This is a genomic window from Micromonospora sp. WMMD1082 (assembly GCF_029626175.1).
Lineage (GTDB): Bacteria > Actinomycetota > Actinomycetes > Mycobacteriales > Micromonosporaceae > Micromonospora.
The window spans coordinates 3011428-3069098 of record NZ_JARUBM010000002.1 but is presented as its reverse complement, the minus strand read 5'-3'; the positions used below and the strand labels follow the sequence as shown (position 1 = coordinate 3069098).

Here is a 57671-nt window from a genome sequence, read left to right as displayed (position 1 = left end):
CGGTGTCGTACGCGTTCGGTGGCGGTGACGCCGACGGGGTGTGCGGGGTGCTCCGGCTGCACCTGAACAAGCCGCGAGACACGTTGTCCGTCCGGGAACGCGCCGCACTGCAGACCTTCGCCGCGACGCTGACATCGAGCCTGGACCTCGCGTACGCCTACGGTCGGCTCGCCGCGCAGTCTCGCCGGCACGAGACGGCGGCGAGCCACGACGAGGACACCGGGCTGTGGAACCGGGCCGGGCTGCTGCACCGCCTCGGTGAGGGCTTCGGCGATCGGTGTCACGTGGTGGTCGTTAGGGTCGACAACTACGCCCTCGTCACCGACGTGTTGACCAGCGATCGTGCCGTGGCGGTGTTGAATACCCTGGCCGGCAGGTTGCGGCACGCGACGATGGACTTGACCGCCGAGGTGGCCAAGGTCGGCGACGCGACGTTCGCGATGGCGATCGCCGACCTGCCCGCCGAGGTCGCCTATCAAAAGGCCTGCTGGGCGGTCGCGGCGCTTCGCCGCGAGGTCGAGGTCGACGGGCGGCGCCTGACGATGAGAGCCTGCGCGGCAATGGTGTCGGGCCAACCCGGCGAGAACCTGATCAACGCGGCGGAGCTGGTGTTGGGGCGGGCGAGCCGCAACGGCGACGACCGGCTGGTGTCCCGTCAGGACGGCCCGGTGCACCCGTGGTCGTTGGTCCGCGAGCTGACCAGCGCACGGATGTCGATCTCCTTCGAGCCGATCATCGACCTGGTCAGCGGCAGGATCACCCTGATGCAGTCCGTGCCGCGTTGGCTGCGATCGCGCGACGAGGTGCTCACCGCGGACGAGTACGTCTACCAGCTCATCGACGATAACGATGTCGGCAGCTTGGAGGTTGTCGCCACGACCCTGGTGACCCGGTCACTGGCCGCCGCGGCGACATGGCAGGTGGCGCTGCCCGACACGGCCTTGGTGGTGCCGGTGCCCGCCAAGGCGTTCACGCAGGCCTTCGCCGAGTCCGTGCGTGACCTGCTCAGCGAGCACACCGGGCCGGGGCCATCGCTGGTGCTGGCGCTCGCCGGCCCGCCGGCGGCAAAGGCCCGGGACACGGCCGAGTGGATCGGACAGTTCGGCGTGCGGCTGCTGCTGGATAACTACGGCAGCGCCGGTGTGGATCTGGAGACGGTCAGCGCCGTCGCGGGCGGCTTCCTTCGGCTGCACCCGGCATTCTCGCTGGACGCAGGGTACCAGCCGGCGCGGTCGGTCATCCGTGCGGCGGTGGACCTCGCCAAGGACCTGGACCTGGCCGTTGTCGCACCCGGAATCAGAACCTACCGGCAGCGCCAAGAACTCGCCGAGATCGGCTGCGCCCTCGGCAGCGGTCCCCTCGTGGGCGGCGAGTTGTTCCCCAGCCAGGTGCGCCGCATGGCGGACCTGTGGCGGTTCCAACCACTGCACGGGATAGAGGGCGTCTCCCTGCACCACGGCCGCCGTACTGTCGGGTCGCGCCCCGGAGCCTGACCGCTCACCGGCGCGCCGCAGCCTCCCTCCTGCGCGGCGGCGCGGCGGGGATCGTGGTGGTGACCACCGGCGCCCACCGGGCGGTCTCCGCCGCGACCAGCGCACATCCGTGCAGGGCACGGGCGATATCCGCGAGACGGCGGGCCTCGGACAGAACGTCATGAACGTCGTGTGGCGTGCCCAGCACCTCCACGTCGCCGAAACCGGGGCGCAGCGCCACGCCACCACCACGGTGCCGTGCGGCGCCCCGGTGCCGCAACGCGACGGCGACGGTGGCGGCCTCCGCGACGGCCACCACCGCGTCGGGTTCGAGCCGGTGGCGTCGGGCGCGTCGGGTCGCGCTGTCGCGCACCTGCGAGCTGCACCACGGCCGCAGAATGCGCAGGGCGTCGTGGATCTCCACCACCGTGCGGTAACGCTGCCGCCGACCGCGGATCTCGACCGGGGCCGGCGCGGCGGTGCTGGTGCCGACGATCGCGGCGTCAGGCATGCCGTCGCGCAACGTCATCCACAGCTGCAGCAGATGCCAGTCGGTGCGGCGATCGGCCCACCACGCCGACGGTGCGCCGCGACGCGACGGCACGCCCGCGGCAGCCGCACGGTGCGCGGCATGTGTGGTGGCGGCCTGCGTCAGGCACTGGGATAGCAGGTCGGCCGCCAACTCGGCCTCGACCTCGATGGCGGGATCGACGGGGCCGCGCAGGGCGTCACCGGGGTGCTCGAGCACAACGTGCGCCACCTCGTGCAGGACCACCTGTGTCCGTGCCAGCGACGACAGCGCGGGATCGACGAAGATGGTGTCCTCGTTGTCCTTTCGCAGCACTACCGCCGGCGGCATGCCGGCGCCCAGCGGAAGCTCGCGGATCAACAGGCTGGACCCGCGTGCTTCGCCGATCGCCGCGCACCAGGCATCCACGGTGTAGGGGGCGGGCGGTGGCGGCAGGTTGGCTCGCCGCATTCGTCGCGACAGCCGCGCCCGAGCGAACAGCATCCCACCTCCTGGCGTTCACCGTCGGTGCCGGATCGAAGATCAGAGTGTAGCCAGAAAGATACTTTCGAGATAGCCTTTCGGCTCCTCAATGGACACGGCGATCAACGCCGGACGGCAGCCGGTCCGAGGGCACGTACACGCGATGACGGGGAGGACAACGGTGACCGACGAGCAGGCGACGGCGCGCAGCTACGACGAGGGCAGAGCCACCGTCGCCCGGATTTACGACTACTTTCTCGGCGGCACCCAGAACTTCCCGGCCGACCGCGCGGCAGCCGAAATGATCCTGAAGCAGGTTCCCGAGGCGCGGAACATGGCCCGCTCCAACCGGCTGTTCCTGCAACGCGCGGTCAGCAAGCTGGCCCAGCTCGGCATCCGACAGTTCCTCGACCTGGGCTCCGGTATCCCCACCCAGGGCAACGTGCACGAGATCGCGCAGGCCGTCGACCCCGCCGCCCGGGTGCTCTACGTCGACATCGACCCGGTCGCGGTGACCGAATCCAACCGGATCCTCGCCGGCAATCCCACCTGCCGCGCCATCGAGGCCGACTTCACCGACCCCGACCGGATCCTCGACGCACTCGCCGACGGCGACCTCGCCACCGTGATCGACCTCGACGAGCCGACCGCGCTGCTGTACTGCTCCGTCCTGCAGACCGTGCCCCCGGGCCGCATCACCGAGGTCGTCGCGCCGATCCGAGACCGTCTCGTCCCCGGCAGCGCCTTGGTCATCTCCCACGTCAGCCAGACCTTGACCGAACGGTACGACGCGTCGAACGTGGCCGCCGGCAAGGAGGTATTCCGTAAACAGGCCGCGACCGACGTCACCCTGCGCACCGACGACGAGATCACCGCCCTGTTCGGCGGCTTCGTCATGATCCCGCCAGGACTCGTCGCGCTCGACGAGTGGATGCCTGACCTGGGCGACAAGGATCCCTACGCCGGCTCGGACACACCCTCACCGATGCGAGGGGCAGTGGCATTCCGCCCCTGACGGTCCGCGACGCACCAGACCACGGTCGCGGCCGGCACCGGCCGCTGTCCCCGCGGTGACCGTGGCGCGCACGCCCGCAACGTGCACCGGGAGGACGGTGTTTGCCGGCTACGCGCCGACGCCGACGCACGGCTGACCCGTCACGACCGAACGCGCTTCTGGCCCGGATGACCACGGTTGCCGCTGGCGTGCCGCGGCGCGCCTGACCGGCAGAAGCACGCCCACGCAGACGTCATGTTGGCCCACGTTGGCGGGCAGGTTGAACCCCGGGACGACCGACGTCCGGTCGCGACCCGCCTACGCCCCGGGCGCGATCCCGCGGCAGAAGAACATCGGTAGTAGGCCAGCGGGCAGGCCGTCCAGCCGACGCGTCGAGTGGTGGCCGTAGCACCACGGACGTTGCCAGGGCTGGCAAGAACTCTGGACCCCTCACGCGCCGGCATGGTGAGTTGATGTCACTGGCGGTGCCACCGCCGGTCACCGCAGTGGATCAGTCATCGCTGCAGCAGATCGCGCCCGCGGCAGCTGACCTCACCTCCGAAGCAGGTACTGACCATGCACCTCGGATCGCTTCCCCCGCCGTCGCCTCCCAGGTCGATGACGAGCCGGGCCGCCTCGGCAGCCGCCGCCCTATCCAGGCACGGCGCCGCCGGGTTTTCGGCGACGCCGGCCGGGCTGCGGGCGGTCGCCGAACTCGCTGGCCGGGTCACCGCGTCGGGCACGGCTTACTGTCCCCACCGCCGCGCGGCCACCCACAGCGACGGCGCGGCCGGTGCGCGTGTCGCCGGCGCGGCCGCCGCGCCGTCCTGGGCTCCGCGCTGGCGCCCGCGCCGAACGCTCACGCGTCGGCTGGTGACCGCCGACACGCACCTGTACCTGACCGTGACCGCCCGCGTCGTCGCCGGTCGACGCGGACCTAGCCGCCCGCCCCGTGTCACCGCTCGATGAGCCGCGCGGCTGAGGCCGCCCCACCGGCACATTCCACCCACCCGTCACCTGGAGGTTGTCCTCATGCCCGTGTCGTCGCTGCCCGCCGTGCTGCCGGGAGCCGGCCCCACCGACTACGCCCGCTACATGCGCACCGATGCGCTGCTGTCTCTGCAACGGGGACCGACCGAGTGGGTCCACCCGGACGAGTTGCTGTTCCAGATCGTGCACCAAGCCAGCGAGCTGTGGCTCAAACTCTGTGGATCTCTGCTGTCCCGCGCTTTCACGCATCTCGGGGTGGGGCAGCCCGGTGCCGCGGAGCTGCAACTTCGCCGGGCGTCGGAGACACTGCGGCTCACCACCGACCAGTTGCACATTCTCCGGTCGCTGCCCCCGGCGCACTTCGCCGTCATCCGCACGGCGCTGGGCACCGGATCCGGATTCGAGTCCCCCGGCTGGCGGCTACTGCGCGCGGCCACCACGGAACTGGACATCGCCTTCAGCCGACTGCTGTCCGAGCATCGGATCGCCCCCGCCGACGTGTACCGGGGGCAGCCGTCGGATCCGCTGTACCGGCTCGCCGAAGCGCTGGTGGAGGTCGACGAGCGGATCGCGCTGTGGCGCACCGAGCACTACAGCGTCGCCACCCGCGTCATCGGTCAAGGCGTGCTCGGCACCCGGCACACTCCGATCGACAGCCTGCCCGCGCTGATCGCCCACCGCCGCTTCCCCACCCTGTGGGAAGCGCGCAAGGACCTGTTCGCCGCACCCGCAGACGGTGCCTGCCCCCGGAGCGTGCGGCCGTGACGGCGGTGGCGCCGCCCCAGCCGGCATCGCTGCGGCAGCGGCTGAGCGCACCCACGTTGGGGGCGCACCTGGCGGCCTGCAGCATCGCCCCGCGGACCAGCGAAGTGGACCACGCGCTGCGCCGGATGCTCGACGACCTCGGCCGCCCGGGATTCTGGCAGGCCTGCGAGCACCAGGCCACGCTCGCCAGAGAGCTGTTCGCGCGGCTCGTCGGTGCCGACGTCGACCAGGTCGCGATCCTGCCCAACGCCAGCGTCGCCGCCTACCAGGCGGCGGCTTCCCGACGGTGGGGGCGCCGCCGGGAGATCCTGACCACCTACGCCGAGTTCCCCGGGATCGCGCACGTCTGGCTGGCCCGCAAAGGGATGCGCGTGCGCTGGTGCGGCAGCCCACCGGGAACGGTCAGCGCCGACGACTACCTGGCACAGATCACCGACCGCACCGGACTGGTGTCGGTGCCCCTGGTGACCTACCGCGACTCCGTCCGCCTCGACGTGCGGCGGGTCGCCGACGCCGCGCACGCCGCTGGCGCCGCCGTGCTCGTCGACGCCTACCAGGCCGCCGGCGTCATGCCCCTGGATGTGGGCGCGATGGGCTGCGACTACCTGGTGGCCGGCACCGGCAAATACCTACTCGGACTGCCTGGACTCGCCTTCCTCTACGTCCGGCAGCCCGGAGCCGGCCCGGCGCCGACGCTCACCGGCTGGCTCGGCCGCGCCGCCCCCCACACGCTGCGCGCCACCGTCCTGGACTCCCCACCCCACGCGCGCCGGTACGAAACCGGCACACCCGCCGCCGCCGCCGTCTACGCCGCCGTCGCCGGCCTGTCCCTCGTCAACGACCTCGACCTACAGCAGGTCCGGCGCCACACTCAACGGCTGATCGCCACCACCGCGCGACGCCTGCGTGCCCAAGGCGAGATGGTGCGGATGGCCAGCGCCCCCGACGCGCAGGGCGCCCACCTCGCACTCGTCGACGCCCACCCCGAGGCCATGTCCGTGTGGCTCGGGCACCGGGGCATCGTGACCGCCCCCCGCAGCGGCGTGCTGCGCCTGGCGACACACGCCTACACCACCGACGAGGACATCGACGCCGCCTGCGAGGCCGTCGCCGCGTATCGACACCACGCCGGCCATCACCGATCGGGGACTCCGCGATGAACACCGACGCCCTGCGGCACTGGCTTGCCGGCCCACCCACCAGCCACCGGTTCCCCTACGAGCAGACCATCGACGCCTTCCACCACTACGGCAAACACGCCATGCCCGAGGACTGGCTGAACCTGCTCAAGACCGCCCGTGACCGGCTTCCCACGGTGACGGGCCCCCGAGAGCGCCTCGCCGCGTTCCTGTCCACCGCCCTGGACAAGGCAGACAACCGGTTCGACTACCGCAGCTACCTGGCTCTCCCCCTGCTGCCCATCCCGGACCCCGACACCGCGGGCGAGCACACCGACCGGCTGATGGTCCGCCGCGACCGCCACCACGTGCTGCTCCTGGCCGACCTCATCGGCTTCGAGCTGCACGCCCTCGACGGCACCCGGAACCCGCTGCCCCAGCTCCGCCCCAGCGCGCCCGTCGTACGCAAACGCCTGCGCCACGCGGTCCGCGCCACCGTTCCCGCCCTGCGCCGGCTCAGCTTCGCCACACCCCTCGACGACGACCCGCTGTCGGCGGCGCGGCGGCTCACCGCGATGGTCTGCGTCGACCGCTCCAGCGCCGACCGGATGACCCTGCGCACCACCATGCTGCCCGTCTCCACCGTCCACGACGAATATCTGTTCATCCGCACGCTGCAGGCATTCGAGCTGTGCTTCGCTCAGCTCGCCGTCGACCTCACCGCGGTCAGAACCGCAGTCGGCGACAACCGGCTGCCCGCCGCCGGCAACCGCCTCTGCCTCGCCGCGACGCTGCTACGGGAGACCGCCCCGATGTGGTCTCTGCTGGCCACCATGCAACCCGAAGCGTTCCACGCCTTCCGCGAAAACACCGACGGGGCCAGCGCCATCCAATCCCGCGCCTACAAACTCGTCGAATCCCTGTGCCGCACACCCGACCCACAACGACTCCACTCGGTGGCGTACCGCTCCGTACCCGACGTGCAAGCACGCATCCGCGGCGGCCACGCCAGCATCGACGACACCCTCGACGCGATCCGCGCCGACCAGCACGTCATCGCGAGCACACCAACCCTCGCCGACGGAATGCGCCAGTTCACCGCCGCCCTACGGCAGTGGCGGCGCACCCACCACCGCCTCGCGGTGCGGATGCTCGGCACCGAAACAACCGGCACCGGCGCGACCCCCGGCACCCCCTACCTCCGACAGAACCTCGACACCACCGTCTTCCGCCGCCGCACCACCACCGCACACCGGGCTACCGGTTGACCGCCCTCACACGCTGCGATGGGTCGACCGTCGAGCACCACCATCGCCTGCGGGTGCCCGGCCCGACTCGCCGACCCGCCGGTAGCGACCAGCAGCCGCGCCGAGGTCGCGGCGGACGGACCGTGCCGGACCTCCCGCGGCTGGACTTCCGGCGGAGTCACTCCGCCGTTGTCGGCGTACGGGTTCCCGCACAGAGTCGGGTACGCCAAAGTGGGCGTACAGACTGCGCCGGAGAAAGCGACTTTCCGATCGTCGGCTGCCTAGACTATTAGGCGACTGGCCGACAGCCGGAGATAACGCGCCCAAGAAGGAGACGGTCGCCGTCCGTACCCGACAGGCAGCGGCCGTCCCACCGATATACCCCACCGGCTCAGCGAGACACTGTCAGGTGGTGAGCCATCCTGAGATGGCGCTCACAAGAGCGGCCATCGCACTGAGAACGGCTGCCCATGCGTACAGCCGAGCAGTTGTCCGGTCGGGCGCCTGGCCATCTTGATCCGCTCCCACCTCGTCACCTCATCCCCTGGTCTGCCTGGGCCCGGACACGAGGGCCGTGCCGTCCCATGTAGAGCGTCCTGCAGGCGTTCGTCTACGATTCTGCGACTTGGCTAGGCCGCGACGTCGATCCGGCGGAAAAGTGTGAACTCCCCGGTGTTGCAGCGGCAGATGCGGTTGCTTGACGCTTCCAGCATGAACCCCATCAATCGCCTTGACCCAGGCCAGGTACTACTGGCGTGGCGCCAGCACTCGGGACTAACCCAGCAGGAGCTCGTTGACGCGCTGGCTGCCCAAGATCGAAGGGCTGGGGGCAAGCCGAAGGTCAGCGGCAAGGGCACTGTGGCGAACTGGGAGGCTGGCCTCCGCTCTCCAAAGCTTCACGTCGTGCGCAAGATCGCCGTCGCCCTATGCCGCGACGCGGAAGAGCAAGAAGCGCTAGTGGGTCTTTGGCAGGCAGCCGGGTCGGTCTCGGCTCTGCCGCCACGTTTGTACTGGGAGCACAACTATGACGCCAAGGGTGGCCGTCCGGCCTGGTTGTGGCTTAGGTGTGTGGCCGACGACCAGTCCCTGATGGCATCGGTCGGCTGGGGTCCGTTCGGCGCAGACCTCGAAGTGCCCACAACCTCAGCCGGCCTTCTGGTTCACAGTCCCACGAGCGTACCCAACCCTGCTCTTCAAGTCCGATTCAGCGACCATGCTTGGGCTGACTTCGGCAATGGCGCTGTGCCGAAGGGCGTTATCGAGCGGATCGGGATGAAGTCCGCCTCTGGCATCGTCGTCGCAAGTGGGAGATACGCCAATCCACCCAAACTTCGGACTGAGGAAGTTGCGCGCGTAAATGCTGACCTCGATGCGATGAAACTCGCCACGTCCAAATTCAGAATTCTTTGGAGCCGCGTCAAACCTCACCTTGGCTTCATGCGGCCCAATACGACGATACATCCGCTTGAAGATGCCCCCATCGTACAGACAAATTGGGCAGGAACCCTGCGCGTCAACGGCCGCGATGAGCTAGAGACACAAATCCTTCAGCCACTGGAAGGGGTCAAGGAGATTCGACGCGTTAGCCGCAACCTTTCAACGAAGGCCGCCGCCATGGGAGCCAATTCGATAGCCGGGATGAGCAGTGAGCCGCATATCACAGATAATCAAATAGAGACACTTGAGCGCAAGGGTTCCATACCCCAGGAGGTTCGATGGTTCATCGCCCGACTTGATCATGTATACAAGCTCGATGGCTATCTAGGAATCGAGCGTACGTATAATTCATCCGGCGCCCCCCTAGACCGCCAAGGCAGATATAAAGTCGCATTTCCGAGCTTCTGGGTCGGGCCGATTTGGTTGCAGTTTCATGCAGCCCCAGGCCAAGATCGACGAACCAAGGGGACCGCAGCCGACCTCTTTTGGGGAGACTGGCGACGTCTCCAACGGATCAGGCATGGAGTCATCCTCATGACACGAAAGTGGCTTCCGCAATCCGAGCCGAACCTTTTGGTCCGCGTTCCGTCGGGTTGGACTTTCGTGGCGGGAACTGGACTGCCTCCAGGTGCTACCGATATCCAACAGCACTGGTACCCAGCCAACTTCAGCGCGGCAGCAAGGCTCATTCTCGAGGGAATCAGAATGCTGCGCAAAATGGACCAGTTATAGCAAATAGTGCTCTTCCACGCCTATCTCACGTCCGGTCCGCGCGGCGCATCGACGGCGAGCGGCGGCGTGATCATGCCGTGGCCACCCTATGCCCTCATGCCGCACCGTAGACCTCTTGCCACCACGAGCCCCGGCCCACACTCCTCGCCTGAGGCGGTAACGGCGTGACTGTGGCAGGCAGCGATGGGTTGTCACCCGCTCGGACCGCCGGCGCAGCCACAGACCACTCACGGGCAGAGGCACTTGTCACCGGTGGACGACGAGAGGTGGCACCCCAGTGGCCGCCTGCAGGGGTCAGGGGCCTCGGGCAGACGTGAAGCCATCAGCTTCGGAACCCCAGCTCCGCAGCCGCTCCCGCGCGATGAGCCGGCGCCATCATCCCGCGCGCGGTGTCTTGTCGGGCGGGCCGACCAGCCCATCGGGCCCGATGTGCCATGGTGAAGGAGAACCGTCCGGCATCCTTCCCTCGATCGCCTTCCGACGCCGATCCCCGGCTCCGTCCGAATGTTCCCAGGTCCGCACGGGGCCGATATCGGCCCCGTGGGGAAGGCGGATGGTGGCCCGCCGCGGTCGGGCGGCCGACCCCCGGCCCCGCACCTCGATATCAAAATCGCAGTACCGCAGCCGCCCACGACCTTCGCCCAGCCCCGCCCAGCGGCGACCACCGGCGCTGATCTCCAGATCGGCACCGGGCCACCCCTGGCCCACCACCAGCACGCATCCCCGACTGCGAGCCCGCCTGCCCAGCGCCCTCGCCGTAGCCTCACCGACACCAGCCCCCGGCGAGGTGACAGCCACCAGACTCATCCCGTCGACCAGCGCGCCCACCACCGCCGGCAGATCCGGCCCAGGCGAAGGAACCAGCGCCAGCCGCTCCAGCGGCACCCCCAGCTCGGCCGCGGCGAGCATGCCGAGGTGCGGCACACCCACCACCGCGCTCCACAGGTCCGTATCCGCCATGGCACCGGCGAGCAGGAGCAGCAGCAGCGAGGTCGACCCGGTCACCCGCACCGTGGCGCCCCGGCGCAGCCCCGACGGCAGCACCCCGGCCAGCTCATCCGGCACCGCCAACGCGGCGGCGACAGACCGATCGTGCACGGCCGCATCACTCGCGCGTCGCAGCGGCACATCGGGCGCGGCCCGTCGCCCCCGGCCGGCAGACACCTCCGCGAGTACCCGCGCGACCTCATCTCGATTCGGCACCCCACCGAGCCACGCTGCATCCCCCACGACATCCCCACCATCCGCCACCCATCGCGAGCGAACCGGGGGAAGTCGATCGTACTCACGTTCGAACGCCGAGCCTAGCGAGCAGCGACGCCGCGTGCAATGACCGCTGATGTCGTGACCAGCAACGACGCGCCCAAACGCCCGGCTCGTCCCGCCCGAGGCACCTGCCGGTGCGCGCAGCCTCGGCAGCGGATGCGGCTTGGCTCGTAGAGGAACGCGGTCACGACAGCAGCCCGCGGTTGAGGTCGTCGTTGATGATCTGCTCGCGCTCGGCCGGGCTGGCCCAGTGAGCCCGGCTGCCGGTGAAGGTGCGTTCGACCACGAGGACGTGGTCGGTGATCTCAGCGATCGAGCGCATGTGGCTGATGATCGTGACGAGTCGGCCAGCCGTGCTGTGCGCGGCGAGAGCGTTGAGGGCGTCTTGCAGGACGCCGGAGTCGAGCGAGCCGAAACCCTCATCCAGGAACAGGGAGTCGACGCGGCCGGAGGCCCGGCTGGCGAGTTCGACCACGGCCAGGGCTAGTGCGAGGCTCGCCTGGAAGGTCTCTCCGCCGGACAGGGTCTTCACGTCGCGCGCCCGACCGATCCCGGTGTCGATGATGCGGAAGTTCTCGGCGAAGCCGAACTTGCCCCCGGAAACGGCCAGCAGGGTCTTGCTGGCGGCGCCGAGCAGAGCAAGCTGTCGTTGTCGGACGGCGCTGGCGACGAACTTTCCGTCAGTGAGCACGGCGGCCAGGTCACCCAGGGCCGTGACCGTGGGTTCGGCCGCTTGGATCCGGCGGTCCAGCTCGGCGGCCAGTGGCTGGTGTGCCGTGGCCCGCCTGAGGTCTCGGCCGGCGTTGTGCTCGGCGGTGCTCGCCACCCGGATCAGCCGCTCGAGGTGGTGGTCGTCGTCGGCCTGGCAGCCGCGCCGAGTCTGCTCGGCCGCCTGCTCGGCCGCGTCGGCCGCCACTCGTGCGGCCTCCGCCTGCTCGCGGCATGCGGCGGCCAAGACGACAGTGCGCTCGATCAGGGAGGTGGCCCAGGCTGCTTCGTCGGCGAGGGGGATCTCGCTGGGACGCAGAGCGTGCCCAGCGGTGTCGAGGAGAGCACCGGCGTCCATGACGCGGTCGGCCAGGGTGTCGAGCTGGCGGCGCAAGTCAGCGGCGGGACGGGTGACGTGGGTGTTGACCTCGGTGTCGAGCAGGACCGACGCGGTGCGCAACTCAGCCACGCGGCCTCGCACGTTGTTCAGCCGGTCGCAGAGCTGCTTGAGTTCGTTCTGCCGCTGCTGGGCGCGGTCACGCTGATGGGTGATGTCCGCGAGCAGGAGTCCCTGGGCCGGGCGGAAGGCGCGCGGTACGCCGCGTGCCGCACGGTTGAGCCGCACGAGCGTGGCCTCATGCTCGGCGCGCGCCTCCTCGTAGGCGGCTTGCCGCCGTGTCTGCTCCTCTTCCAGCACGGGCACCTGAGAGTCGGCGCGGATGTAGGCGTCGTGCGCCTCGCCGTGAATGGCCTCGGCCACTTCCCGGTCGGCCGCAGCGCTCTGGACAGACGCGGCACGGTGGTGCAGGAGTTGTGCGTCCGGTGCGTCTAGATCGACGTCGCCGAGCACGGCGCGGACGTCGGCGGTGACCTGGTCGAGGTTGGTGGCGGCGGCCGTCACCCCGTTGATCGCGTCCGCCAGCGTCTTGTCCGCGGCGATTGTGGCTCGTTCGATTGCGGCGGCCTCCTCGGTGGCCGCGCGCCTCGCGGCCTGCTGCGCGGCCTTCAGTGCGGTCGCGCCCGCCTTGGCCGCGTCGTCGCTGGGTGCGATGAAGCTCTCCGGCAGTTCCCGCTGGCACACCGGACAGGCGTCCCCGGGTCCGCATCCGTCCGCGGCGGTCGCGGTCGCGTGCAACCGGCGCGCGCGGGCTTCCTCGGCCTCGGCCGCTTCTACCGCTCGCTCGGCCTCGCGGGCCGCCGCAGACGCGTCCGCCGCGTCCGCCTTGAGCTTGGCAACCTCGTCTCGGCAGGCGGTGAGCTGCTCCTGCGCGTGCTGGGCGGCGTCGGTGGCCTGTCGGACGGCGGCGAGCGCGCCCGCCGCGGCCCGGTGTGCTGCCTCGGCGAGGGTGACGCGTTCGGTCGCTTCGTCGGCGGCGCGCTCGGCAAGGAAGACCTTCTCCTTGCGGTTGGCGACGTCCTGCCTGCGGTTGTCCAGCGCGGTCTTGCCGATGCGGACCTCGCGCTCCTCCTTCTCCAGCCGCTCGGCCGCAGTGTCGAGCTGGGGTACCTGTTCGGCGAGGTGGATGAGCGTGCTGACGGCTGAGGCGGTCTTTTCCACGCCGGTGCCTTCGGCATCAGCCTGGTCGAGCTCGGCTTGGAGCCGCTGCGTCTCCCGGTCGAGTGAGTGCCGCTCCCGGTCGACCTGTTCGCGTCGGCTGGCGATGCCGGCAGCAGCGGCCAGGAGTGCCTGGTACTTGGCTGTCACGTCGGCGGGCGTCGCGTCGACAAGTCGGGCCTGGGCCTTGTCGAGGGCGCTGTGGCGGGCGCGGGCCGCGGACGCGGCTTCCGCCGCCTTCGCTACGGCGTGTTGGGCAGCCTGAAGGAGGTCGAGGCGCTCCTGGGCGGCGCGCTGACGCTCGGTGGCCTCCCGGATCGTCGCCGTGGGGTCGCGCAGGAATTCGGCGCGTCGTTCGCGGTACTCGCCTAGGCGCTTCGCAAGGCGGGTATGCAAGGTGAGGGCGTGTTCGCGGACCGCGCTGAGCTGGTCCAGTCCGAGCAGCGACTTCAGGATCGTCGACCGGTTCCGGTCGCGCATGCGCAGCAGTTCCTGAAAGCGGCCCTGCGGCAGGATGACCGACCGTAGGAACGTGTCGTAGTCCAGGCCGATGATGCGCCGCACCTGAGTGGTGACGGCGCTCGCTCCGGTGGCCACGACGGTGCCGGCGTCGACGTCGGTCAGCCTGTGCAGCGGGCCGCCGCGGGCGCTGGTGGAGCGTTCCACCCGCCACACCGTGGTGCCGGCCTGGAATGTGAAGGCCACGCTGAGGGTGCCGTCGCCGCTGTGGGCGATGAGATCAGAGACGCTGCCGCCGTGCCAGCTGCACCGGTTGTACAGGCCGTAGCACATGGCATCGAGGAGGGTGGACTTGCCGGACCCGGTGTCGCCGAGGATCGCGATGAAGGTCTTACCGGTGAAGTCGATTGTCTGGGGCTCCACGTAGGAGCGCAGGCCGGTGAAGGTCAGTTCCAGGGGCTTCATGCGGCAGCCTCGGCTTCCTCGGCGGGCACGGTGAAGGCGCTGAGGTCCTCGGCGAGAAGCTCCTCAGCGGGGAGGGCCGGTGGGTGTTCGTCGCCCGAATGGTGCAGCAGGGTGCCGAACAGCTCGCGCACGTGATCGGCGCTCGCCGTACGGGTGCCCTGCTCGGCGAGGTAGGCGCTGAACATGGCGACGTTGTCCGGTTCGCCCCCGGCGGGGGTGTCTGGGGTGATGAGGTCGAGCTTGCGGTCCGCCGCGTTCTCATCGATCTGCACGATCGTGGCGTCTGGGAAGAGCGCCCGGATCTGCCGCGACAGGTCCGGCTCGTGGGTCGGAGTGTGGACCACGATGCGGCAGATCTCGGTAGTGATCGAGTCGGCGTGTGCCCGGAGTTCGTCGAGCGTGCCGGTGACGACGTCGAGGCGCCGCCCGGCGTGTAGCGGGAGGCGTTCGATGCGGGCCGGGTTGCCGGGATGCAGGTGGGCGAGGACGACGCTCTTGGCCTCCCCGACTTCGCCGAAGTCGAGTTGGATCGGCGAGCCGGCGTAGGCGCCGATGACGCGGCCCGGCAGGTCCTGGGGCTTGTGGATGTGGCCGAAGGCGGCGTAGTCCACCGGCGGAATCTGCTCCGGGTCCGTGGCGTAGAAGTCGCAGGTGTGGTTCGGGTTCTCCGTGCGCGACGGAACGCTGCCGGCGAGGTACTGGTGCGCGGCAAACACACTGACGTCGCGGGCCGGGTCGAAGTCCTCGTGCAGGCGGTGCAGCAGCTCGCGCTGCACGGTAGCGATGTGCGCGGCGTAGGCCTTGCGCCGGGCGCTGGGATCGTCGAGGACGGTGACGATGCGGTTCGCGGTGATGAACGGCAGGGCAGCGAGGTGCAACCGGCCGTCGCCGACCGGGAGCCGGAGCACGGTGCCCACACGCACGGCGTCAGGGTCGGCGACGATGTGGACGCGCTCGCCGTGACGCAGCAGCCCGTGGAGCCAGTGCAGCAGCGGGGCGGAGTCGTGGTTGCCGGAGATGACGACGACGGGGGCGATCGCCGACAGGGCGCGAAGGACGTCGGTGGCGAGCTTCATCGCCTGCACCGGCGGCCGCTGCTGGTCGAAGAGGTCGCCGGTGTTGAGGATGAGGTCGGGCTGCACGGCGGCCGCGATGGCGGTGATCTCGCCAAGGGCCACCTCGTGATCGTGGTTGCGACTGTGGCCCCAGGTGGCTTTTCCCAGGTGCCAGTCGGAGGTGTGCAGAACTTTCATCGGAGCCTCTTTCGCGGTTGGTGGCGGTGGCTCGGCGCCGCCGGTGTGTTGGGCAAGGGGGTACCGCGCGATCGGCCAGTTTCCGGGTGCTGATCGCGTGCGCGGAGGTTGGTGCTGGTCTAGGCGGCTCGGATGCGGTGCCGCTTGAGGTGTTCGAGCATGCAGTGGTGGGCTTCCCAGCCGTCGGGGAACTTCGGCCTCGTGTTGAGCGGGACCGGGTCGACCGACGGGTGCGCGTCGAGAAGCTCGGCGATGCCGGCCCGTCCGACCACGATGCAGGCGTGGCGGTGTCGGGAGGTCAGCACGCACAGCCGTCCGGATTCCAGGTGGAACGCGGTGGCGTCGCGGCGCCCGGACAGTGGGTGCAGCACCACCACGACGTCGAACTCGGCGCCCTGCAGCCGGTTGGCGGTGTCGACGCGGATGGCCCGGTGGCCGACGCGGGTCAGTTCGTCCTTGATAGCGGCGACCTGATCACGGTGTACCGCGCCGATGGCGATCCGGTCCGACCGCACGGGCGCGCCATCGGGCTCGTTCCGCGACTCGACCATGGCGCCGCGTTGCAAGGTGCGTACGGCGACGGCGACGACGTGCTCGACGGCCTCGGCGTCCGTACGCAGCGTGTGCTGGGCAGGCAGCTCGACATAGGCCCAACCGGATTCGGCGGCCCGCTCGACGGCATGGTCGTGAATGCCGCCGAGCCCGTTCGTGGGCAGCCACATCCGCCGCCGCCCCTGCTCGGGCGCCGACTGGAACGGCACGTGCGGGTAGAACGCCGCCGACACCGGCGCCGACGCCGACGGAGGCAGCCGCCAGGAGTACGGTAGCTGCAGCGGCTTGATCTCGGGGTTGTTGGCAATCATGGCCGCGACGGCGCTCTGCATCGGATTCCACGGCAGGCCGGTCCACCGCTCGACGTTGACGACGGAGAACGGGTCCAGCTGGCCGGGATCGCCGACGAACAGGGCACGCTCGAAGATGAACGCGAGGCGGAGCAGGGTGTCCGAGCGCATCTGGTATGCCTCGTCGACTATCGCCCACGGGCGCCGCTGTTCGACGACCGGATCCAGCCACTTCGCGGCCGTGGCGACCACGATCGGCACATCGGCCAGGTCACGCAGCCGTTGGCGAATGGCGACGCCCGGTCGGTGTAGCCAGTCCGGCGGCACGTAATCCTTCGCGGCGTATCGGCCCACCGAGAGGCTGGGCGCGGTCTCGGCGATGCGGTGGACGAGGTCGTCGACCTGGGAGTTGGTCTGCGCGACGACCCGCACGGGTTCCCCTGCGGTGGCCAGATGCACGGCGGTGCGCACGACCGCCCGGGACTTGCCGGCCCCGGGAGGCGAGTCGAGCACGACGCCACGGTGCGGTCCGTTCAGCAGTCGGTCGATCGCGTCATCGACGACGTCGGAGACGGTCGGCGTGGTCACTGCCATTCCTCCTGGGCGTCCTCGTCCGTGGGGATGTACTCCGCCGGGGGCCCACCGTGCGTCCACGGCGTCCCCTCTCGTCGCGGGAACGCTGGCATCCGCCGCACCTTGGTGGTGCGCAGGCTGTAGCACACCTCCTCGTGCAGCTCGGGGACACTGCCCGGCTTCGGTTCGCGCCCGTTGCCCATGCCCTCGGACAGCTCCAGCACCACCTGCACCCGGTCACCCACCTCGGTGATCGTCACCAGTTCCGCCTTCTGTCCGAGGCGAGCGGGGCTGCGGAGGCGGTTCTCGCCTCTGGGCAGGCGTACGGGGTCGGTCGTCTCGACGGTGATCAGCGGTAGGTTGCGCCGCCCAATGCGGCGGTAAGGTTCGGCGGCCGTGACGGTGCCGACGAAGGCCTCGCCCGCCATCCGCGCCTCCGCCATGACGAGGGGGTCGTCGAAGGCCCGCTGGGCCTCGTACCGCGCCTGTGCGCGTTCCAGCTCGTACAGGCTCATCGCGGCGGTGACCGCCGAGTCGCGCTTCGGTTGCGCGGCCGGGCTGGTCTCGATCCAGTCTGCGGTTCGGGTGAACGCGTCCAGGTCGTGGTCCCACCGCTCGGCGACGTGGCGGCCGGGCTCCAGCGCGACGAGTAGGTCGATCGCCTGCCACATCCGGTGCCACGTCCGGATCAGTTGATCCCGCAGCGCGGACTCGATGCGGGACTCCACGCGGGCGCGTTCCACCCTGTTGTCGGCGTTGTCGTGGTAGCGCCGGATCAGCGGTGCCAGCACCGTGTTGTCGAAGGTGGGATCCGTCGCCAGCCCGGCCGGAGGGTTGTCCACCGGGTCCTCGGCGATCTGGGCGGCCTCGGCGCCGGTCAGGTGTCCGCCGGGGTCCAGCCATGCCAGGACCGTGCCGAGATGCTCGTCCTCCTCACTGCTCTGCCCCGTGGCCCAGTGCGCTGACAGTGCCGCCGTGGCCGGCACGAGCAGGCTCGAGCCCGGGTACTGCACCCGATCGGCGTAGAACGTGAGCCACTTACCCATCCGTGGGACGTTCGCCGGGACCGCCCACGGGCCCGTGGTCCTACGGAAACGGGTGGACCGGCCGAGCATGCGCACGAACTCCACCCCCGCGCGGTTGGGCACCCAGATCTGCGGCGCGTCTGCGCAGCGACGCGGGCCGTCCGCCGGCTGTCCGGGCACGGGAGGCCGGCGCAAGGTCATCGGGAGAAGTTCCGCGAACAGCAGCCGGGCCAGATCGTGGGCGAAGGCGAACCGTTGCTCGCGGTTGCGCGGCTGGGCCACGACGAGCAGCCGAGGGTTCTCCCGGTCCATTCCGATCATGGCGGCCATGGGTGCGCTGGCCTCACCGGCCATCTTCAACGGCACGAACACCAGCGGCGTCGAACTGACATGCAGGTGCCGGACCGTGGTGATCCGTTGCGCCTGGCCACGGTCCACGGCAAGCGCCCGCCCGAGGGAGGTCAGTAGCGTCATGCAGCACCACCGAGGAACGCGGTGCGGTAGCTGTGCGCGAGTCGCAGTAGCCGCGCCTGCTCGGCCTGGTCGCCCGCCGGAATCCGTGCTCCGGTGGCCAGCCCGATCACCTCGCTCACCGACTCCAGCCCGCCCAGTTCCTCGCGTACCTGCCGCCCGAGCGCCGCGGTCGACCCACGCTCCTCGCTGCGGCAGAACTTCGCCATCTCGCAGGTGCTCAGGCACTGTGGGACGTAACGCGCCTCGACGGTGCGCAGCGTGCGCTTGAGCTCCTGTGCCGGTCGCGGATCGAGCCGATCCGGGTCGCGCCACCGGTCAAGGGTCGCGCCGGCGGGCATCATGGCGACGATCGCGTCCAGGCCCTGCATCCGTGACAGCTGCCGCCGAACCGCGTTCAGATGGTTGGTGATGTTGACCTTCACGGCGGTCGGTCGGTTGCTGAAGTCCTTCGGGCAGACCAGCACGACCTCTGGCGCGACGAGCTGCTCATCCAGGCCGTGGGCGCGCAGCAGTTCGCGCATGGCGTGCACGTAGACGGCAGCCTGCAGCTCGGCTGACGCCACCGAGGCGGCCGGCGCCTGCCCGTCGACGACCGCGAACGACTTGATCTCCACGATGTAGAACTGGCCTTCGAACCGGAACGCGATCAGGTCCGGCTCCAGATAGACCGGATAGCCCGCGACCACCAGTTCCAGCAGCGGGTGGTCGAACAGGGTGCCAGCGTCCTCGGCCAGCGCGCCGGCCTGGGTCAGCAGCCGGGCGGTGTGGCGGTGCCGCGCCGCAGGGCTCGCGTTGCCGCCGACGGTCTCCAGATCGTCGTAGGAGACCTCGGTCAGCGGCAGGCCGAGCACCTCGCGCAGGAGCGTGAGCAGCTGCGCGCACCCGTTGGCTTTGACCTGCGCCTCGAACGTGGTGCCACGCGTGAGGGCGAACTGGGACTGGTCCGTCGACATCGCGAAGCCGAGCGCCGAGCCGAGCATCTGCTTGTCGATGCCTGCGGCGTCCAGAACGCTCCTGCGCTGGCAGCCGGGGTTGGCGGTGAGTGCGGCGAGTCCGCGGGCGTTGAGCTTGCGGCGTTCTTCTGACCCCCGCAGCGCGTCGAGACGCGCTTTGAGACCGTTCACGTGCCCTTCCTTCGCGTGGGAAGTGCGATCGAACAGCGGAGCGGTGGCGCCTACCGCTCGCCCATGGTTACCGGGGCGAGTCTGAGTGTGGTGCCGAACATCTGCTGTAGATCGTCGAGCTTGAGGGCCCGCCGAGCTGCCGCTTCGCGGTGCGAGCGGTCGACGTCCTCATGAAGTTCAAGTTCTGTGCGTGCTGCGTGCTGGACGCCGTCCGGCGTCATGGACTCGAACGTCCGCGCTCCGCCAGGGATGTTGGCGGCGAACTCCCACAACAGTCGACGCGAGGGTAGCGTCGCCCACTCCGGTCGCCGAAGGTGTTCAGCTACCCGGATGGCTGCCTTGAGAAAGTGCACTCGGGGGCTCAGCGGTCCGACGACACGCGCCTCCATCGGCCACGTCGATACCGCCAACAGCCCGCGCGCTGGCGACAACCGATCGGCGGTCAACGCCGCACAGACGTAGTACGGCCGGCCGTGCCGGTTTGTCTTGAACGAACGTTCTTCATCCCGCCGAAGGCTGGTCAACTGCCCGCTGGCAAGCGTCCCGCCGAAGAGCGCGTTGTGGAGAGCGACGATCAACTTCGGCGCCGCCGGCACCGTGAGGAATGTCAGCGCCTGGTGCACCTGCTCCCGGACAGGCAGCAGCGGTGCGGTCGGCACCATCCCCGCATCCTCAAGCGGTTCGGGCCCGGCAAGGGCGGCCAGGGCTGTGTCCCACTCCGCTTCCACTTTGCGCAGTTCGGCGCGGAGCCGATTGGCCCCGGCGCGGTCGCCCGCCACCACGGATCGCCGTACCTCCGCCCGGAGATCATCGATCCGCTGCTCGAGAGCTTCCATCGAGTCGGCCACGAGGAGAACTTAGCCGTCCCCAGGAGTTCCAGCAAGTTCCAAAGGTTTCCAAGTTTCCGTAGGCTCGGGTGCGAGCCCAGACAGCGTCGAAGCACGAGGATACTGAGATGCCGCCCCTGGAGGCCCGTCACTCAGGCTGAGGGCCGGCTGGCGGGCGGTTTCGGCAGGCGCCACGCGGAGCTGCCCGGGCGGGGTCAGCGGCGGCCCGGTCCGGTCTGGGCTGTTAGGCACCACGGGCAGATGACCAGGGCCGCAGCGGCCGGGACGGTCAACGACTCGCCGCATGGCTTGCGCCGGCGTTTGTAGCCGAAGCGTCGATGCCGGCGGCCGGTGCAGACGATTGTGGCGTCGGCGGGTACCTCGTCGTCAACGACCCGGGGTTGGGCGTGGCCGCACCCCTCGCACACCGTCTCCGGCGGTGAACCGGTGAACACCCCTTCGCGGATGCTCATGATCTTCTGTACCCGGTTGTGTGGGGTGATCTGGCCACATCCGTCGCAGTCGATGTAGAGCACTGGTAGCGGTTGCGGACCCGCGCGCATCTCACGCACGAAAGCCAGGGCGAGCTCTCGCGCGAGCCGCCAGCCTGTCGGCTCGCTATCACCCGGTGCGGTGGTCACGGCGCCGCCGGCGTGCTACGCATCGACGCCGATCCGGGCTGCGAGTTCACGAACCCCCGTCAGGGCGCCGCGAGTGTCGGTGGATATGAGTTCGCGGGTCAGGTTCTGTGCCCACGGTCGGTAGCGGACTTCCTGCGGGGTGTCGCGCTCGGCGGCGAGCAGGGCTTGGAAGGCGCCGGTCGAGTATCCCCGGCCGTGCAGGGCCAGGGCGGTGTCTTCCCAGTAGCGGGCGCGGCGCTCGGGCGCGGTGATGTGCGTCGGGTCGACCTGCCGGGCGTAGTTCACGGCGGTGCCGTAGTCGCCGAGCACCCGCGCGACGCTGATCTTGTAGACGGCGAGGTCGAGCGGGTTGAACCGGTTGGTGTCGCGGCCGACGCGGCGGGCGGCGTCTTCGGCTTCGCCGAGCAGGGTCCAGGCGGTGTCGCGGTCGTCGCGTATCGCGGCGGTGTAGGCGGCGACCGCCAGTAGTTGCCCGTACATCGCGGTCTGCGGTAGGTCGGTCAGGCCGGTGTCGGCGTCGAGTTGCCGCGCGGCGTGCAGCACGAGGCGCTGGGCGCCGTCGCGGTGGCGGGTGCGGCGCAGAACGGTCGCGGCGAGTCGGGTTGCTTCGGCGATGACCAGCGGGTCGCCGGATGCCCGCGCTGCTTGAATGGCGCGGTCGGACGTGGACCAGGCCATGCCGTCGTCGTGCAGCTTGATCAGCAGCTGGGTCGCGACACCGTACGCCTGGGACAGCCGAGCTGATGCCTGTTCCACCTGGTCAGCGGGGGCCTCGTCTCGTCCGGCGGTGGCCTGGGCGAGCAGGCGGGGCAGTCGGCGGGCGAGCTGGCTGTAGCGGCAGGCCCGAAAGTCGGCCTTGGCGGCGGCCAACTGCGCGCCGAGCTGGTGGTCGGGTAACGGAACAGCGGCGACCCGGCCGAAGATCACATCTTCCACCGTGGCGGCCATGCCCCCGGCGGCGTCTGCGGGCAGCAGGGCGGCACCGGTGGTCAGGCCAAGAGTGCCGGCAATAAGGTCGCGTCGACGCATCCAATCACCACCACCATTGTTGGGGCCTTCGATCACCCTAGCCGCACTGGTCTGCGCGGGTGGGGATGACGAGGCCAGCCCGAACAGACGCGGCGGGATCCCGTACACCTGCGCCAGCCGACGCAGCTCGGTAACGGTCCAGTCCCGCCGCCGGCCGTTCTCCCACCGGGACATGGTCGCGGCGGAGTAGCCGGTGCGCTGGCCAGCCTCCTCAAGAGTCAGCCCGGATGTGGTCCGGGCGACGCGGAGCAGCGTCCCGATGTCGCCGGCTGCGGCGGCAGCGGCGACGGCGGGCATTTCTGTCCAGGTCGGTTCGGTCGGCATGCCCACCTCCTCACGACGTCGGGTTCTTTGAGGGTGACCGATGGATTACGGGTTGTGCAAACCGCTTGCAACGGATGCGTCCACGTCTGTGGACCTGCTTCTCATCGCAGGTGCACTGAAACCAGTCCACCCCACTCGTCGGGCTGGGCTGAGCCAGCGACATGAGGGAGCTGCGATGATGCACCCAACTACCACCGTCGACGGTCCGGTCACCGCGACGGACCTGCGCCGAGCAGGGCTGCTGGAGATCGGCGACGGTTGTCGCCTTCATCCGAGCGCCGTTTTCGTGCCGGCCGATATGCTCGGCACGCTGCGGCCCATCATCTTGGGCGCACGGGTCAGCATCGGCGCGTTCGCCGTGGTCCACGGCGGTTGCCGCGTCGGCGACGACACCCACCTGGGCCATCGGGTGATCCTCGGGGAGCCCGAGTACGGGTACGCGATGCGGCAGGTTTACCAGGGCGTCGGTAGCACCACCACGATTGGCTCCGGCGTGGTCATGCGGGCCGGGGCGACCATCTACGCCGGCGCCCACGTCGGAGACGACACCACGATCGGCCACAACACCCTGCTGCGTACCAACGTGGTTGTCGGATCGGGCAGCCAGCTGGCGGCCAACCTGACCGTGGAGCGCGGTACCCGCATCGGTCAGGGGGTGCGCTGCTCCCCGGGATCACACCTGACCGCGGACACCGTGGTCGGCGACCGGGTGTTCCTTGGCGCGGGGATCCGCACCGTCAACGACAAGCAGTTGATCTGGCGCGACCCCGACAACGAGCAGCCGCTGCACCCGCCGGTGTTCGAGTACGCCTGCAAGATCGGCTCCGGCGCGGTCCTTCTCGCCGGCATCACCGTGGGCGCCCAGGCGCTGGTCGGGGCCGGCGCGGTGGTCACCCGGGACGTGCCCGCCAACACGATCGTCTACGGCGTCCCCGCCCGCGCACACGAGCAGGTGACTCCATGACCCCGGCGCTTGCCTGGCTGGAGCCGCTGCGCTCCAGCGTGCCCGAACTGGATGCGGACACGTGGAGCGACCTGTGCGGGCTGTCACGCGAGCTGGCACGGCGGGTTGCCGCCGCCCCGCCCCTCGACGGCCCGGGCCGCTCCCGGTGGCTGCTGGACCTGCGCCGGCACCTGGCCGACTACGGCCACCACGCGCCGGCCGGCCCGTCCGGGCCCGTGTGGCAGACGCTCGCTCAGTTCTGCGCGGGCGTGCACGACCTGGACCTGCGGGACGCGACCGGGACCGGCCACGGGGCGATGATCCTCACCGACGCCGCCGAGGTCACCGCCGAGACCTGGCGCGCCCGGCTAGACCGGGGCGAGCTGGTGGGTATCGCCGCGACCGAGCGGCACGGCGGCTCCCGCCTCCAGGAGATCACCACCCGGGCCAGGTTGCACCGCGACGGCCGCTGGCGCGTCAACGGGGAGAAGTGCTGGGTCTCCCGGCTGGTCGAGTCGGCCGGGTTCGTGGTGTTCTTCCGCGACCCGGACAGCCGGATCACCGCAGTGGTCATCGACGCTGCCAACGAGGGGCTGGAGCGGGAACCGATCGCGCCGTTCGGGCTGGGTGGTTGGTCCTGGGGTGTACTGCGGCTGCACGATGTGCCCGTCGACCCGGCCACCGATCTACTCGGCCGGGCAGGCGACGGACTCGCGGTGTTCCGTCGCCACTTCGCCCGGTTCCGGCCCCTGGTCACCGCCACCGCCCTGGGCACCGCCGCCGGCATGCACACCCTCGTCGCCGACGCGCTCGCCGCCCGGCACAAGGCCGGAGTGCTGCCCCGGGTGCGTGACAACGCCCTGATCACCCTTGGGCGTACCCACGCCGAGATCACCGCCGCGCTGCTCGCCACGATCACCACCAGCCGGCTCGCCATGGCCGGACACCCGCACGCGGACCTGGCAGCCCGAGTCGGTAAGGCCGCCGGCATCGACACTGCTCACCGGGCGATCACCGACCTCGCCCCGCTGCTGGGGGCCTGGGGATTCCAGCAGGCCAGCCCGATCGCGAAGGCTCGCGCGGACATTACCGGCCTGCTCTACGCCGACGGCGTGCACGACAGCCTCTACCGCTCCGGCGGCCTCAGCCTTCTGGACGCGTCGATGGCCGCTTCAACGCCACCATCGACTGGCCACCTCGCTGCGGTGTCCGCCACAGCGGCCTGAGTCCGAGCCGACAGGCAACCGGCGGCCACCCAAAGGTCAGACGACGCGGGTTCCGTTCTCCAGGTAGGCGGTAATGCCATCAGTCACTGCCTCCATCGCGGCGGCGGCCCGCCGAGCCAGCAGCGGCGAAAGCCGCTGCTGCGCCTCGGCCGGCGTCGACCACGCCCAACCGCGCAGTTCGTCGGCGGGCAGGTCGATCTCGGCGGTGCGCGTCGAGTCCAGGATCCCGCCGTCATAGACGAACATGACCCCCTCCGTGCGGCCGGTACGCGGCGGCACCCAGTCCACCACCAGCAGTCGCCCAGGCGCCACCGACAGGCCGAGTTCCTCCTTCAACTCGCGTACCGCGGCGTCGTACGGCGACTCGTCCGCGTCCACCGCGCCACCAGGCAACTCCCAGTAGTCCTTGTACACCGGCTCCACCAGCAGAACCCGGCCGTCGCCGTCACGGAACAGCACGCCAGAGCCCATCCGCTTGCGCGGCAACGTCGCGGTGTAGTCCACAGACGATGAAGTCACCAAGGGAGGCTACCCGCCAGCGCCACCCCACACCGGCATTCCGGCCGGTCCCGACGCCTCGCAGCGCGGACGGGGTAGATGAGGGCTGTCGTCGGTCCAAGCATGACCTGGACCGACGACCGGACACACATCAGCCGGCCCCGCCCCGGGCATCGACGTCACGCATCGCATCGGTGGTGGCGGACGCGCGGCCACAACGGCACACGGGCTCGCCGCCAGGCGAGAAGAACGCGACTGTATTCCTTGCTGTCACCCGGATACCTGTCGCCCGCCTAGTAGCCGGCAGAGTTTGGGGTTGCCCAGGAGGATGAAAGCTGGTATCCATGAGCCGGTTACGCAGCCAGGGTCGGACCCTGGCAGGCAGCCTCGAATCCTCTTGGGCAACGGCGTCGCGGACGTACCGCGAGGTGCAGCCCGCCATGCACTTCTCGCGGGCCCTCCGACATGGGCGTCACTGTCTTTAGAAGGACCTCTGGATGAAGACGATCTATCACGGCTTCCTGCCGCAGCACACCGCCAGCACCCATCGGGTGTTCACCGTCGTCGACCACGGCGGTGGGGAAACGGTGGAGGCCTTGGCCACCTTCCCGACTGCCGAACGGGCGGACACCATCGCGGACCTGTTGAATCTGCTGACCGCCGGGCATCCGCCGGCGCAGACCCGCGACCGGCTGCTCGCCGCACTCGACGCCGAGCCGGGCCCGGTCCGCACCTCGGTCACCTCGATTCTCGACGCCCTCGGCAGCAACCGCCACGCCCTGGCAGGGCACCTGCGGCGCCGGACGGCTGCCGGGATCGCCAGCTTCTCGACCAACGGGTGCCCCGCCGACGGATGCGGCACCTGCACGAGATGCGGCGAGGGATGTCTCGAATGCCCTGCCTGCGACAGCGCCGAGTGCTACGACTGCGTGCCCCCCGTGATCACGCCGCGAACCGCTCGGCTGCTCCACGCCGCAGCAGTGATCCTCAGCGACGAGATCCGCATGGCCGTTAAGGACCCGATCGGCTGGGAGGAGTTTCCGCCCTTCGTCCGACGCCTGCCTCCCGAGGCGATGGACCAGTTCCGGATGGCGTTCCTCAACCTGGCCGCCGACCTCGCCCACGGTGCGGAGCCCCACCCCCGCACGAACGCCGAGGAGGTCGCACTCCACCTCATGACCGACCGCGCCAACGTCCTACTCGAACTCGAAGTCTTCGACGACGACCTAGAACGGCTGCCCGAGTCGACCGCCGACTACGACTGGGAAGGCATCCTGGACGACCTCTTCCAGGACAACGACTATGCTGCCCTGCTGGCCCACAGAGGCAAACCCGCTGCCAAGACAGTCGTCAGCATGTTTGAGCGATTCGACAACATGCCCGATCGTCCCTACGCGGCTTCCTCCTCCACGATGGCGCTTTAGCGGCAACCCGTTCGGCCGCTCTCTGACGCACTGTCTCGCTCAAGATCCGTGCGATGAGAGGAGAGTGCCAAACTGCGACTGCTCTGGGCCGTCAACGTACGCACTCGCTGCTACCTGCGCCGCTACACGCCCACCAACGTCGCGCTCGACACGCTCCGAGCCCGCCGCGGCTTGAAGCGTGGCGCAGATGGGTGGTCAGATCCCGGCTGAGCTGACGAGGCGATCGCTTCATCGCTTCAACCCCGTAGACCCGCCATCCCGTTGGTGGTAGGGCGGACATCAACCTCTGCGGCGGCCCCAGCCCCGGCTCAGCGGCCCAGTCTCTGTCGGCTGCGTCAGTCCTTGGCTCGATGACCAGGTCCCGCCCGTGGACGACTTTGTGTCTGCCGCGCTCCGACCGGCTATTGTGCGGATGGATCGCCACCGCAGGAGGGCCCGTGCGTCGGATGATGAATTTCCAGCAGACGGTCGCGCGGCTACGCGAGGAAGGACACCGTCACGGCCTCGACATCTCGGCGGCCACCGCCGAAGACATCCTCGCCGACCTCGTCACCAACAACGCCACCGTGCTCGGTATCCGCAAAGAGACCTTTGTTCGGTCCCATCTCCTGAACGTCGACCTCGCCGACCTCGTAGCCCACCTCAAGCAGGCGGACGACGCGCAGAAGCGCGAGGTCGCCGACGCATCCCCCGCGGTGGTCAGCGTGGAGAACACCGGCCGGCTCATCGCGTCGCTCGCCCAGGCAGTGCGATGCGTCAGCCTCAATCACGACCGACTTACGCATGGACACCGCGACAAGTGGGAGGCGGTCGGTGTCCTCGACGACGCCAGCAACTGCCTTACGCTTCTCGGCGAAGCCGTGAGCAACAGCCACACCACAGCACACGGCACCGCCGTGCTCTGGAGCGACGAAAGCGTCGTGTACGCACGACGCGCTCTCAAACAGACGATCAACAACCTCCGCGAAGGCGGCTGGACCTTCGCCCACGGCCCGCAACTCGACGCCGACGTCGCCACCCGCATGAACGCCGACCTGAAGATTCTGCGGCAGAAGTAAACACGACATGTAGCCGGGATCCCCACGCTGTTCAACAACTCGTTACCAGCGCCGAACCGATACCGGTGCCAGCCCTGCGGACCACCGAGGCGATACCCATAGGCTCTCAGCGTACGGATCGACTGCCCCAACGACATAAGGTCACCGTACTGTCACCACCATCGTCGATGTCGACACACGGCGATGCCGCCGCCGGCCGTCGGTACGCGAGCACATCGAATGCTGCGACAACATATGCGGCGACAGCGCAGCCACCGGGCGCTGATTGCGGGGCATGTTCCTATCCGGCGACGCAACCGCGTACCGCCCGTTCCGCTAGCGGGCGTGCCCAGGACCTCACCAAGGCGAAGGCCCCATGAAGGCTGACTGACGCTCGACCGAGCCATCGCTTGCGTCGTCGGCGGTCGGGCTGGTAGCCCACCGCAGCGAGTACCGCAGCGGCTGTCCGGGAGCCGGGCACACCTCCGGCAGATTTCACGCGTCTACGGAGTCCCGCCGGCAGTGCGCCGCGGTCTTTGACGGCGTGACGCCCATGATGGCCGCCTACGAGCCCAGCCGGCATCTCGAGGTCGCACTACGCGACGCAAGAATATGAGGCCACACAGTGTGTCAGTATTTTAGGTATCGGTGGTAACGTCGGCTGCACTGCACGGTTGGAGCCGGGGGCGGAAAGCAACAGCCTTCCACCCCCGGACCCCGTCAGATCAGCGACGGGTACGGTTCGCCACCCAGTCCGCCGCTGTCTGTCCGAGCACCACCGAGGCCTTGAAGATGTAGGCGAGGTCTTGGTGGTGCTGGACATCCGCCCCGAGAGCGGCCAGATCCAACACCAACCTCAGTACAAGCCAAGGCCGAAGCAGGTCTCGATCCGGCACTGCCGGGTCGTCGTTCTGCTTCCTCACCGAAACTCCTTCCGTAGCCGGCCCCGGACGGATATCCGGAGCTGGGTCGAGAGGAGAGCTATGCCGGCGAGAAGGTGTTCCATTGCAGTGGCGCGATCCATCACCCTACGCGACTGCACCGAACAATGTGGAGAGCGGCGCGCCGGAGCTTGACGGCCACTCGCGTCCGACTAAGGCTCATTGGCCACGACCACGCAGCTGGCCCGGGCACGTAGCTGGCGTCTCGCAGTGGTATCACCACTTCTCGAGGAACCAGGTATGTCGGAGGATCCCGCTACGCTTCCTCGCCGTAGGTCGATGGCGTCGGCGCCAGCGACGTATCATCTAGGTCCATCAAATTGGTTCACGTGAGCGCCTGTACAAGCTTTGCCGAGCGGGTGGATTAGGGCTTCCCAGCTGAGCGGATGCCAGACCTTTTCGCGGATTTGTAGTCAACGCGCACAACTTTAACATTTCCGATTTTGAGTAGGTTGGATTGATGGCTGAGGTATCAGCGACTGCATCCTGGATGCGTAGCCACGCGAGGGCCATCGGAGGCGCTCTGGTTGGTCTTGCTACGATCACGGCAACAGTCATGATGGTTGTCACCGAAATCAAGAAGCCTTCGACGGCGGGTTCGGGTCAACCTGCGATCATCGTAACCTCGCCAAACGACGGAATGGTTGCGAGATGCGCGAGGTTCGTCGGCTCCGCTCCCGTCCTGGACGGTTATGATTTATGGCTATCTTACGAGTCGCCATACAAGAACTTCGCTTTCGCGAAGGCTGATCACCGACCAGACGGTGTGTGGACGCGAGAATCAACGGTCGGCGGCAAGGACGACGCCGGGGCGGGTTATATTGTCAGAATCTTCTACCTCACGAAGGAGGACAGTGACTTTCTGGGCGGAGTCCGAGGTCTTGGCAACGGATGGAAGCGAAGGCTATTGGTTTGCCAATCAACTTCCGGTGAAAGTGCTTCACACCTTGACCGTGACCGTGACGCGAGATTCTCTAATTAACGTTCCCCCTTGTGGTGAATCTTAGGGACGCGCACTCATCTCGGCCACATCCGCACGCTGAGGTGTCGGCTGGGCTCGGCAACAGCATCACCCAACGTCACCGACTCGATCGCCGCCAGACTAGGCGGCGGGTCGCCGGACGTAGACCGAACTCGGTGCCGGTGTGTACTTGCAGCCGTACCTATCTCTGCACTCGGAGCTGTACGCCGCACTCCGGGTCACCACCACCCGCGCAGGTCGGGGCAGCACACAATGCCGTTTCCGGGAGTGACACCGACACAACAATCGCCGCCGCTCAGGGTTGCGCGGCAACGGTAAGTGACGCCGGTGGCAGCCTGGCAGAAATCGTTCGATGGACCTCCCAACTTGTAGCACCGAACCCCGAATGACCGGGGATGCTGGAGGCCATGCCGCAGGCTTCGGCTATGGCCGCTCGATTAGGGAGTGGAACAACGCGAGCGCACCGCCGGCCGCTGTCCCGCCGACGAGTGTGGCAGCGGGGAGCGAATGGCCGGCCAGAATTGCGAGTACGCCGGCGATGATCCCGGTGAAGGCGGCCAGCAGCAGCACCATCGTGGCGCGCATGCTCAGCAGTGCCCCGGGGTCGTGGTCCGCGGGCCGGGCCGCGGTGTGTTGGTCACTGCGCGGTGGTACGGGGCCGAGGTCCGGCACCCACGCCTGCCCCGTCGTCTTAAGGCAGGGCGTGTCGTCGTGGTGCGAGGCGGTCATGACGGTGGCACTCCTCATCGGGCGCGGCGGCGAGTACATCTACCTCTCAGCGCCGGATCCGGCCGTACAGGCACAAACCTTGGTCAGTATCAACCTTCCGGTGCGCCCGTCCGGGCTCGACCGGAAGTCACGCCGCACGCGGAACGGCGTGCTGCTGCGTGAGCCGGACGGTGAGGTTCTTGCCGAGCCGCAGCAGCTTGCGGCGGACCCGCTCGCCGAATGCCTCGGGACGGCCGCAGGCGCGGGCTGCGGCGGCCCAGGTGGCGGTCTCATCGTGCGCATAGGCCATCGCCACGTCGCGTTCGTCGTCGCGCAGCTGGGTCAGCACACGGGGGATGCGCTGGTCCTGCCCGCCGTTCAGGTCGACATCGTGCCGGTCGTCGACCCTCACGGTATCGGCGACGGTGAGCACCTGGTCGTCGGCACAACGGCGCAGGGGACGATCGAGGGAGTCCACGCGGCGGCCGCGTAGCCACGTCTCGCCGATCGGGCGCCAGGCGCGGCGCTGCAGAAGGGTGGCGCTGCGCAGCCGCTTGACGATCGCGCTGTCAGGGCTGGGGTCGTACGGATCCAGCGGCGCCTGCAGCAACGCGTTACCGGCGGCTTCGACCATCGCCACGGTGGGCTTGAGTCCTAGCCACTGCGACACGTAGCTGGACACGACGGCCCTGCCGCTTTCCTGGTCTTCCTGGACGACCGCCTCGCGAGCATGCAGAGCTGCATGAACGGCCCGGGATGCGATCCAGCCGGCCACGCTGGTCGACGCGTCATCCCACCAGCTGCGGTTGCTGACCCGCGGCATCGAGACCTTCAGCTCGATGCGCGTGGTGGTCTTCGACCGTCCGTCTGCCGCGTGCCTCCAGTGCTTGAGCAGTTGGATCAGGCGGCTCGTGTGGTCCTCGTGGTCCGTGGCGGGCGGCGTAAGCACATAGATGACGTCGACGTCGAAGGGCTTGTTGGAGGTGATGGCCGTCGAGCGCCGAAAGCTGCCCCGCGTCGCCTGCGCGGCCGCACCGTTCTCGGTCATGAAGCGGGATGCCGCCGCCGCGGCGAACTTCGCGGCATAGTCGTCGCCAAGCGTCAGGGCGAAGTCTCCCCCGTCGGCCGCGAGCCGGGGCTCGCGTTGCGGATACGGCAGCGCGGAGAACGGATCGGTGCCGTCGCCGTCGGCGCGGGGACACGGGTCGTCGGCAGCGTCCACAGCCTCGTCGGCGAGTGTGTCGTCGAACGGCATGTCGTCGTCGGAGCCGGGGAAGGTGTTGTCGGTTCGCATCGGTGCTCCTTGGCGCTCGTGGACTGGGTCTTACTCCTTGAGCCCCAGATCACGACCGAACGACAATAAATCTTGGGCGAGTTTCGCCGGGTGCCCCGGCAGGCCGACGGACACCGTCCAGTATGCCGGACGCGTGGACCCGGCCCGGCGGGCCGAGAGCGGGGCCCCGCTGTCGCGCCGCGCCAGCGGGGTGAGTAATCCGAGCCGGGTGCCGTCTCCGCGGGCTCAGGCCTACGAGACCAACTCCATGTCACGGAACGCAATGCGCTACAGACGAGGGCAGACGAGCAGATCGCCGTGCGGAACCCTTTCCCAGGCTGGCCCCCTACGACGCTGACTCCCACGCGTCACGATGTGCGGCGGAGATGGATGTGCGCCTACTTGAATCTCTGTGCAAAGACCTCGCTGTCGTTGATCATCTCGCCAGCTATCACAGTGATGCGACGACCGACCGTGGGCGCTCCGTGGGTGCTCGGACGTGCCCGACGGTGGACGGATGCACCACAGGAATGCTGGATTTGGGCCAAGGTCTGCCACCACGCGGCGCGTCGCCCTCGGTGAGCATCAGCTGGACCAGCGCAAACACGGCTGGACTGACGGGCTGCCCCCTGGACAGATCGACTCGACTTTGATACTGTGATGTATGTGGGAGTGGGCCGCCGGGGATTCGGTCTTTTAATCCATAGGTTCAGGGTTCGAGTCCCTGGCGGCCCACTTTCCCGCAGGTCAGCGACCCTTCGCGGGGTCGCTTGCTTCGTCAGCACGGCTCGTACAGCAGCGAAGTACAGCATCGACCAGGAGTGAGGCAGATCCGCCTGAGGTACAGTTTTCTGTACCTGCCCTGGAGGTGGTCATGCGGACCGTGAACTTCACCCAGCTACGCCAGAACCTGGCCGCCGAACTCGACAGCGTCATCAACGACGCCGAGGAAGTCGTCGTGACCCGTTCTGGCCACGAGCCGGTGGTGATCGTGTCGCTCGCCGAGTACGAGTCGATGAAGGAAACCGAGTACCTCCTGCGCAGCCCCAGCAACGCCGCAGCGCTGCGCCGGTCGATCGCCGAGCTTGAGCAGGGCGACACGGCCGAGCGGGAGCTGACGGACCCGGATGCCCGGCGGGACGTCGCGTGAGGCTGGTCTTCACCGCGACAGCCTGGAGCCAGTACGTCAGCCACACCGACCGCAAACTGGTCAAGCGCATCAACGACCTCATCGCGGACGTGATACGCAACGGCTACGAGGGCATCGGCAAGCCGGAACCCCTGCGGGGAGAACTGTCCGACTTCTGGTCCCGCCGGATCGACCGCGAACACCGGCTGGTGTACCGGATCACCAAGGACGACGTCCAGATCATCGCCTGCCGCTACCACTACGCCGACCGGTAGCGGACCCGTGTGGCACCAGCAGCGCGCGGCGGTCACCGGCCCAGTACGCTGCCGAGCCGCTTGAGGGCGGCGCGGGTGGCCGCCGACGACACCCCCCCTCGACCATCAGTGGAAAGCCCGTGGCATCGGTGAGCAGCCCGATGGTGATCTGCGGCTCCAGACGACGTTCCTTGGAGAACCCGGGTTCGCGGAACCCGTCACCGGTGTCGGTCTCGAAGTAGAGAGTGGAGACGTCGTAGAGCACCAGTGACGCCGGCCCCAGCCGGGCGTGTACGGCGCACACCGCCGCCAACCGCTGCCGCCACGCCTGCTTGGCGAACACCGGCAGCCGCCGGGTCACGGAGCCCAGCAATTCGCGTTGATCCGCTCCTACCTCGCCACCGCCACCGCACACGGCCGCAACATCATGAAGCCCTCACCGAACTCGCCGCCGGCCGTCCCTGGCTACCCACCGCCGTAGCCACCACCTGATCAGTCACGAAAGTCATTCGTCATGCACCTCGGGGCCTATCGAGTCAAGCCAGTCATCTACGCTTTCCCTCAAACCAACACCGATACTATCTGGCCCTAGACTAAGTAGAGCGTTCCTCAGCACCTTTGCTGTATCCCGATCCATATGGACGGTGAACCATTGCCTCGGATCGACCACGGTCCCAGGCAACTCGGGACAGTAAGCCACAAGCGATTCAGCCCGTTCTTCGCTAAGTCCAGGAATGTCGACGCTCCAGTAGTACTTCCGGTAAAGCCCCTGGTCACAACCGGTGCTACCGTCCGTCATTGATCAACCCCCAATGGGAGTCAGCAGTGCATCAGTGGTCGCAGTTCGTGAGGACTTGCTATTCAACGCGCCCGGCGACCTCGCAATCTTCCAAGTGCCGCCGATGTGCGACGTAGTGTCTTGCACGATGTATTGCTTACCATTCGTAAAGATCTTCTCACCTCTGAGCATTTGATTTGTCGGTCGATACCCATTATACGCCGCCAAATCTGCCGCCTGCGCATTGGTAAGCCTTTGCGTGGGGCCAACCTTCTGCGTTGGCAATGGTACATCGCAGCCCGGGTTTGTATTGTGAACCAGGACAGGCGTGGTGCCGGCAAGGACATAGCACGTGTGGGATTTTCAGCCCGTCACGCAGTGTGACTTACGTTTTCATGGCGTTTCACCTGGCCTTTCGCGTGTGGCACCAACCTGCCGCATCGATTTCTATCGGTGTTGACGGTGACGGTGACGGCAACCTGGAGAGACGTCCGCGCTCGCCGGCGGCCGATGCACCGACGGGCGGCGCTATCCGAGGTAGGGGGTGTCGCGGTGCTCGGCGTGGTGGTGGAGGCGGAGTCGGACGGTGTCGTGGATGGGGATTTGGTCGAACTCGGTGGGGTGGATGAAGCGGACCTCGGTGGATTCGTCGCTGATGGTCAGCGTGCCGCCGGTGACTCGGGCGAGGTAGGTGACGGTGAACTCCTGCCGGACCTCACCGTCGGCGTACGCGATGACGTGCGCGGGGTCGGTGTAGATGCCGAGCAGGCCGGTGATCTCGATGTCGAGTCCGGCCTCCTCTTTGACCTCGCGGATGGCGCACTGTTGAAGGGTTTCGCCGATGTCCATGGCGCCGCCCGGTAGGGCCCAGTTGCCGGAGTCGGTGCGGCGTTGCAGCAGTACGCGTCCATGCTCGTCGGTGACGACGGCGGCGGCGCCGGGGACGAGGCTGTTCACGGTGGGGGCGTGCGGGTCGTGGTAGTAGTCGCGCCGGCCGGTCACCGGGTCCTACCTTCTTGATCGTGATGACCGCCCAGTTCGTAGGGTTGGCTCATCCGGGGGTGCTGGGTGTGGCTTTCATCGGGTTGCCGTTGATGGCTCAGGAGACCTGGCCGCCCAGCACCCCGCGACGACTCGGCCGCCGATTGGGAGTTGCGAGTAGATCGCTGTGTAGGACCATGCCGGCGAGGTCGTCTGCGGACCGACTCACCAACGAACTTGTGGAGGTGACCGTGCCCAAGGTGTGGGCCGGCGTAGATATCGGCAAGGCGCATCACCACTGTGTGGTGGTCGACCAGAACGGCGACCGGCTGCTGTCGCGGCGAGTGGCCAACGAGGAAGCGGAGTTGCTGACGCTGCTGGCCGATGTGCTGGCACTGAGCGACGAGGTCACGTGGGCGGTCGACGTGGCCGACGGCGGCGCGGCTCTGCTGATCGCCTTGCTGATCAACCATGAGCAGCGGCTGGTCTATATCTCTGGTCTCGCGGTGAACCGGGCCGCCGCCGGTTACCGCGGAACCGGCAAGACCGATGCCCGCGACGCCGCAGTGATCGCCGACCAGGCACGTATGCGCCGTGACCTCAACCCGGTGCGCCCGGGAGACGAGGCGGCCGTCGAGTTGAAGATCCTCACCGCCCGCCGCAGCGACCTGGTCGCCGACCGGACCCGCACCATCAACCGACTGCGCGAGCAGTTGCTGAACATCTTCCCCGCGCTGGAACGTGCCCTCGACCTGACCAACCACGGCCCGCTGGTGCTGCTGACCGGCTATCAGACCCCCGCAGCTCTTCGCCGTGTCGGCGTCGCGCGGTTGCAGACCTGGCTGCGTAACCGCAAAGTCCGCTCGGCCGGCACCATCGCCGCCGCCGCTGTCGAGGCCGCCGACCGGCAACGCACCACGCTGCCCGGCGAGAAGCTCACCGCCCAGATGGTTCACACCCTCGCCAAGGAGGTGATCGCCCTCAACGAGAAGGTCAGCGAGATCGACAAGCTCATCGAGGGCCGGTTTCATGAGCACGAACTCGCCGAAGTGATCTCCAGCATGCCCGGCATCGGCGCGCTGCTCGGCGCTGAGTTCCTGGCCGCCACCGGCGGCGACCTCGACGCCTTCGGCACCCCGGACCGGCTGGCCGGCTTCGCCGGCCTGGCTCCCTCGCCCCGCGATTCCGGACGCGTCAGCGGCAACCTGCACCGCCCACGCCGCTACCACCGGGGCCTCCAGCGCGTCTTCTACACCTCCGCGCTGATCAGCATCCAACGATGCACCGAGTCGCGGCGCTTCTACGACCGCAAACGCGGCGAGGGCAAACGGCACACCCAGGCCGTACTCGCACTCGCCCGCCGCCGAATCAACGTCCTGTGGGCACTCCTGCGTGACAGACGGTGCTACCAACCCGTACCGCCTGCCGCTACCGCGGCTTGACAACGTCATTGGGAGGTCTCCTTCGGGTAGGCGGTGGTGGTTTGCCAGATCTGTTCGAACTGGTCGGCGTGGGCGGCGAAGATGCCGTGCGGTGAGAGTTCGCGTAGGTGCAGGGCGGAGTGTTGGTAGCCGCGGGCGCGGTAGAGGTGTGGGGTGACGATCATCTGGTGGTCGAACCGGAACACCGAGTTGTACAGGTGCACGGTGTGCAGCCCGATCTCCACCCCGGGCACACTGTGGAGGGGTTCGCAGAAGTTGAGGGCGTTACGGATCCGGCCGGGTAGGGCGCCGCCGATCTGTTCCAGGGCGTCGCGTTCAGCGACGTGCGGGCAGTCGGGGTCGGCGAACGCGAGACGGACCCGGGCGCCGTTGGCGGCTTTGTCGGTGATGAGCTGCATGGTGTTGGGCAGCAACTCCAGGAGGAACGGGTAGGCGTAGCCGAGCAAGTCGATCCGGCTGGTGGCGCCGGTGAGCAGGGCCGCCCAGACGTGGTGGGGGATGTCGGCGCGGTGGGCGTAGGCGGCGACAACCTCAGCGGTGGCTTCCGCACCCGGAGCCTGGTCGGGGCGGGTCTGGGGCCACAGGTCGGCTTCGGTTTCGCCGAGGGCGTCGGCGACGGCGAGGCGGGTGCGTTGGTGCGGGACGCGACCGGCGAGCCACCGGGTGACGGTCTTGACGTCGACACCGACGGCTGTGGCGAGGGCGGCCGGGTCGAGGTGGGCGCGGAGCATGGCCGCGCGGAGGCGGTGACTCATACCGTCCCACGGTAGTGGACACGACGGGACGCGCCAGGGTCGTGGAAGTGTCCGGGCTGGTGTCCGTCGGGACGTTGGGGTGCCCGGGGCTGGTTCGTAGGTTCAGCGGCAGGGCCTCGCCGGTTCGCTCGCGGCAGATTCGCCGAGCTGGTGGGTGCCAGGGGGAAGGAGTTGCCGCCGGCCCGGATGTGGTCGGGTCGGGTGTCGGCGGTGGCCCCTTCCCCCTTCCAACGGACCGGGAGGGTGGTGGGGTTGTTGTCGGCGCATCAGCCGGTACGGCCGCAGTGGATCTGTGCGGGGTGTGGGGCGGCGTGGCCGTGTCGGACTCGTAAGCGGCAGCTCGTGGCGGAGTTCACCGGCGCACGGGTGTCGCTGATGCTGCACCTGTCGGCGTACCTGGTGCAGGCGTGTGAGGACCTGCCGCACACCCCGTCGGGGGCGCTGCACGCGCGGTTCCTCGCCTGGCCACGTTCGGCGGCACTGCGCAGCGAGTAGCAAAGCGCCCCAGCCAGTGATCCGGCTCTGATCGGGGCGCCGCTGGTCGGATGTCAGCTACAGCCGTTCCGGCCCGCGCGCACGCGCCCACGCATCAGGCCGCCCATCCTGTGCCCGGACAATTCACCGGCCGAGGCCGTGACGATCCCTTCACCGACCACCCTGAGCGAGTGGTTCCGGGAATCGACGCCGCACCGCTATGCGGCGCGCCACAGTGCATCGCCCAGCTTTCGACTACATCGATTACCAACGATGGCACTGATTGGCCGACGGCAACCGTGACGGCAACCCGGGCGGACCGGGGCAACCATCAGCACTCTCCCATCACGGAGCGTAACCGCCCCTGACGGTGCCCGAGGGGGCCAAGGGGCGGCGGCCAAACCATCGCTCAATCTTCCGCAAACAGCTTCCGTTAGGCCGGGGCCTTTCGTCGAGGTCGGCAAATGCGCAATGGGAAGCGCCTCGGAGAGCCGTCTACGACGAATTCCGTTCGCTCCACAGCGCAACCTCACCCCCAGGCATGCACGTCACTCGCCTTTCCTTCGGCCCCACAAGGCCCCAGGCCTCGTACTCGATATGCGGAGCAACAGCCAGTTCCGCACCGCTCCCAAATGCAACTCGTAGATTTCCTACGCTCCCCACTTCAGCGGAAGTAACGCTTTCACGCACTAATTGCGTCAGGTAGATGGCGGCATTCCCTGGAGATTCTGGGTCGAACGTCACCATGTCGCCAGCAGGCGTTTTGATGATCGACTCTGTCTCGATGCGCAGTTCGCAGTCCCCACTGGTAAGGATCGTGAAACTGGCATCGAAGCAGACCCGGGTTACCGACTGGCCTCCCAAGTTGAGATCCACTTCTACCATCCATTCGGCAGCGGATATGTTCCATCCGGGTTCATTGGAATGTGCGTTTCGGCCTTCGAGCCCGGCTTTCCATTGAGTCCGATCGGCTGACCATGCCTGTTATAAAAGCGTACATACCCATTCGGATACGTGGTCGTCGGGTTCATAGTGCGAACCATGTCCGCGTTCCCCGTTGATCCAGGAGCCTGCCACACACTACCCTTCCCATTATCAGCCGTTCTCGCCGTCCAGTCATCGCCGACTCCAGCAGGACGATGAGGACCGAGTGGAACGTCGCAACCACTCGTGTTGTGCACCAGGACCGGCGTTTTGCCGGCGAGCACATAGTACGTGTGGATGTCGTCGACGGTGAGGTTGTAGGCGAGGGCGCGCCAGGGGGAAGGCGATACTTCCGCAGTGACTAGTGCGGTGCCGGACGGGCTGGCTAGCTGATCTCCGCGGTGGAGGGCGTTGGCGGGTTGCCATTCACGGTGTGTTTCGTTCCAGAAGGGGTGGTCTTCGGTGGTGCTGAGGTTGCTGTCCTCGATGGCGAGGGTGTGGAGGTCGTCTTCGTGGACCCATACGTGGGTTACTTTACGTTTGCCACTTTCGCCTGTTTCCGGGTTGGTGGCGAGGACTTCGTCGCCGACGCGTAGTTCTCTGATTGGTTTGGTGCTGCCGTCGGCCATGAGGACCTGGGTGTCATCGCTGAAGCTGCAGGCCTTTCGGAAAAATTCGGCAGCCCATCGGTAGAAGCGTTTTCCGAGGACGCCACCGACCTTGCCAGCGACGGGGATTACGGCGAGGGCGGTCCAGGCGCAGGCCGAGAAGCTTCCCTGCGTCGCACAGTCCTTGGCGTCGGCGTATCCGCTGAGCTCCGCGAAGAGTTCGCCAGATGCTCTGCGTCCGCCGGGGTCGGATTCTTCGCAGCGGACCGGGTTGTTATGACACCACACCTCGGCGACAACGCGCCTCTGGTCCCATGAGTCTCCGATTTGGTCGAAGTTCTTTCCGTATGCCGTCTGGGCGATGTGGTCCAGTGTCCATACTTCTTTGACGCCTGGTTCTACACCGAGCGTGGCGTCTCCGATCTTGGGGGCACCGCCGCCGCTGCTCTTTTTCGAGCCTCCGGTCGACGTCGTTGGCTGCTTCTTGACCTCGCTGGTGTATTTGGGGGTGTAGTCGACGATCTTGTATTTGCTCTTTGAGGTCTGGTAGGCCCGAACGTGTCCGCTACCGTCGCCTAGAGGGTAAAGGCCGGAGGGGTCGCTGAAGGTGGTGGGGTTGTTGTTGGCGTAGCTGTAGCCGTTCCACTGTTGCGGATTGGCTAGGTCCTGGACGGGGTCGAGGCTGATGAATCGTGCGAGGGTGGGGTCGTACTCGCGGGCGCCGAGGTGGGTGAGGCCGGTGTTGTCTTGGGTGCCGCCGACGAAGCCGCGGGTGCCGAGGAAGATGGAAGGCGGGGTGGTGCGGTCTTCGCCGTAGGGCAGGAGCCGCTTGCGGCTCGTGCTGAGGTTGTCGGCGTTGATCTGGACTTGCTCGGTGCCGTGGCGGTCTCCGCCGCTCCACACGAGGCCAGTGTGGGCGCGGACGGCGATGGTGCGGCCTGCGGCGGTGTAGTAGCGGGTGCCGTCGGTTTGGGTGGCGCCGGCGTTGAGGGTGAGTTCGGTGGTTCCAAGGTAGAGGGTGGTTTTGTCGGGGGCTCGGCTGATCAGCCGGTTGCCTGCGGTGTCGTAGATGTATGTGGTTTCGTCGGTGCCTTCGGTGAGCGTGTCGAGACGGCCCTCGGCGTCCCATTCCAGGTGTTGCAGGGCTCCGGTCTCCGTGTGCCGGGTGAGGGTGTTGCCGGCGGAGTCGTAGGTGAACGAGCGGGCTGGGGTGGCGGCAAGCGGCCCGGTGGCGGTTACAGCGGTGGGGGTATGAGGTCTGCTGGCACCGGCTGCCGGGTGGGTGTAAGTCCATTCGGTGTTACCGGCGGAGTTGTGGTCGGTCTGCTTGGTGCGGTTTCCGACGGTGTCGAATTCCCAGGATCGCCAGTAGGGGTCGACGCTGCCGCCTCGTTGTGGCGCTTGGTCGCAGGCGGTTGCCGTCGGGGTGCTGCCCGTCCAGGCGGTGGTGAGCTGCCGTAGGGGGTCGTAGCGGAAGCATTCGACCTGGTCGGCGGTGCCGTCGGTGCTGCCGAGGATGGAGGTGACGTTGCCGATGGCGTCGTAGCGGTAGCCGGTGCCGTACTTGGCGGTGAAGGCGCCCGGCGTGTTTTCGAGGTCGATGCTGGTGGCGTCGAGTCGGCCGGTCTGCTGGTCGACGGTGTTGGTCAGTCGTACCCGCTTACCAGCGACGCCGAGCAGGAGTTGGTGGATGGGTCCGTATGCGTAGTAGCTGGTGGCGGCGACGTAGGTGTCGACGCCGGTCATGGTGGTGGGGTAGCCGTTGTTGTCGTAGCCGAAAGTCAGGGTTTCGGCGGGTAGACCTCCGGCGGCCGGCTGGCTGCTGGAGGTGACTTGTCCCGCCTTGTTGTACGTGAATGTGGTGGTATACGTGCCGGCGAGGGCGCCTTCGGCTGCCGGGATGGTGATGGCGGTGCCGCTGGGCTGGTAGTTGTCGGTGTAGCCGGTGACGGTAGTGGTGTAGTTGCCGCCGACATCATGGCGGGTGGAGGAGGTTAGCTGTCCCTTGGCGATGGTGTCGTACAGGGAGCTGGCCAGGCGGGTGCCGGTGCCGACATCGCCGGACCAGCGGCCGATCGCGCGGGACATGTTGTCGTATTCGACAGAGATCTTGATCCCGCGGCTGTCGAGGGTGTGGGCGACCCTGCCGGCGGTGTCGTAGTGGGTAACGGTGGTACCGGAGTCGGGGTCGGTCTTCTGGGTGAGGCGGCCAGCGAGGTCGTAGGCGTTGGTCCAGGTGTTGCCGGCCGGGTCGAGAAGAGCGGTGAGTTGGTCGAGCAGGTCGTAGGTGTAGGTAGTGCTCTGGTAGGTGTTCGGGTTGGTGGTCGAGGTGTATTGGTCTAGGCGCGTCGTGTTGCCACGCACGTCGACGTGGCTGACGGTCTTGGTGCCCCCGGCCGGCGGCACAATCGTGACGCGGTCGCCGTGGTAGGTGGTAGCCGTCTGCCGCCACGCTGTGCCGAGTTTCTTGTCCACCTGGCTCGTCGGACGGTTCAGGTGGTCGTAGGTGGTTTCGTGGATGGCCGGGACGGTGGCGAGGTTGGGGTTGACCAGTCCAGCACCGGCCGCCGAGGCGTTGTGAAATGGGCTCGTGGTGGCGGCGGTGTTGCCGCGGGCGTCGTAGGTGGCGGCGGTGACGATCCGTCCTCCATTGGGGCCGGGTTGCTGGGCTTCCCTGATCCGACCAAGACCATCCACGTACTGGTACGAGGTCAGGTAGACCGGGCTACCGCTGTCCGACTGCAGCGAGTCGGTTCTGGTGCGCGCCGGGGCAGTCGGCTGTCCGATGCCACTGGAAGTGACCTGGTAGCCAAACCGCAGCGACGGCACCCCGGAGGACTTGGCCTGGCCCGGCAGGTACACCTCTGCCATGCGCCCGAGCGGGTCGTAGACAAGGTCGGTGATCTTGCCGTTCGGGTCAGTGATCCTCGACGGTTGGCCGGTGTGCCGGTCGATCACCGTCGTGGTGGTGTGGTTGAAGCCGCCACCGACGGTGCTGGTGATTCCGTTGTCCGGCCAGTTCACCACCGGGCTGTAACCGATCGTCGTTGTCAGCCCGGCAGGGTCGGTCGCAGTGTGGAGCCGACCCATGTTGTCGTAGGTTCTCCGGCCGCTGGAGACGTAGCTGGTCGGGTTGGTGTACGTGCGCACCTCAGCGACGTTGCCGTCGAACGGTGCCTGGGAGCCTTCAACGGTGTACGTGTCGTAGAAGGTCACCGCACGCGAGAGCAGTGTGCCTGAGCCGCAGGTGTCGCCGGTCCAGGTCTCCACCCGCTCCGGGAAGCTGATCATGTAGAAAGAGTTCGGGGCGTCCTGCTGGGCGTAGGTGTAAGAGGTGCAGGTGTTGTCCGCGACTCCGACCTGGTGGTACTGGTGGAACCGGATGGGCAGCCCGTACGTGGGCTCGTAGATGGTCTTTTCTTCGCTGTGCCGCCAGCTGCCGTCGTCGAGTTTGACGCGGTGGTTTTCCAGGCCGAGGCGAGTTTGGCGGGGGTTGGCGTAGCCGGGGCCGTTGAAGCTGCCTTGGATGACGTGGTCGTAGCGGGTGCTTTCGACTTCGGTGTAGGCGGCGTTGGCGGGGTTGGCGTTGTAGGTGGTCATCCGGTAGTGCCGGGTTTGCAGGACCATGCCGGCGCGGGCGTAGTGGTCGTCGTAGGTGTTGCCGTCGTAGTCGGTGATGGTGGTTTCTTTGATGCCGCCGCCGCTGCCGGGGTCGTAGATGTCGTGGTACATGCCGCGGAAGAAGTTCGACATCCACACCGTGTACTTGCTGGGGTCCGTACCGGAGCCTTGCAGCACGCGGACGCGGTTGTAGCCGGCGAAGATGCTCCACGTCTCGTTGGCGTCCGGGACTAGGGGGTTGTTGGGGTTCTTCCACGCCGGGTTCCCGACCGTGTAGTCGTACTGGGTCACCTGGTCCGGTGAACCGCCCACCTGGTCCTTCTCCACGATCTTCTTGACCAGGTACTTGTGGAAGATGCCGAAGCCGGGGTCGGCGCCGGGCGGGGTGTGGAAGATCGGGTAGCAGTCCTCGGTGTTGACGTCCCAGTTGCCCTGCTTGCCGTTGTGCCAGCTGTTGAACCCGGACTGGTTCGACCCGCCCTGCGGGCACGGCTTCTGCGTGCCGTAGGTGACCTCCGTGCGACCACCGAAGCCGTTGCGGACCACCAGCAGCCGCGGCATCCGCATCGCGGACACACCCAACCCGGCTTCGTCGTAGTCGACGCGGCCGTCACGGAAGTTCGGCTGCACACCGTCGACGTAGTCGAAGTCCACCGGCGGCATGTCAATCTTGTTCGCGTCCGCGCCGATCAGGCCGCTCGGCCGTATGTAGTCCAGGACGAACACCCGCTCGGTCAGACCGGTCGGGTTCGACACCTTGTACCGCAACTGCACCCGACCGATGTTGTTCCACGCCCCGGTGCCGGCGTTCCACTGGTACGACGTGACCCGGTCCAGGATCCTGGCGGTGAAAAACGACTGGGTGTAATTCCCACACGACGACGACCCACAGACCAGGTCACCGGGCACGTCCGGGTAGGAGTTCGGGTTCGACGACAACGACGGACAATCGGCCGGCTCGTTGTTGAACGGATCATCCTCGGCGGTGCGCTCCACACACCGGTGCGCCCACCCGAACACCGTCCGGCCGACCGGAACCGCACCCGCCTCCGTCACGTTCTTCGCGTACTCGATCTCCGACAGGTACCCGCCCCGGTCGTACTCCAGGATCGACCCACCCGAGGCGCGCTTGTAGTGGTTTGTCTCCCGCGTCCAGTGCAGATACGTTTCGTTCTCGTTGGCGTCACGAACCCGGTCCAGGTTCCACCGCCACGGATCCCGACACGACGCCGGATACACGTTGTGGCACGGCTCCCCCGCCTCGTCGCCGAGGAACGACATCTTCCACACCGAGTCCCGCACATACCCGAACCGGTACTCCGTACCGTCCTGCGTCCACACCTTCCAGTAACCGTCGTCCTCGGCCCCACCCGACAGGAACTCCACCCGCCACCCGAGATCGTCGACCGGCTTCCACACCCCCGCCGTGGTCTTCACAATCTGCGTCGACTGCCCCTGCAGCGAGATCGTGATATGCGACGCCGCCACATCGTTGGTGGCCGACTCCCCGTCCTCACCGTCCGGGGACTCCCAACACATCTCCGTCGGATACGTCCGGCACGGCTTGTACATCCGCTCCACGTAGCCCGGCGAGTACGACCAACCCAACCCCACCGGACCCGACTGATTGTTCGTACCGTGCGTCATCCCATCCACCGCAGACGAGCTGTACGACAACTGCAGCCCCAACGTCTGCCCATACGGCAACGGCGGCTCCGGCAACGGATACGAGTAGGAGAACGACCCCGCGCTCTCCCCCACCTGCCACGATCCCGACGGCTTCAGATCCGTCGCCGTGTAGGAACCCGTCGACCCGCCCGACGCCGACGACGCCAGCGCATACACCCCCACCGACTCCACCGACGACGCCGACGCGAAGCCCTCGAACGCACCCGTCCGGCTCCCAGCCGCGGTGGCGTCGCCGCCGACCTCCACCACCGCCGTCAACGTCTGCGCATGCGGATCATTGACCGCCGACACCCACACCGGATCCGCCGAACACTCCGGCACCTCCGGCGTCGTCGCCGCGCACCCCGGCAACCGCACCAACGTCAACCGGTCAGCGAACGAACCCCCATACGCCTGCGCGAAGCCCGCATAGTCGACGACGATCTGCACCTCACCCGCACCCGCCGAACCATCCGCGCGTGCCAGGGAATACAACGGACCCGCGTTACCCAACGCCACCGACACCGCCCGGTCAAACGACCGCACCCGCACCGACCCGACCCCGGCAGCCCCCACACCACGCCCCGCCACACCCTCCCCGGCGGATTCGACCGTCAGCCCGAACGCCTCCCGATCCCCAGCATCACCCTGAAGATCGAGGACCGCCTCACCACCCTCGGGAAACGTCCCCGCGGGAAGCGGCTCCGTCACCGTCACCTCGTCATCCGGATCCGCATCCTGCGCCTGCTGCCGCACCGCAACACTCGCCACCGACCGGGACTCACCCGGCTCCAACACCGGCCCCGCCGCAGCCACCGGAGCCTGCAGCTGCACCACCGGCAACAACCCCAGCAACACCGCCACCGCCAGCGCCCCAGCCCTGACCCGCCCCCGCGCACCAAAACGGTCGAACGCAGTGCCCCCACGGCGGCCAGCAAGCATCACAACACTCCCCGTCGATCAAGAAAAGTGATCGACACGCTAGACACCCGGGATCGCTGACACAAGAGCAAGATCGGCACCCAGAGGCGCACCACCCATCAGGGACGATCACCCTCCGTACGCATCCGGGTGCTCAAGCCCAGAACAACCACCGCCCGCTACCGCCACAAAGCACACAACAAGCCCACCCCGCCGACGCCACCTCGCCGACACCCTCACGCAAAGCGATCTTCAGCAAATTTTCAGCTGACGAAAAGATCACTGCGGTAGCAGCCGCTGTCTTGCCCGAGGCCGCCGCGCCAACAGGTCGGTGTCTCCGGCGGCCCAGTCACTAGGCTGACCAGCTCGGGTGACGGCCGGAAGGAGGAGGATTGAGGCGCAGCCGCCGCGATCGCAAGCGTTGGGAGCAGGTCGTGGAACTTCTGGCCGTCATCACGCTGGCGATACCGACGAGTCTGATTCTGTTCTTTGCTGACCTGTTGTGGCACGACGGCCTGGCGGCAGGCGTCCTGCTGCTGGCGACGTTCACGGTTCCACCGGGTCTGGCGCTCTGGCTGATCGAGCGTCGGAGCCGCCAGCGTGAGCGACAACCTGGGTGACTGGCGCGCTACTCCTTGATCTGGTGTCGGAGATGACTGCCCGCAGGGGGCCGAGCGGTGGGGGCACCGTGAGAAATTTCTCTGGCATAGCGTCGGATCCGGAGCGAGTCGTTCGTAGGACAGGTAAGAGGCGACCGGAGAGAGGTCGCCGGGACAAGGGAGTCAACGGATGACGCGGTACTTGATCTCGTTCAATGACGGCGCGATGGACCACATCCCCCGCGAGGAGATGCCCGACGTGGGCAAGGCCGCGCACGCGGTGGTCCGGGAGGCCGTGAACGCCGGCGTGTGGGTGTACGGCACCGGCCTGGAACGCCAGAGGGCGAGCGTCGTGGCCACGGACGGGACGGTCACCGACGGCCCCTACCCGGAGACCAAGGAGGTCATTGGCGGGTTCTCGGTCGTCGACGTGGCCTCGCGCGAGGAGGCGCTGGCGTGGGCTGCCAAGATCGCCGTCGCTTGCCGCTGTGCGCAAGAGGTCCGTGAGATCATGCCCGACCCCGAAACCGAGGCGATTCTCCGCCAGGCTGACCGGTGACATCCCCACGACGTCTGATCGAGAGAAACCCGCCTTCCTACTGCTGTGGTGCGGCGTCGCGTTCGCCTCGTTCGGACCCCACCGATAGCGACCACGCCGCATTCGCCGAGCGCGAGACCATCGACCTACTCAGCCGACCCCTCTCTCGGGCAGCACTACAGCAACTGCTCGCGGTGGTAGACGGATAGTCGGGTGGGTCAGCGGAAACGTGGGTCGTTTCCGGCACGGGTGTCCACGGTCAGGGACATCGCACGGGCGATGTCGCCCCAGGAGACGTAGGAGAAGTTCGTGGCGTCGCGCTCGTCGTCCACGTCGGGCCCGGTCTCGGGCTCGTCGTGCGTGACGAGCAGGCCCTGCCGGTAGGCGCCGACGGGACGGTTCGTGACGGCGAGCCCGTCGGAGCCGTTGATGTCGTCGGCGCCGCCGACGCCCTTGACCCGGAAGCTCCCCAGCGCCTGGTTCGCGCCCTGGCGCTGGTAGACCGCGAACCTGTCGTCGCCCTGGCTCGACACGAGCACATACCCGGTCGAGCCGCGCCCGTAGTAGATGTCGACCCCTTCGACATCGGCCGTGAGCAGCTTCCCGCCGTAGCCCCTGGCATTCGGGTCGACCGGCTGGCACTCCTCGGTCTCGCTGTCGTAGACATCGTGGACGCCGAAGTCCCTGACCCGGTCGATGAGCCTCGGCTGGCTGCGCGGCCCGAGCGGTAGCTGCAGCCGCCACAGGCCGACGTCCTCCTGCGCGGCGTAGAGCACGCCCGACGCCTGGTCCACCGCGACACCCTCGAGCTGCGGCAGCACGCCCGGCTCCTCGCAGGGTACCCAGGTCGTCCCGTCGGGCAACCGGAAGCTGCTCGGCATGGCGAGGCGCCGGATGTCCGTGTAGCCGAGCTTGCCGCCGATCTCCACGATGCGGACGGTGGCGATCGTCGTCGTGCCCTCCTGGGTGACGACGCCGTACGTCTCGCCGGGCCGCGGCTGCCAGACGGCCAGGCCGTAGGCCGTGTGTTCCTCGTCGACGGCCTGACGGTCGGGGTTGAACAGGAAGCTCTGGTCGGCTGCGGTGACCTCGGTCAGTGGGGTACGCGCCGCCGCGCCGGCCGGGTCGACGGCGAAGAACCGGAGCTGGTCGTTGTAACGGTCCGAGACGACGGCGACATCGACCCGGCGGCCCGCCAGGCGGAGACCGTACGCGATGTCGACGTTGTTGTAGCGGCCCGCCACGGTGTCGACCCGCGGTGCCTCGGTGGCGGGCAGCGACTGGAGTTCGTGCGAGCGCATGTCGTAGACGCGGAGACCGCCCTCCTTGGCGGTCACGATCACGATCGACTTACGGGAGTCCGCCGGGTGGACCCAGATTGCCGGGTCGTCACCGGAGGCGTTCCCGCCAGCCTCATCGTCATACAGGACCGGGGTTTCGTTGTCGGTGGTCACGACCGCGGGCCGGGTTGCGACGGCGTTTGCCTGCGGTGGGGCGAGCAGCGCGGCGACGACGGCGCCCACCGTCGTCACGGCCTTCCATGTGTACGTCACGGCAGCGACCCTGCGGTACGGAGATTGCCGTCGATCCGACCGGCGGTTGCCGTAGGTGGAAATCGAGGATCACCGAAGCTTTACAGCACGTGACGTCGGTGCCGACCGACCTCGCCACTCAGTCGAGGCAGAACTCGTTGCCCTCGATGTCCTGCATCACGAGGCACGACTCGTCGATGCCGTCGGCGGCCAGTAGTCGCACGCGTACCGCGCCGAGGGCGACCAGTCGTGCGCACTCGGCCTCGAGCGCGGCCACGCGCTCCTCACCCACCAGCCCGGTGCCGACCCGCACGTCAAGGTGCAGCCGATTCTTGACGACCTTGCCCTCGGGAACGCGCTGGAAGAACAGTCGCGGGCCCACGCCTGAGGGATCGACGCAGGCGAACGCCGAGCCCTGCCGCTCAGGCGGCAACGCGCGATCGAAGTCCTCCCAACTGGCGAACCCCTCCGGTGGCGGCGGCACGACGTACCCCAACACCTCGCACCAGAACCGAGCGACCCGCTCAGGTTCTGCACAGTCGAAGGTGACCTGGAACTGCTTGACCGACGCCATCGGTTCACCATAGTCGCGGTCGTCGCCACGGGCGCGCCGCCTGACTAGCGAGCCGTACCGCGAGCCCGGTCCAGCACCTCCTCGACGCTCAGCGGGCTGCGCGGGTGGTGGCTCAGCGAGAGCGGCGTCCTGATCTTCCGCGGCGCGGTGCCCTCGGCGGCGAGATAGAACTCGCCGACAGTCAGCCGGGAGATGTCCGGTACGTCCCCGCCCTTGGCCCTGGCCATCTCGCGTGCCGCCTCGATCTGGATCGGGCTGTTCATCAGGCCGTACAGCTGCGTTGCCGCATTGCCCGGGATGCGATTGTGCAGCCCCTTCGGCGCCTGGGTAGCGAAGATCAACCCCAGTCCGTACTTTCGTGCCTGGGCGGCCAGCACCAGAGTGCTCTGGGTGCAGGCCGTCATCGCCCCCGAGGGGGCGAACGTCTGCGCCTCGTCCAGGATGAGCAACCCCAGCAGCGGCCGATCGCCTGCCGGGTTCTTCTTGATCCAGGCGAAGAGCGCCATCTGGAGCTGGTTGACGAAGCTCTGGCGGACGTCGTCGGAGGGCAGGCCGACGAGGCTGACGACCGACACCCGGGCCCGCTTACCGTGCTCGGGTGTGAGCAGGACACCGGGATCCATCGGCGTGCCCTCGCCACCGAAGAGCGGGTCGTTCACCATGGCAGCGGTCAGGGTCTGCGCCAGGCTGAGACCGATCTTGTCGGCATCGTCGAGATCGATGATGCCGTCCGGAAGATCGGCCAGCGTGTCGATGAGACCCTTCAACCGGGTGCCCCCGCGCCGGCCGTAGTGCTCGACGGCCTTGCGTAGCACCGCCAGCCCCAGGTGCGCCTTGCTGGCCCGGCCGGTGACCATGGCACGTGGTGCGAGGGACGCGACGGCCGCCTCGACGGCCTCGCCGAACTCGTCCGGATCGTCGCGCACACTGACGAAGTCGGGCAGTGGCTGGAAGCTCAGCGGGCGGCCCGACGTGCGCCGCGGTGTCCAGACGACGACATCGGTGTGCGCCAGATAGTCCTGTGCTTTGGCCGCATCGCCCGGTCGCCACTGGGCGGGTGGCTCGGGCCATCCCTCGCCGAGGCGGGCGAGGTCGTTGTTGGGATCAAGCACGATGGCCGACACACCCTCGCGGGCGCACTCCTCGACGATGCGGCGGATGAGTACGGTCTTGCCCGAGCCCGAGCCGGCGAAGATCGTGGTGTGCTTCCGGAGTGCCTCGAGAGCCAGCGGGACGGGCATCTCGTCGTCGTACCCGTACCCGACGACGAACGACGGCTCGGCCGCCGTCGCGGTCGTCGTCGGTGGAGCCGGCTCGACCGGCTGTGCGATCTCCACGGGTGCCGGATCGGATCCGCCGCCCGCCGTCCAGCCGTCGACGTCCGCCAGAGCGTGCTGGAGGAACTTGAGGTCCCGGGTCGGGCGGCGTTCGGCCAGCCATCCCTGCAGGTCCATCGTGGCCTCGGCGAGCATGACCTGGAGTGCCGAGAGGATGCGTAGGTCCTCGTCGTCCACGCGGATCGTCTGCCCGCCGGCTTCGGTGAACGCACCGATGGCCTTCTGGGTGCCCGCGCTGGTCGACCATCTGCCCTTCCGGAGCAGGAACAGCTTGCGTTTGGCCAGGCCGGTATCGAGGGCGGACGCTACGCAGGCCTTCCGGAGACGGGCCAGCGCCGCGTTGCCGTGATGGTCGTCGCTGATCGCCCGGAAACACCAGTGCACCTGATCCTCGGTGCGTTCGTCGAGCGTCAGGCGTAGCCGGGCGTGCAGCGGCGGATCGGTGCTCGGCGGCGGGTCGACGCTGAACGCCTCCCCGGCGTCGCCCCGTTCCAGGATCCAGGCGGTGAGCCCGGCGGCGAGCAGTGGTGGCATCACCTCGTCCTCCGATGCCCGCTGGAGCGGCGCGGTGATGTCGGCGACGGCCCTCAGCTCGGCGAAGCGGGTGTCGTAGCGGTCCATCTCCGCACTCGTGGTGGTGACCGGGGCGGGCCGGGGCGCACGCGGCTCCGCGGTGGGCGGCTCGCCGAGGCTGTCCAGCTCCTGGACCTCGTCGGCGGCGATGCAGGCGCGGACATGCCGGTCGATCTCGATGAGCAGCTGACGTGGGGTGAACGCCCGTGCCTCGCCGAAGGCGTGCGGGGACACCGGCCACGAGGGGTACGGCGGTGCGAACCCGACCTCGTGGTAGCGGAGGGCGAACCGCTTCTCGATGATCGCCCGGGCGAGGTCGGCGTCGTCGATCCGGCGCAGCGTCGGTGTCTCCCGGAACCGGTCGGCCACCGTGTCGGCGGCGGTGGACTTGATGATGGTCCACGAGTTCGGGATGCAGGCGAGGACGGTCAGGGTCCGTCGCGTCGTCTGTCGCAGCGACATGAGGCCGTCCGCCATCCGGGCCAGCATCAGCGCCTGTTCGGGGCTCATCGCGGCGGCGCCCACCAGAGAGGGATCGCCCTGGATCGCCAGCTGGGCGATCAGCGTGTCGATCTGGTCGATCGCCACGACCGACGGACCGGTGAGGGCCAGCAGCCAGGACAGGTCCTGCACGATCTGCTGAGCCGGACGAGGGGCGCGGCGCATGCCCCACACCGCGCGCTCGCCGGGAGTTACTTCGACTCCGGAGAGGAAGTAGTTCTCCGCGAGGTCGCGATGGGAGATGTCCTCGGAGGCGCTCAGAGCGAGTGCCCGAGCGGTTTCCTGGCAGGTCCGGGCCGCGTGGCGATCGAAGCCACCGAGCCCTTCCAGGAAGGCGTCGAGCGCAGCCCGGGTGAGTTCGGTGTCGCCCATGACGGCCCGGCGTGCCGTCCGGGGCGCGCCCACCATCGCCGACAGGCGCCGCAGCAACAGTTTGAGCTGAGTCTGCCGACTACCGGGCACCGGCCGGGACAGGCCGTCCAGCATCGCGGCCAGCACGTTGTCCCAGAAGCTCCCGGCGTCGAGCAGACTGACCAGGAAGAAGTAGCCGCCCTTTTCCTGCACCTGCTGGCGGATCCAGCCGAGCAGGTGGGTCTTGCCGGACCCGCGCTGGCCCTGGACAACCAGGCCGAGCGGGCTGCCGGCCGTGCTCGACCGGGCCTCGTCCACTCCGGCGAGCACATCCCGGACGACCGGGACGTGCAGGCCGTCGACGTGGAAGGGCAGTGGCCGCCACACGTCGTCGGGGACCGGCGCCCAGTTGAACCGCAGTGCCGCCAGGGCGGTGCGTTCGGCCTCGTTCATCACACGCCGATCGCGAGCAGGTGGTTCTCCTGGCCACCGAGGCGGAGCGCTGCCTTGATGTCCGCCTCGCTGAGCGTCTTCTGATTCGACTCCGGAACAAGGTTCACGCCGACCTCGCGGCTGAGCCGACGCAGCGAATCGTCCAGGTCGTCCCGTGGCACGTCGGCGAAGAACGGGCGGAGCCGGCGCAGGCTCACCCACGCCCCGGGCTCGGCGGCGAGGGCCTGGTACGCGCTGACGATGCGCGCCTTCAGCGGCCCGGACGGCTCCGGGGCCGGCGGGGAGGCCGGCGCGCGTACGTCGCTCAGCGCGAAGAGCTCGGTCAGCGTGGCACAACCGCTGCGCGCCAGGACACGATCACGCAGGCTGGCCTGCAGGGCGGTCAACGCGGCGCCGAGCGCCGAGGCGCCACGGAGCGTGAAGTCGAGGTCGTTCTGCACCCGTACCCAGCCCTTGTCGTCGAGCTGAAGGGCGTAGGTCGGTCCGCTCTTCCGGCTGGCCACGTAGTGCAGGCGGGTGAGCTTGTCCCGCTGCGGCTTGCGGACGTCCAGGCCGTACCGCTCGCGGAGTTCGGTGTTCAGCACCTCCCGCGCCTCGGCCATGAGTACGACGAGGATCGCGCTCTCGGATGCAGTCAGGTCATCGGCGGCCATGATGCCGTCCTTCCGCTATGTCCCGGCGACGCGCCCGCAGATAGGTACCGATCTGCTGGACCACGGCGCCGACATCGTGGGTTACTCGGGCGTTGGTGAAGCGCAGGACGGCGTACCCGTCCAGTTGCAGCTGGACGTCGCGCTGCCGGTCGGCCTCGAAGCGAACCGGGCGGCAGTGCTCCGGTCCGTCGATCTCCACCACGCAACGTTCGTCGGGCCACACCAGGTCGAGCCGTACCGGCGCGGCGAGGCGATGGGACTGGTAGCTCTGGTTCCACATCCGCCCGGCCGACCAGCTCTCGGCGGCAAGCGCCGCCTCCAATGTCTGCTCGACATGGCTCGCCGGGTGTGGCTTTCCGACGACCGTCCGGCCCTCGTCGGCCAGGTCGGACGAGGTGACCGGCGGCGCCAACCAGCACTTCGGGAGTCCGTCCAACTCGGCCGCGCCGGCTCCGATCAGCCAGACGACCGGGCCGCCGTGGTAGACGAGCCACGCGGCCCCCGCCGCGACGACGGCACCGTCGGCGTCGGCCGGTTCGACGAGCAACACGACCTTCCGCCGGCCGAACGCGTCGGCGACGAGGCGAGCCAGCGCGGCCGCCCGGGTACGCAACGGGAGGCACGTGGTGGCGGCTCGCCGTGCGGTCAGCGCGAAGGTGGCCAGGTCCGGCAGGAAGGAGCCGGGGTAGCGGTCGCGGCGTGCCCGTGCGGCGGCAGCCGCCCGGACCGCTGCGAGCCCGGCGGTGTCGGGACGGACTCCCCCGTCCACGTCTGGGAGCCACGCCGGCAACAGCTCGACGGCGACCTGTTCGAGTCGGTCCACCGCGGCGTGCACGAAGTCCGCCGGCATCGCGTGCCTCACGGCCGAGCGGTACACGACGGCGGCCAGCTCCGCATGGTTCCGGACGATCAGCATGGCCAGCGCGTCGATCTCGGCACCGGGCAGGGCGATGACGCGGTCCGACGGGACGTCGGCGAGGCCCCGGTTCACGACGCCGCGCCCGGATCGGCCGGTGTGCCGTCGGCGTGCAGCCCGCACGAGCGCAGCTTCAGGACAGCTGCGGCGGCTCCCATGTCCCTGCCGCAGTTCACCATCTTCAGCGCGACCAGCCGTTCGTCGGCGAACTGGGTGCCCGCGTTCACCTCGGCCCGCAGCCCCTCCTCGTCCCGAAGCTCGAACAGCAGCGTGGTGAGCTGCTCGGCGCCATGCGGGCGGCCCTCGACCACCGCGCTCCGGAGTGCATCGATCTGCGCCTCCGCGCCGCTGGTGGTCGGGTCCGGCTCACCCGCCTGCAGTTTGCTCAGCCGGTTCGCCGCCGACTCGTCGCCGGCGTCCGCCCGCACCGCCAGTTCCCCGAGGCGGCCCTGCGTGGCGAGCAACTCGGCAAGGAGATCCGCCGCGAGGCGATGCCCGGCGTCCGCGAGGTCCTCCAGGTCGGGCAGGAAGCCTCGGTCGGCGAGCAGGTACGTGAGATCGTCCACGGCGACGAGGTCACCGTCGGCGGCGCGTACCCGAAGGTCCGCGGTTTCGCCACCGTCGTCGAGGAGCTCCGCCAGTCGAACCTGATCCTGCGGTTCGGAGGTCCGCAGGCCCGCCGTACGGTCCCGGAGCGCGAGCACGTCGCGGAGCGCGTCGGTGACGGTGTCGTCGTCCGGCCTCTCCTGTGCCTGGTGCAGCAGGACGGAGACGGCCTCGGCGAGGCGATCCTGCCGGACGAGCAGATGGGCCAGTTGGACGTGGGCCGAGTCGTCGCCCAGTGCGCAGAGCCGGCGCAGCGCGCGCTCCTGAAGTGGGTGTCGCATGCGCGCGGCGGCCGCCTCCCGGACCCGGCGGACGTCGTCGGTGTCCTCCAGCCGGTCGATCAATGCCTCCCACAGGCTCTCCGGAGGGCACTGCGTACGGGCCTGCCGCAGACGCTGGACAAGGTAGTCGGCCGCGACGTATCCGGCGAGCGTGCCGGGGCGGCGACCCGGCCGGGGAGACAGCGCCGCGACCGCGCCGTGCACGGGTGTGATGGCGTACGCGAGGGCGTCGTCCAGCCACCGTGCGGTATCGGTCACGCGCTCGGACGGAAGCAGGTAGCCCGCCATGGCGTCGACCAGGAGTTCCGGTGCGAGGGGCGTGTGGACGCCGAGCCGGCGCGCATCGGCCGCGGCCGTGATGGCCGCTCTCGCGTACGGCGGGGCCTGTTCCCACCGGTGGAGCAGATCCGGACCGGCGGCCAGCACCTGGGTCAGTCCGGCGTCCCTGCTACCCAGAGCGATGCGGATGCGGGCGTCCGTCTGAGCGACCCGCTCCGCCGTCCGGCGCTCGTGGTCGCGCAGCGTCGACTCGACACTGATCACCTCGGCGAGTTCGAGCAGGGTGCGGTCGTCGGCATGCCGATCGGGCAGCCCGACGGGTCGCAACTCCTTGCGAGCGGTGTACTCCTCGGACCAGAGCGTGCCGACCACGATCATGCGGGCGTTCTTGAGTGAGCTCACGGCGGCTCTGGTCAGCGGTGGTGTGGAGCTGAGGAAACGGTGCAACTCGTCCAGCCACACCACGGTCCGCTCGGCCGGCTCGTGCAGCAGTTGCAGGATCTCCTGGGTGGTCGCCGGCTGGGCCACCGACCAGTCTGGCACCGTGCCGTTGACGGCCTCGTACAGCGACCGGGTCTTGCCGGTCGACGAGCCACCCACCAGCAGGACGAAGCAGCCCCACTCGGCTCCCCGGCGGATGAGAGTCGAGAGGTCGCGATCGAAGTACCGGCCGACGTACAGCGGCAGCTCATCGACCGTGTCCGGTGCCCGGATCGCGGCGTGTATGCCGAGTTCGCGCGGGGACACGTCCGTGAAGCGAGGGACGCCGGGACCCCGGTCGGCGTGCGCGGCGATCCGTTCCCAGGTGGCCAACACCTGCGCACGATCGGTCTCCGGCAGGTCCATGGCGCCGACGAAGCTCTCCACGATCGGACGGGGCATGGCTCGCTTGCCCTGTAGCAGATCGCTCATCGTGCTGCGCTTCAGCTCCCGGTTGCCGTCACGACCAGCGGTGCGCGTCCGGCGTTCGAGGTCCGCATAGGACAAACCGGATCTTGTCTTCAGCAGTGACAGGCACATGGCGAGATCGCGCCAGTTACGAGCGGTCGAAAGATCGAGGAGGGGGGTGGTGGCCAGCGCTATCAACCCCTCCCACCATCGACCCCGGACGTCCCGGAACAGGGTACGAATCGTCTTCGGCCAGCGCCATACCGCCGGCTTCAGGCCTCCGGAGCATTCCCATTTTCTCCGGCCTCCTCCGGAGCTCTCGACCAAAAGCATCCGCCCAGCTCAACCTGGTTTCGGTCAGCCGGGGTCGGGCGGCCACTTACCAGCAGGGGGTCGTCATGCACCAGTGGACAGTCGTGTTTCAGACCGCGAGTGAATTCTTCTCCGCCGTCGGAGCAGTGGTTCCCTTGATCATAATCATGAGGGGAGGCGGCAATCGCATCAATGATCGCGGCAGTGCGAACAGGTGCGTGGTGCGCACTCGTGTTCGGATCTGCCGCAATCTCCCAGCGACAGCAACGTCGGCTCCTTGCCCCTCCACCTCTCCATCTTCATCGCCGTCGATCATGAAGTTGGCGGGTGTTCTGGAGATCGAAGTCCCCGCTAACTCCATGATCAACGGGGTGGGGTCCGGGTGGGGTGGTGGGGGTGGGCGGGAGAAGTAGGATCCGGAGGTCGTTGTGGGTGAGTCGTGCGGGAGTAGCAGATGATCACCATGCAACGCTCGCCCACATCAACCAAGGGGTGCAGCTGCATCATCATCAGGGCCAGCGGGAGGCTGCTCGGGACCTCTTCGCGCAGATCTGGGATGAGATCGGCGGGGAGCGCGGCGATCCTCTGCACGTGTGCGTCCTCGCGCACGCGATGGCCGACGTGCAGGACGACGTCCACGAGGAACTGGTCTGGGATCAGCGGGCGCTGGCCGCGGCCGACATGCTCACCGATGCCCGGGTAGCGCAGGCCGGGGTGACGCTGCCGGTGGCCGGCCTGTATCCGTCGCTGCACCTCAATCTGGGTGAGTGCTATCGCAAGCTCGGCGATCTCGACCGGGCCCGCGACTGCCTCCAGCGTGCGCAGGCGGGGATCGGCGCGCTGGGCGACGACGAGTACGCGCAGCTGATCAAGAGCGGCCTGGATCGGCTGGCGCAGCAGCTGACCTCCAGGTAGGCGTACGCCGCAATCAGGCCTGTTGCTTGGCCCACTCGGCGACCCGGCGGGCGCTCTCCTCCTCCGAGAGGTCCTCGACCCGGGTCATGATCGACCACCGCACTCCAAACGGATCCCGGATGCTGGCGAAGCGGTCACCGGATACGAAGGTGGAGAGTGGCTCGCGGATGGTGGCACCGGCCGCCTCGGCGCGGGCGACGAGGGCGTCGGCGTCAGAACAGTAGAGGCCGATGGAGTAGCAGTCCTTGTCTCCCTCGGGCGGGGCGACGAGGCCGTAGTCGGGCATCGGCTCACCAAGTTGCAGCAGCCCGTTGCCGAAGTCGAGCACGGCGTGCGCGACGATCCCGGACATCTCCGTCACGTCCACGACCCGGGCCCCGAACACGTCCCGGTAGAAGTCGATCGCGCCTCGCGCGTCGGGGACGGCCAGGAACGGGGTCAGGGTGGTCGTGCCGTGCGGAATGCCGTTGGTGGTGTGCTCGCCGGTGGCGGCCATGGTCGACTCGGTCATGGAACGTGACCGTACCGACGTGGGCGCGGGCGGGCTTGGAAATGCGCGACATCTCGTACCGTGGGGCGGTGAGCCTGGCATCTCGGGGCATCCTGTACCCGGCGCGGCTGCCGACGTTTCATCGGGTCGCGGCGCCCGAGCGGGTGGCGGCGTTGGTGCGCTGGTTCTGGATCCCGGAATGGCGGATCGCCCCGGGCCGGTCCTCACGGCAGCATCTGATCTCCTTTCCCGCCTGCAACCTGGTGGTCGAGCCGCATGCCGTCGGCTTCGCCGGCCCCACCACCCGAGCCTCGCATCGCGACCTGACGGGGACCGGGTGGGCGGTCGGCGCCCTCCTGCGACCGGCGGCGGTGCCGGCGTTCACCGACGATCCCACGGCCCTGCGCGACTCCTATCGGTCGATGCCGCTGCCGACCCTGCACGCTGTGGTGTCCGGGGCGATGACCGGCCCGGGGAACCAGCAGGCCCGTCACCGCCACGCCGTCGAGGCCTTCACCGACCTGCTGTGTGAGACCGTCCCGGCGCCCTCCCCGGAGGCCCTGTTGGCCAACGCCATGGCCGAGATCATCGACACCGACCCGGCGGTGTTGACCGCCGGGGACGTGGCCGGGCACCTGCACGTGTCGGTCCGGACGCTGCAACGACTGGCTCGCCGCTACGTCGGGTTGTCGCCGGTGGCGATGATCCGACGGCGCCGTCTCCAGGAGGCGGCCGACCGGCTCCGCGCCGAACCCAGTGGGAGCCTGGCGGAGGTCGCCGCAGAGCTCGGCTACACCGATCATGCCCACCTGGCCAACGAGTTCCGGGCGGCCCTGGGGTTGACCCTCAGCGGCTACCGCCGCGAGGTGCACCGCCCGGACCTCGAGCACGGGACGTAGGACGAGGAACTCTGGCGGAGACCGAACGGCGCCCTGCCGGGTCCGCCCGCCTGACCACCGCCCATTGTGAAGACCA

43 protein-coding genes and 1 pseudogene (1 of these 44 running past the window's edge) are annotated in these 57671 nt (G+C 68.4%); 18 read left to right on the top strand and 26 right to left on the bottom strand.

The window, feature by feature from the left end; all coding sequences use genetic code 11:
• A protein-coding gene (locus O7615_RS14090) for an EAL domain-containing protein (protein ID WP_278177975.1) crosses the window boundary here: on the top strand, positions 1-1493 show its 3' portion. It extends 895 nt beyond the left edge of the window; 1493 of the gene's 2388 nt are visible here — the last part of the coding sequence; its start codon lies beyond the left edge, outside the window; its stop codon occupies positions 1491-1493.
• 4 nt (positions 1494-1497) lie between these two features.
• On the opposite strand, the gene O7615_RS14085 is transcribed toward O7615_RS14090, so the two are convergent.
• Positions 1498-2484: a DUF6545 domain-containing protein gene (locus O7615_RS14085; RefSeq protein ID WP_278177974.1), complete on the bottom strand. Its 987-nt coding sequence runs from the start codon at positions 2482-2484 to the stop codon at positions 1498-1500.
• 160 nt (positions 2485-2644) lie between these two features.
• On the opposite strand from O7615_RS14085, the gene O7615_RS14080 reads away from it, so the two are divergent.
• From O7615_RS14080 to O7615_RS14060, 5 genes are all read left to right on the top strand, one after another.
• Positions 2645-3478: an SAM-dependent methyltransferase gene (locus O7615_RS14080; protein ID WP_278177973.1), complete on the top strand. Its 834-nt coding sequence runs from the start codon at positions 2645-2647 to the stop codon at positions 3476-3478.
• A gap of 1011 nt (positions 3479-4489) precedes the next feature.
• Entirely contained in the window at positions 4490-5212 is a 723-nt protein-coding gene (locus tag O7615_RS14075; RefSeq protein ID WP_278177972.1) for a tryptophan 2,3-dioxygenase family protein, read from the top strand.
• Positions 5209-6372, top strand: a complete 1164-nt coding sequence (locus O7615_RS14070) for an aminotransferase class V-fold PLP-dependent enzyme (RefSeq protein ID WP_278177971.1) — start codon at positions 5209-5211, stop codon at positions 6370-6372. The genes O7615_RS14075 and O7615_RS14070 overlap by 4 nt, the downstream gene beginning before the upstream one ends.
• The gene (locus O7615_RS14065; protein ID WP_278177969.1) at positions 6369-7598 is read left to right on the top strand and encodes a tryptophan 2,3-dioxygenase family protein; all 1230 of its coding nucleotides are present in this window, start codon (positions 6369-6371) and stop codon (positions 7596-7598) included. The genes O7615_RS14070 and O7615_RS14065 overlap by 4 nt, the downstream gene beginning before the upstream one ends.
• A gap of 690 nt (positions 7599-8288) precedes the next feature.
• Positions 8289-9746, top strand: a complete 1458-nt coding sequence (locus tag O7615_RS14060) for a helix-turn-helix transcriptional regulator (protein WP_278177968.1) — start codon at positions 8289-8291, stop codon at positions 9744-9746.
• A 375-nt stretch (positions 9747-10121) separates the two neighbouring features.
• Here O7615_RS14060 and O7615_RS14055 read toward each other — a convergent pair whose 3' ends face one another.
• From O7615_RS14055 to O7615_RS14015, 9 genes are all read right to left on the bottom strand, one after another.
• Entirely contained in the window at positions 10122-10844 is a 723-nt protein-coding gene (locus tag O7615_RS14055) for a hypothetical protein (protein ID WP_278177966.1), read from the bottom strand.
• Positions 10845-11196: 352 nt separating this feature from the next.
• Positions 11197-14199 (bottom strand): SMC family ATPase, encoded by a 3003-nt coding sequence (locus tag O7615_RS14050; protein WP_278177965.1) that lies wholly within the window; start codon positions 14197-14199, stop codon positions 11197-11199.
• Positions 14196-15452, bottom strand: coding sequence for an exonuclease SbcCD subunit D (locus O7615_RS14045; protein ID WP_278177963.1), 1257 nt, complete (start codon positions 15450-15452; stop codon positions 14196-14198). Before O7615_RS14045 ends, O7615_RS14050 begins: the two co-directional genes overlap by 4 nt.
• Before the next feature lie 119 nt (positions 15453-15571).
• Positions 15572-16888 (bottom strand): AAA domain-containing protein, encoded by a 1317-nt coding sequence (locus O7615_RS14040; protein WP_278177962.1) that lies wholly within the window; start codon positions 16886-16888, stop codon positions 15572-15574.
• A complete protein-coding gene (locus O7615_RS14035) occupies positions 16879-18366 on the bottom strand; it encodes a hypothetical protein (protein WP_278177961.1) in 1488 nt (495 codons plus the stop codon). The genes O7615_RS14040 and O7615_RS14035 overlap by 10 nt, the downstream gene beginning before the upstream one ends.
• Positions 18363-19346, bottom strand: coding sequence for a hypothetical protein (locus tag O7615_RS14030; RefSeq protein ID WP_278182101.1), 984 nt, complete (start codon positions 19344-19346; stop codon positions 18363-18365). The genes O7615_RS14035 and O7615_RS14030 overlap by 4 nt, the downstream gene beginning before the upstream one ends.
• A gap of 194 nt (positions 19347-19540) precedes the next feature.
• Positions 19541-20338, bottom strand: coding sequence for a hypothetical protein (locus O7615_RS14025; protein ID WP_278177960.1), 798 nt, complete (start codon positions 20336-20338; stop codon positions 19541-19543).
• Positions 20339-20532: 194 nt separating this feature from the next.
• Positions 20533-20880, bottom strand: a complete 348-nt coding sequence (locus O7615_RS14020) for a hypothetical protein (protein ID WP_278177959.1) — start codon at positions 20878-20880, stop codon at positions 20533-20535.
• Positions 20881-20973: 93 nt separating this feature from the next.
• Positions 20974-22311 carry a helix-turn-helix transcriptional regulator gene (locus O7615_RS14015; protein WP_278177958.1) on the bottom strand — a complete coding sequence of 446 codons (1338 nt, stop codon included), beginning with the start codon at positions 22309-22311 and terminating at the stop codon, positions 20974-20976.
• A 175-nt stretch (positions 22312-22486) separates the two neighbouring features.
• On the opposite strand from O7615_RS14015, the gene O7615_RS14010 reads away from it, so the two are divergent.
• Entirely contained in the window at positions 22487-23275 is a 789-nt protein-coding gene (locus tag O7615_RS14010) for a DapH/DapD/GlmU-related protein (protein WP_278177957.1), read from the top strand.
• Positions 23272-24480 carry an acyl-CoA dehydrogenase family protein gene (locus tag O7615_RS14005; protein ID WP_278177955.1) on the top strand — a complete coding sequence of 403 codons (1209 nt, stop codon included), beginning with the start codon at positions 23272-23274 and terminating at the stop codon, positions 24478-24480. The genes O7615_RS14010 and O7615_RS14005 overlap by 4 nt, the downstream gene beginning before the upstream one ends.
• Before the next feature lie 36 nt (positions 24481-24516).
• Here O7615_RS14005 and O7615_RS14000 read toward each other — a convergent pair whose 3' ends face one another.
• On the bottom strand, positions 24517-24999 hold the full coding sequence (locus tag O7615_RS14000) for an NUDIX hydrolase (RefSeq protein ID WP_347405086.1): 483 nt from the start codon (positions 24997-24999) through the stop codon (positions 24517-24519).
• Positions 25000-25475: 476 nt separating this feature from the next.
• Between O7615_RS14000 and O7615_RS13995 the strand changes: the two genes are divergently transcribed.
• Both O7615_RS13995 and O7615_RS13990 read left to right on the top strand, forming a co-directional pair.
• On the top strand, positions 25476-26402 hold the full coding sequence (locus O7615_RS13995; RefSeq protein ID WP_278177953.1) for a hypothetical protein: 927 nt from the start codon (positions 25476-25478) through the stop codon (positions 26400-26402).
• A 437-nt stretch (positions 26403-26839) separates the two neighbouring features.
• Positions 26840-27460 carry a hypothetical protein gene (locus tag O7615_RS13990; RefSeq protein ID WP_278177951.1) on the top strand — a complete coding sequence of 207 codons (621 nt, stop codon included), beginning with the start codon at positions 26840-26842 and terminating at the stop codon, positions 27458-27460.
• Between the two features lie 704 nt (positions 27461-28164).
• Here the strand turns inward: O7615_RS13990 and O7615_RS13985 are convergent.
• From O7615_RS13985 to O7615_RS13975, 3 genes are all read right to left on the bottom strand, one after another.
• Positions 28165-28362 carry a hypothetical protein gene (locus O7615_RS13985; RefSeq protein WP_278177949.1) on the bottom strand — a complete coding sequence of 66 codons (198 nt, stop codon included), beginning with the start codon at positions 28360-28362 and terminating at the stop codon, positions 28165-28167.
• A gap of 1423 nt (positions 28363-29785) precedes the next feature.
• Complete coding sequence (locus tag O7615_RS13980) at positions 29786-30091, bottom strand: hypothetical protein (RefSeq protein WP_278177947.1); 306 nt, start codon at positions 30089-30091, stop codon at positions 29786-29788.
• Positions 30092-30218: 127 nt separating this feature from the next.
• Positions 30219-31364, bottom strand: a complete 1146-nt coding sequence (locus tag O7615_RS13975) for a hypothetical protein (protein WP_278177946.1) — start codon at positions 31362-31364, stop codon at positions 30219-30221.
• An 853-nt stretch (positions 31365-32217) separates the two neighbouring features.
• Here O7615_RS13975 and O7615_RS13970 point away from each other — a divergent pair.
• Positions 32218-32493 (top strand): type II toxin-antitoxin system prevent-host-death family antitoxin, encoded by a 276-nt coding sequence (locus tag O7615_RS13970; RefSeq protein WP_278177945.1) that lies wholly within the window; start codon positions 32218-32220, stop codon positions 32491-32493.
• A complete protein-coding gene (locus tag O7615_RS13965) occupies positions 32490-32747 on the top strand; it encodes a Txe/YoeB family addiction module toxin (protein WP_278177944.1) in 258 nt (85 codons plus the stop codon). Before O7615_RS13970 ends, O7615_RS13965 begins: the two co-directional genes overlap by 4 nt.
• Before the next feature lie 88 nt (positions 32748-32835).
• Here O7615_RS13965 and O7615_RS13960 read toward each other — a convergent pair.
• Positions 32836-32997, bottom strand: a pseudogene (locus O7615_RS13960) (IS1634 family transposase); the annotation flags it as partial.
• 1035 nt (positions 32998-34032) lie between these two features.
• On the bottom strand, positions 34033-34506 hold the full coding sequence (locus O7615_RS13955; RefSeq protein WP_278177943.1) for an NUDIX domain-containing protein: 474 nt from the start codon (positions 34504-34506) through the stop codon (positions 34033-34035).
• A gap of 224 nt (positions 34507-34730) precedes the next feature.
• Here O7615_RS13955 and O7615_RS13950 point away from each other — a divergent pair, with 224 nt between their 5' ends.
• A complete protein-coding gene (locus tag O7615_RS13950) occupies positions 34731-35927 on the top strand; it encodes an IS110 family transposase (protein ID WP_278175529.1) in 1197 nt (398 codons plus the stop codon).
• A gap of 5 nt (positions 35928-35932) precedes the next feature.
• On the opposite strand, the gene O7615_RS13945 is transcribed toward O7615_RS13950, so the two are convergent.
• A complete protein-coding gene (locus tag O7615_RS13945) occupies positions 35933-36658 on the bottom strand; it encodes a helix-turn-helix transcriptional regulator (RefSeq protein WP_278182099.1) in 726 nt (241 codons plus the stop codon).
• A gap of 270 nt (positions 36659-36928) precedes the next feature.
• Between O7615_RS13945 and O7615_RS13940 the strand changes: the two genes are divergently transcribed.
• On the top strand, positions 36929-37177 hold the full coding sequence (locus O7615_RS13940; protein ID WP_278182098.1) for a flavin reductase: 249 nt from the start codon (positions 36929-36931) through the stop codon (positions 37175-37177).
• Between the two features lie 474 nt (positions 37178-37651).
• On the opposite strand, the gene O7615_RS13935 is transcribed toward O7615_RS13940, so the two are convergent.
• Both O7615_RS13935 and O7615_RS13930 read right to left on the bottom strand, forming a co-directional pair.
• On the bottom strand, positions 37652-38032 hold the full coding sequence (locus O7615_RS13935; protein ID WP_278177942.1) for a DUF6188 family protein: 381 nt from the start codon (positions 38030-38032) through the stop codon (positions 37652-37654).
• Between the two features lie 2 nt (positions 38033-38034).
• Entirely contained in the window at positions 38035-44919 is a 6885-nt protein-coding gene (locus O7615_RS13930; protein ID WP_278177941.1) for a polymorphic toxin-type HINT domain-containing protein, read from the bottom strand.
• Between the two features lie 413 nt (positions 44920-45332).
• Here O7615_RS13930 and O7615_RS13925 point away from each other — a divergent pair, with 413 nt between their 5' ends.
• Positions 45333-45518, top strand: coding sequence for a hypothetical protein (locus O7615_RS13925; RefSeq protein ID WP_278177940.1), 186 nt, complete (start codon positions 45333-45335; stop codon positions 45516-45518).
• A 169-nt stretch (positions 45519-45687) separates the two neighbouring features.
• A complete protein-coding gene (locus O7615_RS13920; RefSeq protein WP_278177937.1) occupies positions 45688-46056 on the top strand; it encodes a YciI family protein in 369 nt (122 codons plus the stop codon).
• Positions 46057-46253: 197 nt separating this feature from the next.
• On the opposite strand, the gene O7615_RS13915 is transcribed toward O7615_RS13920, so the two are convergent.
• The 6 genes from O7615_RS13915 to O7615_RS13890 form a co-directional block, all read right to left on the bottom strand.
• Positions 46254-47588: a phytase gene (locus O7615_RS13915; protein ID WP_278177936.1), complete on the bottom strand. Its 1335-nt coding sequence runs from the start codon at positions 47586-47588 to the stop codon at positions 46254-46256.
• 118 nt (positions 47589-47706) lie between these two features.
• Complete coding sequence (locus O7615_RS13910; RefSeq protein ID WP_278177934.1) at positions 47707-48141, bottom strand: VOC family protein; 435 nt, start codon at positions 48139-48141, stop codon at positions 47707-47709.
• Between the two features lie 44 nt (positions 48142-48185).
• Positions 48186-51356: a DUF87 domain-containing protein gene (locus O7615_RS13905; RefSeq protein WP_278177932.1), complete on the bottom strand. Its 3171-nt coding sequence runs from the start codon at positions 51354-51356 to the stop codon at positions 48186-48188.
• Entirely contained in the window at positions 51356-52009 is a 654-nt protein-coding gene (locus tag O7615_RS13900; protein ID WP_278177931.1) for a hypothetical protein, read from the bottom strand. Before O7615_RS13900 ends, O7615_RS13905 begins: the two co-directional genes overlap by 1 nt.
• Positions 51996-53000, bottom strand: a complete 1005-nt coding sequence (locus O7615_RS13895; RefSeq protein ID WP_278177929.1) for a DUF559 domain-containing protein — start codon at positions 52998-53000, stop codon at positions 51996-51998. Before O7615_RS13895 ends, O7615_RS13900 begins: the two co-directional genes overlap by 14 nt.
• The gene (locus O7615_RS13890) at positions 52997-55003 is read right to left on the bottom strand and encodes a hypothetical protein (RefSeq protein ID WP_278177927.1); all 2007 of its coding nucleotides are present in this window, start codon (positions 55001-55003) and stop codon (positions 52997-52999) included. Before O7615_RS13890 ends, O7615_RS13895 begins: the two co-directional genes overlap by 4 nt.
• A gap of 720 nt (positions 55004-55723) precedes the next feature.
• On the opposite strand from O7615_RS13890, the gene O7615_RS13885 reads away from it, so the two are divergent.
• Complete coding sequence (locus O7615_RS13885) at positions 55724-56206, top strand: tetratricopeptide repeat protein (RefSeq protein WP_278177925.1); 483 nt, start codon at positions 55724-55726, stop codon at positions 56204-56206.
• Positions 56207-56219: 13 nt separating this feature from the next.
• On the opposite strand, the gene O7615_RS13880 is transcribed toward O7615_RS13885, so the two are convergent.
• On the bottom strand, positions 56220-56717 hold the full coding sequence (locus O7615_RS13880) for a VOC family protein (RefSeq protein WP_278177924.1): 498 nt from the start codon (positions 56715-56717) through the stop codon (positions 56220-56222).
• 107 nt (positions 56718-56824) lie between these two features.
• Between O7615_RS13880 and O7615_RS13875 the strand changes: the two genes are divergently transcribed.
• Positions 56825-57595, top strand: a complete 771-nt coding sequence (locus tag O7615_RS13875; RefSeq protein WP_347405126.1) for a helix-turn-helix transcriptional regulator — start codon at positions 56825-56827, stop codon at positions 57593-57595.
• Positions 57596-57671: the final 76 nt, after the last annotated feature.

Bases quoted from the DNA above. Each gene is read 5' to 3' on its own strand.
- O7615_RS13975 (WP_278177946.1), bottom strand. From the start codon at position 31,364: ATGCGAACCGACAACACCTTCCCCGGCTCCGACGACGACATGCCGTTC.
- O7615_RS13970 (WP_278177945.1), top strand. From the start codon at position 32,218: ATGCGGACCGTGAACTTCACCCAGCTACGCCAGAACCTGGCCGCCGAA.
- O7615_RS13890 (WP_278177927.1), bottom strand. From the start codon at position 55,003: ATGAGCGATCTGCTACAGGGCAAGCGAGCCATGCCCCGTCCGATCGTG.
- O7615_RS14040 (WP_278177962.1), bottom strand. From the start codon at position 16,888: ATGGCAGTGACCACGCCGACCGTCTCCGACGTCGTCGATGACGCGATC.
- O7615_RS14005 (WP_278177955.1), top strand. From the start codon at position 23,272: ATGACCCCGGCGCTTGCCTGGCTGGAGCCGCTGCGCTCCAGCGTGCCC.
- O7615_RS14065 (WP_278177969.1), top strand. From the start codon at position 6,369: ATGAACACCGACGCCCTGCGGCACTGGCTTGCCGGCCCACCCACCAGC.
- O7615_RS14045 (WP_278177963.1), bottom strand. From the start codon at position 15,452: ATGAAAGTTCTGCACACCTCCGACTGGCACCTGGGAAAAGCCACCTGG.
- O7615_RS13930 (WP_278177941.1), bottom strand. From the start codon at position 44,919: ATGCTTGCTGGCCGCCGTGGGGGCACTGCGTTCGACCGTTTTGGTGCG.
- O7615_RS13995 (WP_278177953.1), top strand. From the start codon at position 25,476: ATGAAGACGATCTATCACGGCTTCCTGCCGCAGCACACCGCCAGCACC.
- O7615_RS14010 (WP_278177957.1), top strand. From the start codon at position 22,487: ATGATGCACCCAACTACCACCGTCGACGGTCCGGTCACCGCGACGGAC.
- O7615_RS14015 (WP_278177958.1), bottom strand. From the start codon at position 22,311: ATGCCGACCGAACCGACCTGGACAGAAATGCCCGCCGTCGCCGCTGCC.
- O7615_RS14020 (WP_278177959.1), bottom strand. From the start codon at position 20,880: ATGCGCGCGGGTCCGCAACCGCTACCAGTGCTCTACATCGACTGCGAC.
- O7615_RS13945 (WP_278182099.1), bottom strand. From the start codon at position 36,658: ATGCTCCGCGCCCACCTCGACCCGGCCGCCCTCGCCACAGCCGTCGGT.
- O7615_RS13920 (WP_278177937.1), top strand. From the start codon at position 45,688: ATGACGCGGTACTTGATCTCGTTCAATGACGGCGCGATGGACCACATC.
- O7615_RS14035 (WP_278177961.1), bottom strand. From the start codon at position 18,366: ATGACGCTACTGACCTCCCTCGGGCGGGCGCTTGCCGTGGACCGTGGC.
- O7615_RS14060 (WP_278177968.1), top strand. From the start codon at position 8,289: ATGAACCCCATCAATCGCCTTGACCCAGGCCAGGTACTACTGGCGTGG.
- O7615_RS14030 (WP_278182101.1), bottom strand. From the start codon at position 19,346: ATGCTCGGCTCGGCGCTCGGCTTCGCGATGTCGACGGACCAGTCCCAG.
- O7615_RS14050 (WP_278177965.1), bottom strand. From the start codon at position 14,199: ATGAAGCCCCTGGAACTGACCTTCACCGGCCTGCGCTCCTACGTGGAG.
- O7615_RS13900 (WP_278177931.1), bottom strand. From the start codon at position 52,009: ATGGCCGCCGATGACCTGACTGCATCCGAGAGCGCGATCCTCGTCGTA.
- O7615_RS14075 (WP_278177972.1), top strand. From the start codon at position 4,490: ATGCCCGTGTCGTCGCTGCCCGCCGTGCTGCCGGGAGCCGGCCCCACC.
- O7615_RS13880 (WP_278177924.1), bottom strand. From the start codon at position 56,717: ATGACCGAGTCGACCATGGCCGCCACCGGCGAGCACACCACCAACGGC.
- O7615_RS14085 (WP_278177974.1), bottom strand. From the start codon at position 2,484: ATGCTGTTCGCTCGGGCGCGGCTGTCGCGACGAATGCGGCGAGCCAAC.
- O7615_RS13980 (WP_278177947.1), bottom strand. From the start codon at position 30,091: ATGACCGCCTCGCACCACGACGACACGCCCTGCCTTAAGACGACGGGG.
- O7615_RS13910 (WP_278177934.1), bottom strand. From the start codon at position 48,141: ATGGCGTCGGTCAAGCAGTTCCAGGTCACCTTCGACTGTGCAGAACCT.
- O7615_RS13905 (WP_278177932.1), bottom strand. From the start codon at position 51,356: ATGAACGAGGCCGAACGCACCGCCCTGGCGGCACTGCGGTTCAACTGG.